The 56,855-nt window shown below is 65.9% G+C and carries 56 protein-coding genes and 1 tRNA gene (2 of these 57 cut by a window edge); 32 read left to right on the forward strand and 25 right to left on the reverse strand.

Features of this window, described 5'->3' with window-relative positions:
• The 3 genes in view from MAAFP003_RS00220 to MAAFP003_RS00230 are tightly spaced (each overlapping or abutting the next) and all read right to left on the reverse strand, a layout consistent with a single transcriptional unit that may run on beyond the window.
• Positions 1-33, reverse strand: the start of a protein-coding gene (locus MAAFP003_RS00220) for a mycofactocin-coupled SDR family oxidoreductase (RefSeq protein WP_096283381.1). The gene continues 795 nt to the left of window position 1, outside the view; the window shows 33 of its 828 coding nt (coding positions 1-33); its start codon is at positions 31-33; its stop codon lies off the left edge, out of view.
• Positions 30-1,607, reverse strand: coding sequence for a flavin-containing monooxygenase (locus MAAFP003_RS00225; protein ID WP_096283383.1), 1,578 nt, complete (start codon positions 1,605-1,607; stop codon positions 30-32). The genes MAAFP003_RS00220 and MAAFP003_RS00225 overlap by 4 nt, the downstream gene beginning before the upstream one ends.
• Positions 1,600-2,202 carry a TetR/AcrR family transcriptional regulator gene (locus tag MAAFP003_RS00230; protein WP_096283386.1) on the reverse strand — a complete coding sequence of 201 codons (603 nt, stop codon included), beginning with the start codon at positions 2,200-2,202 and terminating at the stop codon, positions 1,600-1,602. Before MAAFP003_RS00230 ends, MAAFP003_RS00225 begins: the two co-directional genes overlap by 8 nt.
• Before the next feature lie 130 nt (positions 2,203-2,332).
• Between MAAFP003_RS00230 and MAAFP003_RS29005 the strand changes: the two genes are divergently transcribed.
• Together MAAFP003_RS29005 and MAAFP003_RS00240 are read left to right on the forward strand one after the other, a co-directional pair.
• Positions 2,333-2,506 carry a hypothetical protein gene (locus tag MAAFP003_RS29005; protein ID WP_165796260.1) on the forward strand — a complete coding sequence of 58 codons (174 nt, stop codon included), beginning with the start codon at positions 2,333-2,335 and terminating at the stop codon, positions 2,504-2,506.
• Positions 2,507-2,757: 251 nt separating this feature from the next.
• Positions 2,758-3,261, forward strand: a complete 504-nt coding sequence (locus MAAFP003_RS00240; protein ID WP_423790846.1) for a hypothetical protein — start codon at positions 2,758-2,760, stop codon at positions 3,259-3,261.
• On the opposite strand, the gene MAAFP003_RS00245 is transcribed toward MAAFP003_RS00240, so the two are convergent.
• The gene (locus MAAFP003_RS00245; protein ID WP_096283390.1) at positions 3,236-4,567 is read right to left on the reverse strand and encodes a cytochrome P450; all 1,332 of its coding nucleotides are present in this window, start codon (positions 4,565-4,567) and stop codon (positions 3,236-3,238) included. The two genes, MAAFP003_RS00240 and MAAFP003_RS00245, sit on opposite strands and share 26 nt — an antisense overlap.
• Before the next feature lie 123 nt (positions 4,568-4,690).
• Entirely contained in the window at positions 4,691-5,260 is a 570-nt protein-coding gene (locus MAAFP003_RS00250) for a helix-turn-helix domain-containing protein (protein ID WP_096283392.1), read from the reverse strand.
• Between the two features lie 64 nt (positions 5,261-5,324).
• On the opposite strand from MAAFP003_RS00250, the gene espB reads away from it, so the two are divergent.
• Both espB and MAAFP003_RS00260 read left to right on the forward strand, forming a co-directional pair.
• Positions 5,325-6,749 carry an EspB family ESX-1 secretion system-associated protein gene (gene espB, locus MAAFP003_RS00255; protein ID WP_096283394.1) on the forward strand — a complete coding sequence of 475 codons (1,425 nt, stop codon included), beginning with the start codon at positions 5,325-5,327 and terminating at the stop codon, positions 6,747-6,749.
• A gap of 153 nt (positions 6,750-6,902) precedes the next feature.
• The gene (locus MAAFP003_RS00260) at positions 6,903-7,940 is read left to right on the forward strand and encodes a ketopantoate reductase family protein (protein ID WP_096290779.1); all 1,038 of its coding nucleotides are present in this window, start codon (positions 6,903-6,905) and stop codon (positions 7,938-7,940) included.
• 7 nt (positions 7,941-7,947) lie between these two features.
• Here MAAFP003_RS00260 and MAAFP003_RS00265 read toward each other — a convergent pair whose 3' ends face one another.
• Together MAAFP003_RS00265 and MAAFP003_RS00270 are read right to left on the reverse strand one after the other, a co-directional pair.
• Complete coding sequence (locus tag MAAFP003_RS00265; protein ID WP_096283396.1) at positions 7,948-9,423, reverse strand: FAD-dependent oxidoreductase; 1,476 nt, start codon at positions 9,421-9,423, stop codon at positions 7,948-7,950.
• The gene (locus MAAFP003_RS00270; RefSeq protein ID WP_096283397.1) at positions 9,420-9,827 is read right to left on the reverse strand and encodes a hypothetical protein; all 408 of its coding nucleotides are present in this window, start codon (positions 9,825-9,827) and stop codon (positions 9,420-9,422) included. The genes MAAFP003_RS00265 and MAAFP003_RS00270 overlap by 4 nt, the downstream gene beginning before the upstream one ends.
• An 86-nt stretch (positions 9,828-9,913) precedes the next feature.
• On the opposite strand from MAAFP003_RS00270, the gene MAAFP003_RS00275 reads away from it, so the two are divergent.
• Positions 9,914-10,471 carry a TetR/AcrR family transcriptional regulator gene (locus MAAFP003_RS00275; protein ID WP_096283399.1) on the forward strand — a complete coding sequence of 186 codons (558 nt, stop codon included), beginning with the start codon at positions 9,914-9,916 and terminating at the stop codon, positions 10,469-10,471.
• Positions 10,472-10,475: 4 nt separating this feature from the next.
• On the forward strand, positions 10,476-10,898 hold the full coding sequence (locus MAAFP003_RS00280; RefSeq protein ID WP_096283401.1) for a nuclear transport factor 2 family protein: 423 nt from the start codon (positions 10,476-10,478) through the stop codon (positions 10,896-10,898).
• An 8-nt stretch (positions 10,899-10,906) separates the two neighbouring features.
• Here MAAFP003_RS00280 and MAAFP003_RS00285 read toward each other — a convergent pair whose 3' ends face one another.
• Positions 10,907-11,422: a nuclear transport factor 2 family protein gene (locus MAAFP003_RS00285; RefSeq protein WP_165796261.1), complete on the reverse strand. Its 516-nt coding sequence runs from the start codon at positions 11,420-11,422 to the stop codon at positions 10,907-10,909.
• Positions 11,423-11,455: 33 nt separating this feature from the next.
• Here MAAFP003_RS00285 and MAAFP003_RS00290 point away from each other — a divergent pair, with 33 nt between their 5' ends.
• Positions 11,456-12,337, forward strand: coding sequence for a TIGR03854 family LLM class F420-dependent oxidoreductase (locus tag MAAFP003_RS00290; RefSeq protein ID WP_096283403.1), 882 nt, complete (start codon positions 11,456-11,458; stop codon positions 12,335-12,337).
• Between the two features lie 12 nt (positions 12,338-12,349).
• On the opposite strand, the gene MAAFP003_RS00295 is transcribed toward MAAFP003_RS00290, so the two are convergent.
• Positions 12,350-12,925: a hemerythrin domain-containing protein gene (locus tag MAAFP003_RS00295; RefSeq protein WP_096283405.1), complete on the reverse strand. Its 576-nt coding sequence runs from the start codon at positions 12,923-12,925 to the stop codon at positions 12,350-12,352.
• A complete protein-coding gene (locus MAAFP003_RS00300; RefSeq protein ID WP_096283407.1) occupies positions 12,918-14,363 on the reverse strand; it encodes an MFS transporter in 1,446 nt (481 codons plus the stop codon). The genes MAAFP003_RS00295 and MAAFP003_RS00300 overlap by 8 nt, the downstream gene beginning before the upstream one ends.
• A gap of 118 nt (positions 14,364-14,481) precedes the next feature.
• On the opposite strand from MAAFP003_RS00300, the gene MAAFP003_RS00305 reads away from it, so the two are divergent.
• Positions 14,482-15,201: an NUDIX hydrolase gene (locus MAAFP003_RS00305; RefSeq protein ID WP_096283409.1), complete on the forward strand. Its 720-nt coding sequence runs from the start codon at positions 14,482-14,484 to the stop codon at positions 15,199-15,201.
• Here the strand turns inward: MAAFP003_RS00305 and MAAFP003_RS00310 are convergent, their stop codons facing one another.
• Complete coding sequence (locus MAAFP003_RS00310) at positions 15,202-16,272, reverse strand: LLM class flavin-dependent oxidoreductase (protein WP_096283411.1); 1,071 nt, start codon at positions 16,270-16,272, stop codon at positions 15,202-15,204.
• Between the two features lie 167 nt (positions 16,273-16,439).
• Here MAAFP003_RS00310 and MAAFP003_RS00315 point away from each other — a divergent pair, with 167 nt between their 5' ends.
• Positions 16,440-17,381 carry an alpha/beta hydrolase gene (locus MAAFP003_RS00315; RefSeq protein WP_096283413.1) on the forward strand — a complete coding sequence of 314 codons (942 nt, stop codon included), beginning with the start codon at positions 16,440-16,442 and terminating at the stop codon, positions 17,379-17,381.
• A gap of 3 nt (positions 17,382-17,384) precedes the next feature.
• On the opposite strand, the gene MAAFP003_RS00320 is transcribed toward MAAFP003_RS00315, so the two are convergent.
• Positions 17,385-18,644, reverse strand: a complete 1,260-nt coding sequence (locus tag MAAFP003_RS00320) for an MFS transporter (RefSeq protein ID WP_243393718.1) — start codon at positions 18,642-18,644, stop codon at positions 17,385-17,387.
• A gap of 286 nt (positions 18,645-18,930) precedes the next feature.
• On the opposite strand from MAAFP003_RS00320, the gene MAAFP003_RS00325 reads away from it, so the two are divergent.
• From MAAFP003_RS00325 to MAAFP003_RS00335, 3 genes are all read left to right on the forward strand, one after another.
• Positions 18,931-19,692 (forward strand): ABC transporter ATP-binding protein, encoded by a 762-nt coding sequence (locus tag MAAFP003_RS00325; protein WP_207768437.1) that lies wholly within the window; start codon positions 18,931-18,933, stop codon positions 19,690-19,692.
• Entirely contained in the window at positions 19,689-20,654 is a 966-nt protein-coding gene (locus MAAFP003_RS00330) for an aliphatic sulfonate ABC transporter substrate-binding protein (protein WP_096290781.1), read from the forward strand. The genes MAAFP003_RS00325 and MAAFP003_RS00330 overlap by 4 nt, the downstream gene beginning before the upstream one ends.
• Before the next feature lie 71 nt (positions 20,655-20,725).
• Entirely contained in the window at positions 20,726-21,424 is a 699-nt protein-coding gene (locus tag MAAFP003_RS00335; RefSeq protein ID WP_165796280.1) for an ABC transporter permease, read from the forward strand.
• Positions 21,425-21,428: 4 nt separating this feature from the next.
• Here MAAFP003_RS00335 and MAAFP003_RS00340 read toward each other — a convergent pair whose 3' ends face one another.
• Positions 21,429-22,394 carry a 2-hydroxyacid dehydrogenase gene (locus tag MAAFP003_RS00340; protein ID WP_096283421.1) on the reverse strand — a complete coding sequence of 322 codons (966 nt, stop codon included), beginning with the start codon at positions 22,392-22,394 and terminating at the stop codon, positions 21,429-21,431.
• Between the two features lie 120 nt (positions 22,395-22,514).
• Between MAAFP003_RS00340 and MAAFP003_RS00345 the strand changes: the two genes are divergently transcribed.
• Entirely contained in the window at positions 22,515-23,456 is a 942-nt protein-coding gene (locus MAAFP003_RS00345) for an alpha/beta fold hydrolase (protein ID WP_096283423.1), read from the forward strand.
• Positions 23,457-23,482: 26 nt separating this feature from the next.
• On the forward strand, positions 23,483-24,280 hold the full coding sequence (locus MAAFP003_RS00350) for an adenylate/guanylate cyclase domain-containing protein (protein ID WP_096283425.1): 798 nt from the start codon (positions 23,483-23,485) through the stop codon (positions 24,278-24,280).
• Here MAAFP003_RS00350 and MAAFP003_RS00355 read toward each other — a convergent pair whose 3' ends face one another.
• The 4 genes from MAAFP003_RS00355 to MAAFP003_RS00370 form a co-directional block, all read right to left on the reverse strand.
• Positions 24,281-25,498 (reverse strand): GNAT family N-acetyltransferase, encoded by a 1,218-nt coding sequence (locus tag MAAFP003_RS00355; protein ID WP_096283427.1) that lies wholly within the window; start codon positions 25,496-25,498, stop codon positions 24,281-24,283.
• Positions 25,499-25,722: 224 nt separating this feature from the next.
• Positions 25,723-26,142, reverse strand: coding sequence for a hypothetical protein (locus MAAFP003_RS00360; protein ID WP_096283429.1), 420 nt, complete (start codon positions 26,140-26,142; stop codon positions 25,723-25,725).
• A 10-nt stretch (positions 26,143-26,152) separates the two neighbouring features.
• Positions 26,153-27,364, reverse strand: a complete 1,212-nt coding sequence (locus tag MAAFP003_RS00365) for an acyl-CoA dehydrogenase family protein (RefSeq protein WP_096283431.1) — start codon at positions 27,362-27,364, stop codon at positions 26,153-26,155.
• Between the two features lie 37 nt (positions 27,365-27,401).
• Positions 27,402-28,013 carry a TetR/AcrR family transcriptional regulator gene (locus MAAFP003_RS00370; protein ID WP_096283433.1) on the reverse strand — a complete coding sequence of 204 codons (612 nt, stop codon included), beginning with the start codon at positions 28,011-28,013 and terminating at the stop codon, positions 27,402-27,404.
• A 153-nt stretch (positions 28,014-28,166) separates the two neighbouring features.
• Between MAAFP003_RS00370 and MAAFP003_RS00375 the strand changes: the two genes are divergently transcribed.
• Positions 28,167-29,054 carry a fructose bisphosphate aldolase gene (locus MAAFP003_RS00375; protein ID WP_096283435.1) on the forward strand — a complete coding sequence of 296 codons (888 nt, stop codon included), beginning with the start codon at positions 28,167-28,169 and terminating at the stop codon, positions 29,052-29,054.
• 14 nt (positions 29,055-29,068) lie between these two features.
• On the opposite strand, the gene MAAFP003_RS00380 is transcribed toward MAAFP003_RS00375, so the two are convergent.
• A complete protein-coding gene (locus MAAFP003_RS00380) occupies positions 29,069-29,902 on the reverse strand; it encodes a DUF1707 SHOCT-like domain-containing protein (RefSeq protein ID WP_165796263.1) in 834 nt (277 codons plus the stop codon).
• An 83-nt stretch (positions 29,903-29,985) separates the two neighbouring features.
• Between MAAFP003_RS00380 and fdh the strand changes: the two genes are divergently transcribed.
• Genes fdh through nrfD form a run of 3 tightly spaced genes read left to right on the forward strand, consistent with a single transcriptional unit; the run spans position 29,986 to position 35,370 of the window.
• A complete protein-coding gene (gene fdh / locus MAAFP003_RS00390) occupies positions 29,986-33,327 on the forward strand; it encodes a formate dehydrogenase (RefSeq protein WP_243393719.1) in 3,342 nt (1,113 codons plus the stop codon).
• Positions 33,302-34,276, forward strand: coding sequence for a 4Fe-4S dicluster domain-containing protein (locus MAAFP003_RS00395; protein ID WP_096283443.1), 975 nt, complete (start codon positions 33,302-33,304; stop codon positions 34,274-34,276). The genes fdh and MAAFP003_RS00395 overlap by 26 nt, the downstream gene beginning before the upstream one ends.
• Positions 34,273-35,370, forward strand: coding sequence for an NrfD/PsrC family molybdoenzyme membrane anchor subunit (nrfD, locus tag MAAFP003_RS00400; protein WP_096283445.1), 1,098 nt, complete (start codon positions 34,273-34,275; stop codon positions 35,368-35,370). The genes MAAFP003_RS00395 and nrfD overlap by 4 nt, the downstream gene beginning before the upstream one ends.
• A 6-nt stretch (positions 35,371-35,376) precedes the next feature.
• On the opposite strand, the gene selD is transcribed toward nrfD, so the two are convergent.
• Together selD and MAAFP003_RS30000 are read right to left on the reverse strand one after the other, a co-directional pair.
• Entirely contained in the window at positions 35,377-36,360 is a 984-nt protein-coding gene (gene selD, locus MAAFP003_RS00405) for a selenide, water dikinase SelD (protein ID WP_096283447.1), read from the reverse strand.
• A 45-nt stretch (positions 36,361-36,405) separates the two neighbouring features.
• Entirely contained in the window at positions 36,406-37,206 is an 801-nt protein-coding gene (locus tag MAAFP003_RS30000; protein WP_165796265.1) for a methyltransferase domain-containing protein, read from the reverse strand.
• A 312-nt stretch (positions 37,207-37,518) separates the two neighbouring features.
• On the opposite strand from MAAFP003_RS30000, the gene MAAFP003_RS28885 reads away from it, so the two are divergent.
• Together MAAFP003_RS28885 and MAAFP003_RS00415 are read left to right on the forward strand one after the other, a co-directional pair.
• On the forward strand, positions 37,519-38,448 hold the full coding sequence (locus MAAFP003_RS28885; protein ID WP_133160807.1) for a hypothetical protein: 930 nt from the start codon (positions 37,519-37,521) through the stop codon (positions 38,446-38,448).
• Positions 38,449-38,603: 155 nt separating this feature from the next.
• A complete protein-coding gene (locus tag MAAFP003_RS00415; RefSeq protein WP_165796266.1) occupies positions 38,604-39,614 on the forward strand; it encodes a UbiA prenyltransferase family protein in 1,011 nt (336 codons plus the stop codon).
• A gap of 1 nt (position 39,615) precedes the next feature.
• Here MAAFP003_RS00415 and MAAFP003_RS29355 read toward each other — a convergent pair whose 3' ends face one another.
• On the reverse strand, positions 39,616-40,176 hold the full coding sequence (locus MAAFP003_RS29355; RefSeq protein ID WP_133160808.1) for a hypothetical protein: 561 nt from the start codon (positions 40,174-40,176) through the stop codon (positions 39,616-39,618).
• A gap of 332 nt (positions 40,177-40,508) precedes the next feature.
• On the opposite strand from MAAFP003_RS29355, the gene MAAFP003_RS00420 reads away from it, so the two are divergent.
• The 6 genes from MAAFP003_RS00420 to MAAFP003_RS00445 all read left to right on the forward strand — a co-directional run bounded on the left by MAAFP003_RS00420 (position 40,509) and on the right by MAAFP003_RS00445 (position 47,143).
• A tRNA-Sec gene (locus MAAFP003_RS00420) sits at positions 40,509-40,604 on the forward strand.
• 21 nt (positions 40,605-40,625) lie between these two features.
• Entirely contained in the window at positions 40,626-41,945 is a 1,320-nt protein-coding gene (selA, locus tag MAAFP003_RS00425; RefSeq protein WP_096283452.1) for an L-seryl-tRNA(Sec) selenium transferase, read from the forward strand.
• Positions 41,942-43,732, forward strand: coding sequence for a selenocysteine-specific translation elongation factor (gene selB / locus MAAFP003_RS00430; RefSeq protein ID WP_096290782.1), 1,791 nt, complete (start codon positions 41,942-41,944; stop codon positions 43,730-43,732). Before selA ends, selB begins: the two co-directional genes overlap by 4 nt.
• Before the next feature lie 25 nt (positions 43,733-43,757).
• Positions 43,758-44,705 carry an NAD(P)/FAD-dependent oxidoreductase gene (locus MAAFP003_RS00435; RefSeq protein WP_096283453.1) on the forward strand — a complete coding sequence of 316 codons (948 nt, stop codon included), beginning with the start codon at positions 43,758-43,760 and terminating at the stop codon, positions 44,703-44,705.
• Positions 44,706-44,875: 170 nt separating this feature from the next.
• On the forward strand, positions 44,876-46,204 hold the full coding sequence (locus tag MAAFP003_RS00440; protein ID WP_096283455.1) for a sensor histidine kinase: 1,329 nt from the start codon (positions 44,876-44,878) through the stop codon (positions 46,202-46,204).
• A gap of 354 nt (positions 46,205-46,558) precedes the next feature.
• On the forward strand, positions 46,559-47,143 hold the full coding sequence (locus MAAFP003_RS00445; RefSeq protein WP_165796281.1) for a methyltransferase domain-containing protein: 585 nt from the start codon (positions 46,559-46,561) through the stop codon (positions 47,141-47,143).
• A 30-nt stretch (positions 47,144-47,173) separates the two neighbouring features.
• Here the strand turns inward: MAAFP003_RS00445 and MAAFP003_RS00450 are convergent, their stop codons facing one another.
• The 3 genes from MAAFP003_RS00450 to MAAFP003_RS00460 form a co-directional block, all read right to left on the reverse strand.
• Positions 47,174-47,551, reverse strand: a complete 378-nt coding sequence (locus tag MAAFP003_RS00450) for a hypothetical protein (RefSeq protein ID WP_096283459.1) — start codon at positions 47,549-47,551, stop codon at positions 47,174-47,176.
• A gap of 67 nt (positions 47,552-47,618) precedes the next feature.
• Entirely contained in the window at positions 47,619-48,971 is a 1,353-nt protein-coding gene (locus MAAFP003_RS00455; RefSeq protein WP_096283461.1) for an aromatic ring-hydroxylating oxygenase subunit alpha, read from the reverse strand.
• An 11-nt stretch (positions 48,972-48,982) separates the two neighbouring features.
• Positions 48,983-50,755 (reverse strand): N-acyl-D-amino-acid deacylase family protein, encoded by a 1,773-nt coding sequence (locus tag MAAFP003_RS00460; protein WP_096283463.1) that lies wholly within the window; start codon positions 50,753-50,755, stop codon positions 48,983-48,985.
• 279 nt (positions 50,756-51,034) lie between these two features.
• Between MAAFP003_RS00460 and MAAFP003_RS00465 the strand changes: the two genes are divergently transcribed.
• From MAAFP003_RS00465 to MAAFP003_RS00475, 3 genes are read left to right on the forward strand one after another with little or no spacing between them, the layout of a single operon-like run.
• Positions 51,035-52,165, forward strand: a complete 1,131-nt coding sequence (locus tag MAAFP003_RS00465) for a catalase family peroxidase (RefSeq protein ID WP_279304230.1) — start codon at positions 51,035-51,037, stop codon at positions 52,163-52,165.
• Entirely contained in the window at positions 52,162-52,755 is a 594-nt protein-coding gene (locus MAAFP003_RS00470; RefSeq protein ID WP_096283467.1) for a cytochrome b, read from the forward strand. The genes MAAFP003_RS00465 and MAAFP003_RS00470 overlap by 4 nt, the downstream gene beginning before the upstream one ends.
• Entirely contained in the window at positions 52,752-53,381 is a 630-nt protein-coding gene (locus tag MAAFP003_RS00475) for a cysteine hydrolase family protein (protein ID WP_096283469.1), read from the forward strand. Before MAAFP003_RS00470 ends, MAAFP003_RS00475 begins: the two co-directional genes overlap by 4 nt.
• Here MAAFP003_RS00475 and MAAFP003_RS00480 read toward each other — a convergent pair whose 3' ends face one another.
• Positions 53,382-54,110, reverse strand: a complete 729-nt coding sequence (locus MAAFP003_RS00480; RefSeq protein WP_133160809.1) for a GntR family transcriptional regulator — start codon at positions 54,108-54,110, stop codon at positions 53,382-53,384.
• A gap of 226 nt (positions 54,111-54,336) precedes the next feature.
• Here MAAFP003_RS00480 and MAAFP003_RS00485 point away from each other — a divergent pair, with 226 nt between their 5' ends.
• The 3 genes in view from MAAFP003_RS00485 to MAAFP003_RS00495 are tightly spaced (each overlapping or abutting the next) and all read left to right on the forward strand, a layout consistent with a single transcriptional unit that may run on beyond the window.
• Positions 54,337-55,029, forward strand: a complete 693-nt coding sequence (locus MAAFP003_RS00485) for an HAD family hydrolase (protein WP_243393721.1) — start codon at positions 54,337-54,339, stop codon at positions 55,027-55,029.
• Positions 55,026-56,453 (forward strand): MFS transporter, encoded by a 1,428-nt coding sequence (locus MAAFP003_RS00490; RefSeq protein WP_096283475.1) that lies wholly within the window; start codon positions 55,026-55,028, stop codon positions 56,451-56,453. Before MAAFP003_RS00485 ends, MAAFP003_RS00490 begins: the two co-directional genes overlap by 4 nt.
• On the forward strand, positions 56,450-56,855 hold the beginning of the coding sequence (locus tag MAAFP003_RS00495) for a zinc-binding dehydrogenase (protein ID WP_096283476.1). The gene runs 674 nt beyond the window's last position; only the first 406 of its 1,080 coding nucleotides appear in the window; its start codon is at positions 56,450-56,452; its stop codon lies off the right edge, out of view. Before MAAFP003_RS00490 ends, MAAFP003_RS00495 begins: the two co-directional genes overlap by 4 nt.

Here is a 56,855-nt window from a genome sequence, read left to right on the forward strand (position 1 = left end):
CTTCCCGGCTAGCGGCGTGGCGGTTTCGGTCATGCCGATAGCTCCTCTGCTGGCGGTGCCGGCTGCGGCTGGATGGCGGGTTGAGTGCGAAACTCGTAGTCCGTCAACGGCGATCGCCGGCTGAACCGCCGCGACGCGGTGATGGTCTGCGGGCGGTGGTAGACGGTGTCGCGCTGAGAGTTCACAAAATAGGTGGACAGGCCGGGATTGCAGGCCGTCAGGTAGAGGTGAACGGCCTTGCCCTGCCGCTGCATCTGATCGTTCCAGCGGTCGAACGCGGATTGGCTTACCGCGACGGAAGCCGCGCCGCGCCGCCGCACCTCGTCGATCATGCGCACGGCGTGGGCCGCCATCGTCTCGACGAAGTCGGGCCACGCGAATCCGACGAAGCCGAGCGGTCCAACGATCTCCCACCGGTTGGGCAGCCGCGGGTGCGCCGTCCCGGAATAGCTGCGCAACCCCTCGGCGCGGTAAAACTGCGCAAGGTCAAAGCCGTTGTCGCCCAGAACTGTTCCGGGACGGTAGGTCTCAGGGTCGGTCCATAGCTCGTAGCCGGTAGCCAGCACGATCAGATCGACGGGGCGATCCGTGCCGTCGGTGGTCCGGATCCCGGTACGGGTGAAGCGCTCGATCGGGGTGGTGACCAGCTGCGTGCCCTCATGGTTGAACACGGGCAGGAAGCTGCTGGAGATAACCGGACGCTTGGCGAGCAGGCCGTAGCGGGGAACCAGCGCGCGGCGCGTCTGCGGATCCTCGACCACTGCGCGCAGCAGCAATCGGTACAGCAGCCGGCACCAGGCGTCGTAGACCGGCATCAGGCGCGTGAGTACCCGGCCGGGCAGCAGCGGCAGCAGATGCATCAGCGGCGCGAGCATGAAAGCGTCCATGCTTGCCCGCCCCAGGGCATTGACGGCACCGACCGCTCCGGGCAGCCGCAACAGCCGGCGCATCCATGGCGCGATGTCGAAGTCGACCTTGGGCAGCACCCACGCGGGAGTGCGCTGATAGACAACAAGGCTGGCGGCCCGGTCCGACAAAGCCCCGGCAATCTGGACTCCGCTGGAACCGGTGCCGATGACGGCGATGTGTTTACCCGCGGTGTCATAGTCGTCGTCCCAGGCATTGGGCCGCAGGATGGTTCCGGCGAAGTCGTCGATGCCGTCGATGGCCGTGACGTCCTTGGCGTTGACGTAGCCGCCCACCGAGTTGATCACGAAGCGCGCCGACACCGGCGGCCGATCCTTGATCGAAAGGTGCCACCGACTGCCTGCGGCGTCCCATTTTTGTTGGACGACTTCGGCATTGGCTTGCAGGTGCTTGTAGAGCTTGAACCGCGCCGCGGTGTCGCGCAGATACTGGTAGATCTCCGGTCCCGGCGCGAAGAACCGCGTCCAGTTGGGGTTGGGCGCGAAGGACAGCTGGTACCAGAGCACGGGGATGTCGACGGCCAGACCGGGGTAGTGGTTGTCCCGCCAGGTGCCGCCGAAGTCGGGCCCGCGCTCCAAGATGACGAAGTCATTGATGCCCTTGTCACGCAACAACTTTGCTGCCGCGATCCCGCCCGGCCCGGCACCGATGATCGCCACTTCATAGTCGGGTTCAGCCACGGCCGGCCCCGGTCAGCCCGGCGACGATGTGATCGCAGACGTACCGGCGCACGGCACGGGGATTGTCGAGGTTGACCGCGATCGGCGGGATCAGCTCGAAACTGAACAGCATTCGCACGATCCATTCGCTGGCGCGCGCCGCGTCGACCGTGGGACCGACTTCTCCGTTGCGCTGAGCGGCTTGGACCAAGGGCTTCCACAATTCGATCGCGCGCCGCATCAACTCGTCGCCGCCGTGATCCAACAGCAGGACCAGGATGCCGCGATCCAGGCCGCGCGGTATCGATTGCGAGCGTTGACGGTACGCACAAATCAGCACCGCGACCGCGGCCGCCTGCTCGGCCAGGGTGGCTTCCTCGGCGATCTCGACGGCCATGGTGTCGATGAACCCGGCGGCCAACTGATTCAGCGCGGTGGCAATCGCGTTGTCGCGGGTGCCCAACAGATTGTGGACGGTGCCACGCGATACGCCGGCGGCTTCGGCCACCGCCGTCAGGCTGAAGCGCCGGGGCCCTAGCTGGCGCAGCGTGTCGGAGGCGGCGGTCAATAACGCGTTCGGCACCGGCCTGGTGTCTCGCGCGGCATCGACGGGCACTTGAACACATTAGCGATATGTGTTCAATTCGGTCAATGGCGCAGTGGATCGGACGAGCGCCGAAAATCGAAGGTTTGACCAGGTATTGAGCGGGTATTTTCACGAAGCCATATTTGAGAAGGGGGCCGAGATGACGACGGTCGAGCATGGTCGCACGCGGTGTCCGCGATGCGCGGCGTTCGCTGAGTACCGGTTCCTCGAACTCGGCGACAACAAACTCGAGTATGAGGTGCGCTGCGGCAGTTGCGGCCATGTGCACTCCGAGGTAACCGGCGTATCGGCTGCTCCCGCCACTGCCGCGTAAAGGCTTGATAATCGGCTTGTATCGAGCCATAGCAACCCGATCTTGGACAAGCTCCGTACTGTCGGACGACGCTGAAGTCAAAGGGCGAGTTAAGCAACCGCCCATTTAGCGTCAGGAGCAAGAGCATGACCACGTCGTCACCCAGAGTTCATTACCAGGCCCGCGGATTCGCGCGGCGGTTGTGGATGTTCGCCATCGCCGGCGTCGTGGCCGCGGCGGTCGTCATGATCGCAACCGGGAATAGGCAGTCGGTGCGGCTGGCTTCGGCCGGCTCGATCGCCATCGTGAATGGCGTCTCGATAACGCCGGCTCCGGGCTGGACGGTCGCGCACCGCGGCCCCAACTGGGTGGCCCTGTCCGACAACGACTCCAGCGCGCAGTTGCAGGTGGCGGTCAAACCGGCCGACGGAACCGATCTCGTCGGCATGCTGCAGGCCGACATCAACCAGTTATCCGGGACGCCGGCGGCCGGCTTGATCAACGTCAAGAACCTGAGCGCACCCATCACGAGGACACTGCAAGACACCAACTTTCAGCAGGAGGCATTCATCAACTACACCGCGGACGTGTCGGGTCCGCAGGGGTCGATTCCTGTGATCGGTACGTTCAACGAGTTGCTGAACACCTCGACTCACCAGTCGGCTTTCGTCGACTTCCGGCAGGACGACAGTGCCACTACGCAGGTGGACAGCGACGGCGAATTGATGATCAATTCGTTACTTGGACAGCCTATTTCGCGCGCCGGTGAGCGATGATGCGGGCGCCGTGAGAGGGGATGTAGACGACATGACGCGCGCGGGCTGTCTCGGGCCGGCTGCGCCCGGGCGAGAGACGGTAGTTGAGCAGGACCTCACGAAGGATCGCGGTGGATTCCATCATCGCGAATCCGCCACCGAGACAACGGCGTACGCCGGCGCCGAACGGCAACCAGTTCCAGGCGGTGGCAGAGCCGTCGAAGAACCGTTCGGGACGGAACGCGTGCGGATCGGCGTGCTGTCCGGGATCGGACTGGACCGGGCCGATACCCGCGAACACGGTGTAGCCGGCGGGCACGCGGTAACCGCCGAGTTCGATATCGTGGGTCAGGCGTCGTGCAACGGCGTAGAACACCGGATGTAGCCGCATCGACTCTTTGATGACCGCCTCGAAGTATTTGTCGTCGCCGGTGTCGACGGCCGCGATGGCCTTGTCCTGCAGCGCTTGATCATGCGCCAGGTCGTGCAGGGTCCACGACAGCGTGATGGCGGTGGTCTCGTGGCCCGCCAGCAGCAGGGTCACCATCTGGTCGCGCAGCTCGGCATCGGAGAGCCGGTCTCCATCTACTTGCGTGGCAATCAATTGGGATAGCACGTCGCCGCGATCGGCGGTGGTGCCAGCGCTGCGGCGCTCGCGGATCTCCGCGTAGAGCGCGTCATCGATCCGCTCCCGCAGTTGACGGAATCGTTTCCAGGGCCCGAACCGCTGCAACTGCGGGACCACCTCGCCGGCGTACACCGCCATGGATGCGGAGACGAGTCGCGAGAACGGGACACGAAGCGCGTCGAGCTGGGGTCCCTCCCGCAGGCCCAAGACCACGCGCAGCATCATCTCCAGCGTCACGGCGTTCATCCGCGGCTGCGCGGCGAACGGGGTGCCGACCGGCCACCGGCCGATTTCCCTGGCGGCCAGCTCCTTCATCATGTCCCGGTAGCCGCGCAGCGCGGCGCCGTTGAACGGTGGCACCAGCAGTTTGCGTAGTCGTTGGTGAGCAGCTTCGTCGGTGGTGACCACCGAGCCCTCACCCATCACGTTCCGAATCCCCTGAATTCGTCCTTCGCCCGCGTGGAAGGTCGTCGGCTCGCCGCTCAGCACGGACCGATTGAGCTCAGGACTGCACACCAGCACAGACGGCCGGCCCAGGACGGAGACCGCGATGACGTCGCCGTAGTGCTTGCGCAGCCAAGGCGTGATGCGATCCCGATGGGAGAACAGTGCGGTCTGCACCACGCCGGGCACCCGCGGGCCGGGTGGAAGCGGCAGCTGCGCGAGTCGATCGGTCGCGGCCGGCGTCGTCTGGCTCATGTCAACTCACCCAAACGGTGCGGAACATCGGCGCCTCCTCGGGGCTTTCGACGCCCACTCAGCCTACCGAGCATCCGCCGGTGCCGAATCTCGAGACGACGGTGCTGCGGCCTCACTGCGGCCTCAGTGCGGTTCGGCCAGCCTGGCCATCTCGGCGAACATCGATTCGCGCAACTCCTCGCGAGACAGATCCTGCAGTCCCGTTGCCGCGCGCACGAACGGCTCGAACAACTGCCAACCCAGCAGCAGAGCGATCGCGTGCGAGGCGCCGAGCCGGGCGCTCTCTTCGCTCTCGTGCTCGGGCCGAATGCCTTCCAGCAGCCGGGCCGCAGCGGGGAAGCTGGACTGCAGTTTGCCCGCTGGAAACCCGTCGAGCAGGGCACGCGCGATGACCCGAAGGTGGATGGAGGTGGCCGCCTCCCTCTCCTCCGCGGACGCATCGCCGTCGGTCAGGGTAGCCAGTTTCGCGGCCAGGTGATCGAGCACGGCAGCGACGAGCTTCTCTTTCGTCCCGAAATGGCGAAACACCAAGCCGTGGTTGACATGGGCCCTGGCTGCGATGTCGCGAATCGACGCCGCCCCGGGCCCGCGCTCGGCGAACATCTCCGCCGCACTGTCCAGGATCGCGGCCGTCACCTCCGCGCGGCCGGTCGGAATGGGAGCTGCATCGGGGCTTGCGCCGCGTGTAGTCATATGTCTACACTATCACCGTAGTCACTTGACTACACCAACGAAACTCCGAGGGGAACGATCTGCCATGACACAGCCGCAGACGCTGAGCGTGGAGTACGAGGAGCTGATGGCCCGAGCCGACGAGCTGGAGGCCCCGATCCCGGGCTTGCCTACCGAAAACCCCCAGGCCCCGTGCGTCCTACCGATGGTGATCACAGCGGCGGCTCAACTCGCGCTGTCCGCCGACAACATGCGGATCTACCTGGAAGCCGGCCAACGAGAGTGGGAAGCTCTGGCCGAGTCCCTGCGCAATGCCGCCAAGGCCTATGAAGAGGTCGACACCGGCGCCGCGGTGGCCGTCGACGGCGGCGATGAGTCCGTGTCGGCGGTGACGACCGGAACCCAGATGAAAAGCATCGCCCCGCCGCCGCTCACCGACACGCAAATCGCTGCAGCAGGCGAAGAGGCGCCGTACCGCGACGTCAAAGAGGCAGCGCAGGAGATCAGCGAACCCGATCAGGGCGCGGGGTTCACCAGCTTCGCCGATGCGTGGACCGCGTATCAGCGGGCGTTGTTGGAGGCCGCGTATCGGTTCCGGCCCTTCGAGTCCTGGGAGGGCGACGCGCGCTACGCGGTAGAGGCGAACTTCGACCAGCAACGGGCGTGGCTGTACCAAATGGCGGATCTGTGCGGCCTGATGGCGACCCAGGCCCGCGGCGTCGTATCGACGCAAAGTTGGGCGCTTCCGGAGCATCCCACGGTGCAACAGGTCGAGGACCTCGACTACCTCTGGTACCAGTGGCAGACCACCTATCCCTGGAAGATGCAGTGGTCCGACCTCAAGCCCGTGCTGGAAGAGGAGTACGCCGCGCTGCAGGAGAGGTCCGAACAGGTGCTGGGCGAATACGAGCAGCGGGCCGCTTTGCCGCTGCCGCCGATCAGTCCGCCGATGGCTCCCGCCGCCGGTGCCGTCGTGCCACCGATCGACCCCGGGGCCTACGACGTCGGTCCCGGCACCGAAACGCCCTATTCCGACTCTCCCTACGGGGAGCTGCCAACGGCAGAGAACCGATCGGAGTTGGGTGCCATGCCCGCTGCCGAGACGGCCGCGACGCCGACCGACGCGACCCCGGGCAGTGCTCCAACCGCGGTGCCGGACCCGTCGAAAGCGGCCGGCATGAAACCCGCGTCGGCCGGTGGCGCCGGGATACCGCCGCTGCGATCGGTCCCCTTGATGCCACTGCAGGCGCCGGCCGAAGGAGGAGGGGGCCTCCGGCCGGCGCCGGCAGCACTTACGCCAGCGGCACTGGGCCGCGTTATGCCGGGGGGCGCAGGCGCGATGGGCGCGGGCGGCATGGGCGTGCCGCCGATGGGTGCGCATGGCGGCCAGGGACAACAGGCCGGCAAGGGCAAACGCCGGCAGGCCGACGCATCGATCTACACCGAGAACCGCGCCTGGACCGAGGCCATCCTCGGCCGGCGCCGACCGAAGGATGCCGCAGACCACTGAGGGAAAGAGGGAGCGGGCCTTCTTCAGAGGTTGTTGGTCGCGGGGTGCCAGCAACCTCCGGCGGAGGCCCGCTCTCGTATGCTCACCCGAGCTCCCAGCAAGCCGACGTAACCTCGCGCAGGAAAACATGGGAGCGGACGGAAGGTGGGCCAATTGTCTGCGGAAGTTGACCACCGATACGTGATCGTCGGCGCCGGCGCGATCGGCGGCACCGTGGGTGGGGTGCTGGCCCGCGCCGGTATCCCAACGGTGTTGGTCGCGCGCGGCCGGCATGCCGAGGTCTTAGCCGCTGAAGGCATCACGCTCAAGACGCCCGACGGCGCCTTCCGTACCGCGGTCAGCACGGCGCGAGGACCCGACGACATTCGGTTGACCGATCGTGACGTCCTGGTGTTCGCCACCAAGACCCAGCAACTCGATGCGGCACTACAGGAATGGGTCGACCGACCCGTCCATGGCCCGGGCGGTGGCACCGCGGGTGAGCGACTGCCGGCGATGACCGCACTCAACGGCGTTGCCGCAGAAGAGAAAGCGCTGCGCTACTTTCGCCGGGTATTCGGGGTGTGCGTGTGGTTGCCCGCCGTGCACCTGGAACCGGGTGAGGTCATCGTGCGAGCGTGGCCGGTGGTCGGGCAGTTCCACATTTCGCGGTGGCCCGCGGCGCTGTGCACGCGGGAGGACGCCGACCTGCTTTCCGCCCTCGCGGAATCCTGGACAGCGGCCGGCGTGCTGGTCCGCACGCCCGACGACGTCGCCCCATGGAAGTACAACAAGCTGCTGAGCAACCTCGGCAACGCCGTGGGCGCCCTCACCGGCGACACGGCCGGCGAGATAGTGGCCGCGCTGCGACGCGAGGGCGAAAACGTATTGCGGCACGCGGGAATCGAATTCGTCTCGTTCGAGGTCTCGACGGCCACCCGGGCCGACGGGCCGACGATACGGCTGGTGCCCGGATCGAACACCGGACCGAGCAATTCCACCTGGCAATCGCTGAGCCGCCAGACCGGTAACGTGGAGACCGACTTCCTCAACGGCGAGATCGTCCGGCTCGCTCATCAACACGGCATCGAAGCCCCCCTGAACACCGCCTTAGCCCGCGCTGCCCGGGCAACGGTCCTCAGTGGCCAGGGTCCCGGACGCTATTCGGCCGAGCAGCTGGCACAACTGGTGGGGGTCGACAGAATCGGCTGACGGCCAACTACTTTGCTAGACAGTCGAGTTCACGACCCGTCCAACGCGCGAGCGCCTCCGCGCCCGCGGTCCGGTCGGTTGAGGCACCCGCCCAGGCGATGTAGCCGTCGGGACGCACCAATACTGCCGGTCCCTCGTCGGCCCGCTCGGCCTGCGCGAGTCCCGCCGCGTCGATCGGGTCCGCGCCCCGCTCGCGGATGAAGACGAACCCGGGCAGGCGCTGCAGCTCGGTGAGCCTGCCGTGCCGCAACGGAATCTGCGTGGCACGGGTGCCTACCAACGAACTTTCGCCCTTGTGGTGGGGATACCGCAGCGTTGTTCCGGCGAAGCCCCCGGCGATCGCGTCACGCACGCGGGGAACGCGAAGAATGTTGGGCGCCAGTAGATTTCGAACGGCGCGAGCGACTGGCTGGTGGAGTTTGATGCCGCGGGCCATCAAGCCGGACTGCAGCAGCACTCGTTTGCCGATCGGATGACGCTCGTCGTGGTAGGTGTCCAGCACGGCGTCGTCCGCGCCGGTGAGCGCCGCGTCGATCTTCCATGCGAGGTTGGCCGCGTCCTGGATGCCGGTGTTCATGCCCTGACCGCCCATCGGGGAGTGGACGTGTGCGGCGTCGCCGGCCAGGAACACTCGCCCGTGCCGATACTGCGCGACTTGGCGTTCGTCGCAATGGAATCGGGACTTCCAGCCCACGTTGAGCAAGCCGGGATCGGGATCTATCGCCCGGGCCAGGATGCCGCCGATCTCGTCGGAGTCGACGGGCACGTTGTCGGGTTGCTGATTCGTGCGATCCCAGACCATCGCGCGGTACCACGCACCGCTGGCATCGCGATCATCGTAGGGGGCCAGAAACGCGAACTCGTTGCGAGTACTGCCCAGCGTCAGGCCGCGCCCGGCGGGTCCGTGCGCGAGCAACACATCGGCCAGGACGATCGACGACAGGATCGTGCGGCCGGGGAAGTCCGCACCCACCAATGCGCGCACCGTGCTGTGCGCACCGTCGGCACCGATCACATACTTTGCCCGCCAACGGGTGTGCGGCCCCGCTTCGTCGCCGTGCGGTCGCACGGTCACCGTCACGCCGTCGTCGTCCTGGTCGAGGCCGATGACTTCGACACCACGTCGGACGCCGGCGCCCTGCGCGGCGGCGTAGTCGGCCAGTGCCCGATCGACATTGGTCTGCGGCGTGATCATCGCGAATTGATACGGCGAGTCGAGGTGGGTGAGGTCGATGCGGGCACCGCCGAAAATCGTGACGCCCGGTGCCTGATGCGAACGCGCTAAGAGGTCTGCGGCGAGCCCCCGGGCGTCGAGGACCTCTAGCGTGCGGGCCATGGTGGCGAAGGCCCGGCTGGACGGGTTGACCGTGGGCCACCTCTCCAGCACGGTGACCGAGCGGCCTGAGCGAGCGAGATCACCGGCGGCGGTCAGTCCAGTCGGTCCGGCGCCGACGACGAGCACATCGACGTGGTGGACAGTCATCGCGCCACCGCTTCCGGGTGCGGGTACCAGCGGCGGATGTCGTCGGGCGTCGCTACGGCTGCGCGATTGAAGACGAAGCGGCAGTCGGGCTGGGTGATGTGTGCGGCGTTGACGATCGACTCGAACAGCAGCGTGTTGTTGGGGATCAGCCGCACGCCGGCACCGATGAGCACCGCGTCGTATCGCTTGGCCTCCAGCCAGGTGCGGGCTTTGTCGGCACCCGCATCGCCGAAGTCGATGAGGCAGTTGTCGACCTCGTAGCCCGCGTCGCGCAGCGCGGCCACGTTGTCGTTGTTCGCGGTGCGCAGCTTTTTCCGCGACAGGCCCGGGAATTGCGCGAAGTCGGGTGAGGAGTAGTCGATGACGTCGGGATCGAGTCCGATCTGGATTGCTGTGACGGCCATGGCCGTACCCCCGTTCAACAGTTGTTGAAATCAAACGGTAGGCCGGAGCGCTGATGATGTCAACAATTGTTGAATACACTTTCCCCATGGCGCCCAGAGCCCGCGACGCAGCGGCCACCCGGTCGACGATCCTGACGACCGCTCGTTCGCAATTCGGGAACCACGGTTTCGAACGGACCACCATCCGATCGGTGGCGTCGGAGGCCGGCGTCGACCCGGCGCTCGTCATGCACTACTTCGGAAGCAAGGCAGAGCTTTTCGCCGCGGCCTCCCGATTCGACGTCAAGTTTCCCGACCTCACTGGCATTGCCCCCGAGCGCATCGCCGATCTGTTGTTGCCGCTGTTCATCGGCGTGTGGGGACCGGAAGGGCCGCTGCTGCCGCTGCTGCGCGCGGCGGCGACCAACCGCACCGCCGCGGACGCGCTGCTCGCGATGTTCGTCGATCAGGTGACCCCGGCACTATCGGCGGTCGTCCCCGATCGCGCCCACGAGCGCGCCGCCCTGGTGGGATCGCAACTTCTCGGCCTCGCGACGGCCCGCTACATACTGTGCATCCCGTCCCTGGCCGACATGGACGACACCAGGCTCATCGAATGGCTGCGACCCGTGTTCGTGCACTACCTGGTGAATCCGGCACCATGATCTGATGCATCCCTTCCGGAAGGCGGTCGAGGACCGCGACGAGGCAGCCATCCAGGCCTTGCTGTCCGACAACGTGGTGTTCACCAGCCCGGTGGCGTTCAAGCCCTATGTCGGCAAGCCGATCACCGCGGCGATTCTGCGCGGCGTACTGCGGATCTTCGAGGGCTTCCACTACGTCCGCGAGATCACCGGCGCCGACGGCCGCGACCATGCGCTGATCTTCGAGACCGGCCTATCCGGGGCGCCCGGCGTCAAGATCACCGGCTGCGACTTTCTGCATTTCGACGAGGACGGCCTGATCGACGACTTCATGGTGATGGTGCGTCCGCTGTCCGGCGCGACGGCGCTGTCCGAGGCGATGGCCGCCCAGTTCGGCCGGATCCAGCAGGAGGCTGTCCAACTGGCCGAGAAGTTCGCCACCGCCTGACAGCGGCGCTACTTCAGGACCGCACCGAGGATCCCGACGCGCCCGGCGTCGGCTTCGCGGCGCAACACCGCGGTGGCCAGGTCGAACCGCACGCCAGGAACCGTTTCGTTGACGAACGGATTTCCGGTCCACCAGGTGATGCGGCAGACCCGGTGAGTGATCCGCCAGCCGAGGGGAGTGCGTACCCACGCATCGTCGTACCAACCGCTGCCCTCCCAAAGGGGGTTGCCGTCGACGGCCTTGCGTACCAGCCGCCAGCCGCCGTTGCAGAAGCTGTGCGCGCGGTCTTGATCGACCTGGACCACATGGGTGGACATGGTGTGCTGGGTGGAATCGAAAGGGTCATGGAATGTGGCGAACTCGGACTTGAACCGCTCACGATCCGTCCAGCGCGATGCCGGACCGTAGTCGGCATCCACATCGTCGGCGAAGATCCGGTCGAACAGTTCCCAGCGCCGGGAATCGACGGCCAGGCCGTAGAGGTTCACCAATTGAGTGATCGCCGTAACGTCGCTGTCGGTCATGCTGCTGGATAGTAAGCGCGAAGGGAGACGCGGGTGAAGATTCGCTTCGGGGTCGGACTTGGTGCGGACAGCACACCGGACCAACTCGCCGGCATCGTCGATCATTTGGAGAGCGCCGGCGTCGACTCGCTGTGGTTCTCCGAACTTGTCTATGCACCAACGGTGGATCCGATGGTCGGGATGGCCTATGCGCTCGCCCGCACCACGCAGTTGAAGGTGGGCACTTCGGTCGCGGTGCTGCCGGGACGCCATCCGGTACTGGTGGCAAAACAACTGGCGTCGTTGGCGGCTATCGCACCCAAGCGGGTTCTTCCGGTCTTCGGTTTACGGTCGGCGATCCCGGCCGAGCGTGAGCTGTTCGCGGTCCCGGACGGAGAGCGCGCGGCGGTGTTCGACGAGTCGCTGCGGGTGCTGCGCTGGGCGCTGTCCGAGGATCCGGCCGGCTATCACGGCCAGTACTTTACCGTCAGCGGTGCGGCGATCACGCCGAAACCTTTTCCACCACTGGATATTTGGCTGGGTGGTTCGGCGCCGGCGGCATATCGCCGCATCGGCGCCCTGGCGGATGGCTGGTTGGGCAGCTTCCTCACCCCCGCCGAGGCGCGGGCGGGGCGCGAAGCGATCGAGCGCGCCGCCGATCAGGCCGGCCGCCAGATTGAGCCAGATCACTTCGGCATCTCATTGGGCGTAGGCGACGGCGAATTGTCACCAGAGTTGGTCGCGGCGGCCCGCCGGCGTCGGCCCGACGTCGATCCCGCCGACCTGATCGCCGCGGACTGGGATCAGCTGCATCGCCAACTCGACGGCTATCTGGACGCGGGGTTGACGAAATTCGTCATTCGCCCGGCCGGCGCGGAGCCGGTGGAAGACTTCGTCGATCGATTCGTCGCCGAGCTGGCGGCCCGGCAGAACTGAACACGGCTGCGCCTATTGCCCTTTGAGACTGCCGATGTGCAATGAGAAGTCTTGCGGCTTCGACGGCGGGGCGTTTTCGACGCCCTCGACATAGGCCTCGGGGTCGCGGTCGACGATTTCGATTCCCTCGGTGGTGGGGTGCCGGGTCATGAATTCGCTGTACTGCTGACCGAGCGCTACGCGCAGTCCGATCGGGGCGTTGCGGCGAAAGTCTGCCAGGCCTTCGCGTTCCTCCTCGGCCATATGGTCGTCGTTGGCAACTCGGGTGCGGCCCACCGCCGCCCACCACGATTCGGTGCCCACCGAGGCGGCGTTGGCGTCGCGCACGCCGCCGCGAATGTCGTTGTGATCACCGATGGCATCCAGCGTCTCGCCTTCGGGGTCGTCGGCTCCGCGTTGGAGCAGTTGCGGGTAGAAGATCTTCTCTTCGATGTAGGCATGTACGTCGAGCTTGTCGGCCAGTGGACGCCAGACTCGCGCGAGTGCGCGGGGGTTGGGCGGCGTCTGGGCCTGCAACTCGTCCAGCTTGGCGAATTGTTGGCGGAACCAGTCGTGGTCGTCGAGGATCAACATGGTGATGTCAGCCATTGCAACTCCCCGCCTTCTGCGCCTCGCGGTCATGGTGTCCGACGTCGACGGCAGCAGTCAAGCCGCTGCCTTCGGTCTTCCACCAGACTGCCAGCGCGACGGCGATCAACGCCGAGGCGCCGGCGGCGGCGGCGATGAACACCCAACCGCGCCGGACCGCGGCCAGATCGATGCCGGGCTGGTAGATCATCGTCAGGATTGCGGTGCCGAACACCGTGCCCAACTGCCGAGCGGTATTCGTCAGTGCCGATCCGGCGCCCCATCGGTGTGACGGCAGGGCCAGACCGCTGACGGCGGAAAGGCTGGGCATGACCAGGCCGACACCTGCCCCGGTAAACAATTGTCCCGGAAGGAAATCAGCGAGGTAGTGCGGCTCGGGACCCACCCGGCAAAGCCAGACGGCGATTCCGACCGCATACAGTGTGGCACCTGCCGCGGCGACCGCGCCGATCCCGAACCTGCCGATCAGCCGGCCGGCGAACGTCAGCGACACAACCACCACGACCGCGGGACCGGGTGACAAACACCAACCGGCGGCGGCGGGTGCCTTGCCCCACACCGTGGTGAGCAGCATGACGCTGCCCAGCAGCATCGCACCGAACGCCGCGGCGAACAGCAACAGCGCCAGGCAACTCGACCACATGGGGACCACGCGTACGGCAGCCAGGTCCAATGCCGGGGAGGGATGACGCAGCGAACGCCAGATCGCCAGTGCCAACGCGCATCCGGCGCCGGCGACCGCGATCACGATCTTGCCGGTGTCAGAACCGGGCACGGGCAGCTCGATCAGGGCCCACACCAAAGCCCCGACGCTGAACACAAGACTCAGCGCGCCGAACAGGTCAGGCATCCCACCACCTGTCGTAGCGGTCTCCGTGAGAACCCGCAGACCGGCCACCAAGGCCAGCACCGCCACCGGCAGGTTGACGAAAAAGATCCAACGCCAAGATAATTCGACCAGCAGCCCGCCGATCGGCGGGCCCAGAGCCGCGGCCATGGCGGCCACCGCCGACCAGGTGCTGACCGCAACAGCCCGCCGCCCCGCGGGCACAGCGGCCATCAGCAGCGCAAGCGAACTCGGCATCAGCATCGCGGCGCCGAACGCTTGCACCACGCGGAATGCCACCAGCAGCGCAAAGGATCCGGCCAGCCCGCAGGCGGCCGACCCCACAGTGAATACAGCCAACCCGCACAGGAAGATTCGGCGATGGCCGTAGCGGTCTCCCAGGCGGCCGGCCGGATTCAGGAACGCCGCGAAGACGAGGGTGTAGGCGTTCAGGATCCAGGACATCGCACCGAGATCGGACGTACCGAAAGCGCCACGAATCTCGGGGAACGCGATGTTGACGATGAACAGGTCCAGGCTGGCCAAAAACGACGCGGCGGAAACCACGACCACCGTCGCGGTTGCTCGGGTGGTCGAGAACTGCGTGGTCAAGGCCGCCTCGCGGATCAGGTGATTGGTCGACGGACGCCGCCGAACGCTGGATATAGCAGACTATACCGTGCAGTACCGGCCGCCGGATGTGAGAAACCTCTCGGCTTAGGCTGCAGTCGTGACCATTCCCTATGACGAGGCGCTGCGCGAACAGGTTCGCCGCAACGTCGCCGCCCACGATCGTCGCATCGTGACAGACCCGAGCAAGCGGCACGCCGCCGTTGCCGTGGTGCTCGTCGATTCGGAGGTCGGCGAGGACCGGGTGGACCCGGTGTCCGTGGAGGACTGGAATGCCGGCCGCCCGATGCCGTCCGCCGATCTGGACGGGCGCATGGTCGACGTGTCCGGTGGTGCGTCATTCCTGCTGTGCCGCAGAACTTCTCGCCTCAGCTCGCATGCGGCGCAGTGGGCGCTTCCCGGTGGCCGCCTGGATCCGGGGGAGACGGTGGTCGACGCGGCGCTGCGTGAGCTGCATGAGGAAGTCGGGATCGAACTGGCAGGCTCGACCGTGCTGGGACTACTCGACGACTACCCGACTCGTTCCGGATATGTCATCACGCCGGTGGTGATTTGGGGCGGTGGCCGGCTCGACCTTCATCCGGCGCCCGACGAGGTGGTGGCGGTTTACCGCGTGGGGCTGCACCAACTGCAACGCGACGACTCGCCGCGGTTCATCACCATTCCGGAAAGTCCGCGACCGGTCGTGCAGATCCCACTGGGCAACGACCTGATACACGCGCCTACCGGTGCGGTGTTGTTGCAGCTGCGCTGGCTGGGCCTGGAAGGCCGGGACGACCGGGTTGACGGGCTGGAGCAGCCGGTCTTCGCGTGGAAGTAGTTACCCGACAACTACATTGGTAGCCGTCTGGGCTGCCAGCGGCCGGCTGGGAATCCGCTCCCGGAGAACCGGAGCGACGTCGGACTGAAACAGCTCGAGGCTACGACGCTGTTGGTCTGGTGTCACGCCGTCAATATCGGCGGACAGGTGCATCACTTCGTGGCCGAGCTGCTCGTGGTATCTGCCGACCTTGTCGATCACCTGCTGGGGGCTGCCCACCAATGCGGAGCTGCGTTCGACGAAATCCTCGATCGAGTCGAACACCACCGGGACTCCCGCGCGGCGCGCGAATGTCAGGCGGGCCTCGAACATCGGCCGGTAGGCCGCCACTGCTTCCTGCGACGTTCGGGTGACATAGAACCCAGCGGTTCCCGCGCCGACCAAGGCATCTTCGGGGCGGTGTCCGTAGAACTCCCACCGCTGCCGGTAATGGCGCACCAGCTCCGCGTATGGCTCGATGGGGTTGACGACATTGGCGGAGAAAATCGGATCACCGTGACGAGCCGCGAGGTCGACGGAGTCCTTGCTGGTGGCGCTGCCGTGCCAGATCCGTATCCGGTTCTGCAGCGGCCGGGGAAGTGTCTTGGCGTTGACGAGCGGCGGCCGGAATCTGCCCGACCACGTCACGTTCTCGCTCTCCCATAGCAGGCGAAACAGCTCATAGCCTTCGCGGTTGCGGTCCCACTGGTTCTCGGCCGTCACGTGAAACAACTGGGCCTGTGCCGTCCCGTTGCCCTTGCCGATGATCAGCTCCAGGCGCCCGCCGGACAGGTTGTCCAGCGTGGAGTAGTCCTCGAATGCGCGCACCGGGTCGAGCAGGCTCAACGTCGTAACCCCGGTGAACAGGCCGATTTTCGAGGTACGCGCCGCGATGTTGCTGAGCACCACCGGCGGCGATGAAGAGATGAACGGGTCTTCGTGGCGCTCGCCGACCGCAAAGCCGTCGAAGCCCAGCTCCTCGGCGAGCACCGCCTTCTCGAGCACATCGCGCAAACGAACAGCCGGGCTCTTCTTCTCACCTGAGACAGGGTCCGGCACATGGGTGATCAGCGTTATCAGCAGAAACTTCACTGGTATGTACGAACCGATCGGTCCTCGACTTCATTCCATCCGGGCGGCGAGATAAAGCGCGCCGATATACACAGTTCGCACACGAGCGGGCCATCGATCTAGCCAGACACCGATCGCCGGGGGCAAACTAACGAACGACATCGCCGCTGATCGATTCAGGAGTGCCCATGACGACGTATGCGTTCGATCCGGAAATTGCTGCGGCGCTGCCATATCTGCCCGACCTGCCGGGTGGCGACCCGTTGGTCATTCGGGCGGCGATGTCGGACCTCATCGCAGCGCTTCCGGTGCCGGACGCCACGGGACTGCGGGTCGAGGAGCGGGAAATCCCGGGTCGCGATGGCGATCCCGCGGTTCGGATCCGCATCTACTCGCCGGATCAGCGCAGCGCCCCGGCCGCGGTGTACAGCGTCCACGGGGGCGGGTTCATCGCCGGTGACCTCGACACCGAACACGGCTCGAACGTCTTCCTTGCCCGCGAACTCGGCGTCGTCGTGGTGTCTGTCGACTACCGGCTCGCACCCGAAACGCCGTTCCCCGGCGGCCTGGAGGACGTGTACGCCGGGCTGGTCTGGATGGCCGAGAACGCGGACGAATTGGGCATCGATGCGCAACGCATCGCCATCCACGGGATGAGCGCCGGAGGCGGACTCTGTGCCGCGCTGGCGTTGCTGGCTCGCGACCGCGGCGGGCCGCACATCGCGTTTCAGTTCCTGTCGGTGCCCGAACTCGACGACCGACTCGCCACGTCGAGCATGACCGACTTCATCGATACACCGCTGTGGAGCCGCCCCCGAGCGATCGTCAGCTGGGACTGTTATTTAGGCGCGGGTCGCGCCGGAACCGACGACGTGCCGATCTATGCCGCGCCGGCTCGTGCCACCGATCTGGCCGGTTTGCCGCCGGCGTATGTCGCGGTTATGCACTTCGACCCACTTCGCGACGAAGGCGTCGCCTACGCGGTGGCCATGCTGGCGGCCGATGTGAGCGTTGAATTGCATTTGTTCCCAGGAACTTTCCATGGCTCGATGTTGATCCAGGACGCGGCGATATCGAAGCGCGAAGAGGCGGAGAAGATCGCCGTGCTGCGCCAAGCGCTGGCACTGTAGCGATCACACTGGCTGAGATTCGTTCTGCCGATGGCCGTTTCGGCGCAGCCGCACCGCCCGCGCTGCGGCGGTCGCCAGCGCCAGCACCGCCATCACCGTGAGGATCGTCGCGGCGGCTTTCGCGGACCCGATGGTGCTCAGCAGCATCGGCAGGCCGAAGCCGATGTAGCTGACCGTGTAGAACGTGCCGGTGAGGGCACCGCGCAAGTGTTGCGGCGCGGCGGCTTCCAAGTCGATCAGGCCCTCACGGAGCAGCAGCCCGGATGCGCAGCCCAGCACCACCAGTAGCGACAACGCCACGGTCAGCGGCATTGTCGACGGCGCCGCTGCGGTCACCGCGTAGCCGAGTGCGGCCAGCACGGCGCCAACGGTGCCGGTTTGCGGACCCCACTGCCGCGCGCGGGCGATCAATTGAGTGGTGCCGCTGACGCCGTTGGTGATCAGCGCTGCGGTTCCCGCGGCCAGCGGGGCGGCGAGTCCGGTGTGCACGTGGGTGGGGACCGTGACGAAGGCAAGAGTCGCCGAGGAGTACACCCATGGCGACAGGGGTAGCGCCCAGCTCAACGCCCGCGTGATGTCGGGGCGTGCCGACGTGGTCTGCTTGTGGACGGACACGGATAGCGGTGCGGCCACGTCCGTGCGCTGGGCTGACACCACCGCGACGACCGTGGCGAGCACGACCAGCGCGGCGGCGATGCCGAACGACTCCCACAGCCCGGATTGCCCCACCGAGGCCATCACGCCAGATGCGAACGGGCCCAAAGCGAAACCGGCCGTCAGGACGGCGCCGGCAATCGCGGCGCCCGCCGGCCCCTTCATGTCCGAGGCCCAGGCGGTGCACGAGCTGACCACGAGCCCGACTCCGGCCCCGACCACCAGGCGGCCCCCGAGCAAGACCGGAGTATGCAGTGACAGCAGCATCGCGACCGTGCCGGCCAGTGTGGTGATCGACCCCGCCCACGCCACGGGCTGGCGTCCCAGTACGTCCGATAGCCGGCCGCCGATGAGCAGGCCGGGCAGCAGTCCCACCGCGTAGATCCCGAAGATCGCGTCCAGCGTGGTCCGATGGAAATGCTGGTGATCGCTGAGCGCCGGGATCAACCCGGCGAAATGGTTGGCCGCCCACCCTGTTGCCAGCAGGACGACCAGCACCGAGGCGAACAACTGTCCGGATCCCCTGGATTCACCGCGTTCGTCTTGTCCATGCGGTTCCACCGTCGCCGGTAGCGCCCGGCGCGGCGCTGCCACATTTGACCTGCACACGAATTTCTCCCAGTCTCTGCACGCGGTTGATGGACGAACTGTGTATCGCGGTGATATCGGCCACAGCGTTCTGCTTTTGGAAGCGCGACGCGAAAATCAGCGCTGCACCCTGTCCACAGACGGCGACGCCCGAGTGGTTATTCCGACTGGCGATACAACGACGGTTGTCAACCCCAAGACTGCCCGGCGGGGCGGGGTTTGAATCATGCCCGAAGCAAACCTGGTGGTCTGTCACAACGATTCCTAGGCTGCGCGGGTGATGTCGACCAATCCGGCGCCGGCCCGGGTGTCCCTTCGCGGTGTCGACCGCACGTTCGGAGCACATACCGTGCTGCACGAGGTCGACATCGAAATCGAGCCGGGCGAGGTGGTCGCGCTACTCGGCTCGTCGGGCAGCGGCAAGTCCACACTGTTGCGGCTCATCGCCGGTCTCGACAGTCCGAGCGGGGGGCGGATCGAGATCGACGGCGAAGCGGTGCGCGGAATCGACCCACGCTGCGCGGTGGTGTTTCAGGAGCCGCGGCTGCTGCCCTGGCGATCCTTGGCCGCAAACGTGGCCTATGGGCTGGCGCCCGGCACGGTACGCGCGAAAGGTATTGGTGCAGTTGAACACTGGCTTGAGGTCGTCGGGTTGCGCGAGTTCGGCAAGCACTATCCGCGGCAAGTCTCCGGTGGTATGGCGCAGCGCGCCGGCCTCGCGCGGGCTCTGGCGCGACGCCCGCGCGTTCTGTTGCTGGACGAGCCGCTGGCCGCCCTTGATGCTCTGACACGACTGCGGATGCAAGACCTGCTCGATGCCGTGCAGCAGGAGGCAGGTACGACAACGGTGTTGGTGACCCATGACGTGGACGAGGCCGCGATCCTCGCCGACCGAGCGCTGATCCTGCGCACGGATGACTCGGGCGGCGGCGCCCGTATTGCCGCGACGCATGACGTCGCGATACCCAAACCACGCGACCGCGGGGATCCGCGAATCGCCGCGTTGCGGGAGCAATTGTTGGACGAGCTCGGTGTACCCCGACGAAACAGTGAGGCAAAAGCATGGTGAAAGGTCGTTACCTGACTTCGATTTCGGTGATCGCCGGCATCGTCGCGGTATCGGGCTGCGGTTCGAATGCGGGCCCTACGGCGTCGAGAGACATCCATCTGGATTACGCCTACTACAACCCGTTGAGTCTGGTGGTGCGTGACCAGCACCTACTGGAAAACCGCGGTTACAACGTCACATGGGTGCTTTCGGCCGGCAGCAACAAGGCCAACGAGGGGCTGCGGTCTAAAGCACTGGACATCGGATCGACCGCTGGGTCCGCCGCATTGGTCGCGCGGGCCAACGGATCGCCGATCAAGGTCGTCGACCTCTATGCGGGCGGTGAGTGGACGGGCCTGGTCGTCACCAAGGACTCGCCGATAAATTCGGTAGCCGATCTCAAGGGCAAGAAGGTAGCTGTTACCAAGGGCACCGACCCGTACTTCTTCCTATTGCAATCGCTTGCCACAGCGGGACTTTCACCGAGCGATATCGAGATCGTCAACCTGCAGCATGCCGACGGCAAGACCGCGTTGGAACGCGGCAACGTCGATGCGTGGTCCGGGTTGGATCCGTTCATCGCACAGACCATCCAGCAGCAGGGTTCGCGATTCATCTACCGCAACCCGAGTTTCAACACCTTCGGCGTCTTGGACGCCCGCGAGGATTTCATCGCCGATCACCCCGAAGCGCTCCAGGCGGTCGTCAACAGCTATGAGGAGGCCCGCAAGTGGGCGAAAGCGCACCCCGATCAACTGGCGGCATTGCTGGCCTCGCAGGCGAACATAGCGCTCAGCGTGGCGCAGGAGGAGCTGAACCGGACGCTGGTGGATATCGACTCGGTGCCGGGGGACCCGGTGCGCACGGTACTGACGCGGGTGGAGCCGCTGGCGGTAGCGGACTCCGATATAAAGTCCGACGACGCGGGCCGCAACGCGTTGAGCACGCTGATCGAACCGAAATTCGCTCAGCAAGCGCACTGACGTCGCGGTCGGGCCGGCTGGCGAAGTTGCCGCTGGCGTTAGTGGGACTGATTGTCCCGGTGCTGCTGCTGGTGAGCTGGCAGCTCGCCACCGCGACCACGGGGTTCTTCTCGGCTAGCCAGCTTCCTCCTCCCGGTGACGTGGTGTCGGCACTGGTCGGACTCATACGGCGTGGCGAACTCTGGAATCACCTGCAGGCCAGCGGTTCTCGGGTGCTGGTCGGCTATATTGCGGGCGCCGTCGCGGGGCTCACGCTGGGTTCCCTGGTCGGGCTGTCGGTAATCGTGCGCCGATTGCTGGCGCCGACTGTCGCGGCGTTTCGCACCGTGCCTTCGCTGGCGTGGGTTCCTTTGCTGCTGTTGTGGTTTGGCATTGACGAGACGCCCAAGATCCTGATGGTCGCCATCGGCGCGTTTTTTCCCGTGTACACGACGACGGCATCTGCGCTCTCACATGTCGACCCGCAGTTGGTGGAGGTGGGACGGGCCTACGGTCGACGGGGCGCGTCACTGCTGGCTACGGTGATGTTACCCGCCGCTGCACCGGAATTGGTGAACGGGCTGCGATTGGGCCTGGCAAACGCGTGGCTGTTCGTGGTCGCCGCCGAACTGATCGCGTCCTCGAAGGGCCTGGGGTTCCTGCTGCTGGACAGCCAAAACACCGGACGCACCGATGTGATGTTGTTGGCCATCGTCCTGCTGGCCGCGCTGGGCAAATTGACCGACAATGCCCTGGCCACCGTGGAGAAGCGGCTGGTGCGGCGGCGCTAGTGGATTATCCGCGGCGGCGCAACACCGGTGTCACCAGCTCGCCGGTGTTCAGGTAGCTCTCGAGGTTGCGGATCGTCAGCAGTGCCATGGCCCGTCGGGTGCGGGCTGTCGCACTACCGATGTGCGGGAACAGCACCACGCTGTCCAGATCGTAAAGCGCCGCAGGAACATTGGGCTCGTCGGCGAACACGTCCAGGCCCGCTCCGCCCAGTGCGCCGGCGGCGAGCAACTCCACTAGCGCGTCCTGGTCCACGACACTTCCCCGAGCAATGTTGATCAGATAGCCGTCGGGACCCAACGCCGTGAGGACGGAGCGGTCGACGAGATGACGAGCCTGCTCGTCGCCGGTCGTGGCCACGACCAGCACGTCGACCGATTCGGCCAACTCTTGCGGCGACTGGGCGTAACGATACGGCGATCCGTCGATTCGGTGCCGGTTGTGATAGACGATGGCACAGTCGAATCCGAGCAACCGGGTAGCGATTGCCGATCCGATGCGGCCCAATCCCAAGATGCCGACCTGAAGGCCACTGACATCTCTGGCGTAGGGGAATTGACCCTCGTTTGCCCAGCGGCCCGCCCGCACGTAGCGGTCGGCCGCACCGAATCGGCGCAGTGTCATCAGGATCAGGCCCAGCGCGGTGTCGGCGACGGTGTCCGACAGCACATCCGGAGTATTGCTCACACCGATGCCCCGTTGTCCGGCCGCGGCCAGGTCGATCAAATCCACTCCGGCGCCGTTGTTGACTATCGCTTCCAGATTGGGCAGCGCTGCGATGGTTTCGGCGTCGACGCTGTAGCGGCCGGAGGTCACCACCACGCGAATCTGGGCCGCATGCTGCGCTAGGAACTCGGCGCGCCGCGGACCGCTTGGGAGTAAGGGAATTTCGTAGCGAGCCGCCAGCTCTTGTTCGAAGGTGGGCTCGAAGCTGTCGCCGATCCGCAACACGTCGCTCTTCTCGACCGTCACCTATGCATCATCTCCCACCGCATCCGGGCCGGCATCGCCGGCATAGGCGGTACGAAACGCCGTGCATGACCTTGCCCGGAATTCCGCTATGCACGGCCGGCCTAGCTGCACAATGACGCGATGCAGATCGTAGATAGCGCCCGTAGACTCCTGTCGGCCATCGCAGTGCTGGTCGTGCTGGTCGGTTGCGGCGCCCATCACCAAGCTGCGCCAGGGTCGGGCGGTGGCGGCGACTTTGCCGGTCCGATCGAGATCGGCAACGGCCGGCATCTGTATCTGGAATGCCACGGAAGGGGCAGTCCGACAATCATTTTGGAATCCGGTTATCACAACTCGTCGGATCCGTGGAATCAATCCGAGGTGGTTGCCCCAGCTGTCGGTCCGGGTGTGCTACCTGCGCTGGCCGACGACCACCGCGTTTGCGCCTACGACCGGCCCGGCACCTTGCGCTATCCCGACCCACCCAGCATCAGCGACCGCAGTTCACCGGTTGCGATGCCACGCACCGCCCAGGACGTTGTCCAAGATCTGCATGCCTTGCTGGCCGCCGCACATCTGCCGGGCCCCTACGTTCTGGTCGGGCACTCGCTCGGTGGGCTGTTCATCCGCCTGTACGCGCAGACCTATCCCGAACAGGTGCGGGCCTGCGCGTTCGTCGACGCCTTCGCCGTCGAGATCCCGGGCCTGATGGGATCGGACTGGCCGATCTACCGCCAACAGCTGGATCACCCGTTGCCGCAGTTCGCGAATGCGGATTCGTTCGAGGTGATCGACATCGACAAGAGCATCGCGCAGGTCGCCGAGGCGCGACCTTTCCCGCCGGTGCCCACCGTCGTATTGACGAGGACCGAGCCGTTCGCGGTTCCCGGCAGCGTCTCGGATGAGCAGAGCGCCACGCTGGAGCGGGCCTGGCGAGACGGCGCGTCGGATCTGATCGCGCTGCGGCCGCAGACACCGCACCTGGTCGCGACCGACAGCGACCACTTCATCCAAATCCGCCAGCCCGACCTGGTGGCGGCCGGTGTACGCCTGGTGATCCAGAGGTCTGCCGAAAACCGCTGACGAAGCGCTGCGGCATACTCGGCCCAATGACGGGGGTGCTGACTGTGGTCGCTGTGGCCGAACTCGGCGGCCTGATCACGCTCGGCGTGCTGCTGATCGTGTCGCGACGCCAGCTCAGCGGCGCGCGCGCCGCACTCGAACGCAGCCGGCGCAGCAGTGGCCGGCGCCGCCGCCGACGCGGAGTCGCCCCTTTTGCCATCAGAACCGCATTCAAGACGGCAGATTCGCTACTCACCAAAGGCGTCGGCGCGACGGTCCGTAACTCGGTCGAAGACCTGGCCGGCTGGGCGCAGGTGGAACGGCCCGACCTGGCCAGGCTCACCGCCGATGGTGATGTCGTGATCGCCTTCTCCGACATCGAGGATTCGACCGCCCACAACGAGGCTTTGGGTGACCGCGAGTGGGTGCGGGTGCTGCAACAACACAACAGGCTTGTCCAGAGACTCGTCGACGACCACGGCGGACACGTGGTGAAGAATCAGGGCGACGGATTCATGATGGCCTTCGCCGATCCCCGTCAGGCCGTGCTGTGCGGCATCGGTGTGCAGCGCGCGCTGCTCGAAGACACCGAAGGCATTCGCGTCCGGATCGGCATGCACCTCGGACCGTCGGTCCGGCGCGGCGGCGACCTTTTCGGCCGCAACGTCGCGATGGCGGCCCGGGTCGCCGGGCAGGCCGATGGCGGCGAGATCCTGGTCAGCGAATCGGTGCGCGACGCGATCGACGGCGCACCGGATATCGAGCTCTGCGCACCGTGCGAGGCCGAGTTGAAAGGCTTCCAGGGCAGCCACAACCTCTACCCGGTCCGGGTATTCAAAGACTGATCAGAAAAACGTTCCCGCATGGGGTGCTTCGGGAACGGCGAACAGCCGGTCGGCCACGGCCAGCATCGCCGGATCCTCGGCCCGCGCCAGCCCCGCCACGGCAAGACTGCGCCAGGTCGTGCCGCCCAGCAGCACCGCACCCAGCCCCTCGATCCCGACGTGCAGATCGGCGGGCCGGGGGGTGGCCTCGACGCCATCGTCGGTAATCGTGTAGCTGGCCGAATTCTTCGGCAGCAGTGGGTCATTGACGGCGACGGTGACGGCGCCGGCGCCGGCGTAGGAGCGCGCCGCCAACGCACGTTCCGCGTCGACGACACGCAGCCATGTTTCGTCATGCACCGCGGTCACCTTGACTGCCCGGCGGTCGACCAATAGCGACGGCAGCGGATCATCGAGCGGCAGCATCCAAAACGTCACTCGGTCAATCAGATCCAGCCCGAGCAGGAAGCGCAGCAGCCCCAGGTAGGCCTCGACGGTGGGCGCGAAGAAATCCTCGACCATAATGGTGCGCTGCTCGCTGACAAACCACCTGTCGGTGTCGACGGGACGGTAGCGGACGAAACCCGACTCGTCGCCCGGCTCGCCGTGCACGGCGACATACCAAGCTCCAGAAGACAATTCGGTCCGCAGCCGCACGCCCTCCCACCACACGCCGGGCCGGTCGATGGTCCCCGCCCGGGATGGGCGATGGGCGTCATAGATGCGAGGCAGTATCTCCCAGGCCTCGGCGGCGCCGACAAGTCGCACCGGGCCACCCGTCGCGACTCCGGGACGAAACGCTGCCCGCGCGGTCTGGACCTGCGCGCTCTGCATAGCGCTGGCCACGCCGTAGCCATACCGCCCGTAGATCGTGGCCTCCGACGCGCGCAACGATGCGACCACCTCCCCTCGCGTGGTGAAGTCGGCTAGCTGGTGGCGCATCAGGTCGGTGGCGATGCCCCGCCGGGTGAACGACGGCAGCACCCCGATATCCGTTACCGCGGCGTGGCTCACGGCAACTCCGCCGGGCAGGGTCAACCTGTTGGTCACGGCATAGGCGGTGCCGACCAGTTGTCCACCGACGAACGCCCCGACCATCCGTCCGGGGTCGATCATCTTGGTGATCTGGCCGGGGGGCAGATCGGATATCGGTGGAAAACCGACCATCGCGACGCGAAAGACGTTAAGCGCAGCGATGAGGTCGTCCTCGCTGTCGAGAACCCGGAGCTCGGTGGTCATGTGGTCATCATGGTGTGAGCCCGCGCCGCCGACCCAACCGGCCTTCGCATTCGTAGCAGCACCGGCAGCATGAGCACCGCCGCGGCCAGCCAGGACACGGTTGGCAACCAGGGCAAGGCGGCCGCGGTGCCCTCATCACTGTCGGAAAGGATTACGGAGCCGGTAACGGAAGTCGTTCGAATCAGGACAATTCGGGGCGAAGAAGGGACGAAAAGCGAACAGTGTCAGCCGATGGACGTGATTCCCGCATTGGAGATCGTGAACCCTTTGCCCCCGGAGACCGTGCAGGTCACCCCGTCCAGTTTCGACGTGCAACTGAAGGGGCCGACACTCGCGGTCTGATCGTAGGCAAGGGTCGGCGTGGTCTCGGCCGGATTGCCGACACACGAAGCGCCCTTACAGCTGGTGACGACCCCACCGGTGGACAGGTGCGCCGACTGCTCCGGCGAAAGGGTCTGGCAATACACCTCGTCGGGCAGACCGGGTTCGCGCTTGTAGTTGACCTCGCAGCTGATGTTGCGCGACGGAGACAAAAACGAGCACAGCGATGCCGTGCAGACGGGGTTGTCCGCGGCCGCCAGGGGCATGCTTACGCGGGAGCCGAGGACGATGGATCCGATTGTCGCGACGACCGCACGTTTCATGCTGTCAAACCTAACGGATCGGCAGCCCGGTCAGCGCCCGCGAAATCACCAGGCGCTGGATTTCGCTCGTCCCCTCGAAGATGGTGAAGATCTTGGCGTCCCGGTGCATCCGCTCCACCGGGTAGTCACGGGTGTAGCCGTTGCCGCCGAGAATCTGGATGGCCTCGTCGGTGACGTAGACCGCGGCCTCGCTCGCGACCAGCTTGGCCATCGAGCCTTCGGCGGAGTCGAAGTTCTGGTTGTTGCGGGCCATCCAGCCGGCACGCCACACCAGCAGGCGGGCGGCGTCGACCCGGCTCTTCATGTCGGCGAGCTTGAATGCCACCGCCTGGAACTCGCCGATCTTGCGGCCGAATTGCTCACGCTGGCAGGCGTATTCGAGTGCGTACTCGTAGGCGGCCCGGGCCACGCCGACGGCCATCGCGCCGACGGTCGGCCGGGTGCGCTCGAAAGTCTTCATTGCCGCCTGGCCACCCGCCGACGCGCCGGATTTGACCCGCGCGATCCGGGCCTCGAATTTCTCGCGGCCGCCGAGAATGCAGTCCTCGGGCAACCGGACATTGTCGAGAACCACCTCGGCGGTGTGCGACGCGCGGATGCCGTGCTTTTTGAATTTCTGGCCCTGCGATAGCCCCTTGGTCTCCGGCGGGATGACGAACGACACCTGGCCGCGGGTGCCCAGCTCCGGATGGACCGACGCCACCACGATGTGCACGTTGGCGATACCGCCGTTGGTTGCCCACGTCTTGGTGCCGTTGAGCACCCACTCGTTCGTCGCCTCGTCGAACCGGGCCCGGGTGCGGATGGCGCCGACGTCAGAACCCGCATCGGGTTCCGACGAGCAGAACGCACCGAGCTTGGGGTCGCCGGGCGTACCGAACATCTCGGGCAAGTACTGGCCGAGCTGCTCGGGAGTTCCGTTGCCCGCCAACGCCGCTGCGGCCAGGCCGGTCCCCATGATGGAAAGCGCGATGCCGGCGTCGCCCCAGAACATCTCCTCGAACGCGGTGAGGAAGCCCAGGCCGGTCGGTTCGGCGGCCTGCTGCGCGAAGAAGTCGGGAGAGTAGAGGCCCACCTTCGCGGCCTCCTGGATCACCGGCCACGGGGTTTCCTCCCGTTCATCCCATTCGGCCGCGGCGGGTCGGATGGTTTCGGCCGCGAACTGGTGCACCCAATCGCGCACGTCGATGACGTCGTCGCTCAGTTGCAGTGAGAAAGTCATAGTTCCACTCCTGGAAGAGGTTGATACGCTTGGATTTTCAAGGTTTTCTGGGGTTGGTGTGTTGTGCGAGGACGCTGACGGTCTGAGTCACCCAGGCTTCGAAATAGCGATCCTCGTCGACGTTGCCAGGCAAGCGTCCGGACAGCGCCTGCAGCGTCGCCGCGTGAGACAGCGAAGCGATCGCCACGGCCGCCGCGGCCTCGGGATCCGGGATGCTGGTACGGCCGGAGCGATTGGACGCGGCCAGCTCGTCGGCGAACCGTTGATAGGCGTTGTCGGTGATGACCTGCCAGGTCTTCTCGTCGAGATCGCCGAGCTCCTCGGGTTCGCGCAGCATGACCTTGAGCAAATCCTCGCTTTGGTTCAGATTGCTCCAGATCAGTTGCCCGGCGGTACGCACCGCTTGCTCGACGCTGCCCGGCTGCCCGGCATCGAACTGCTCTCGGGCGGCGACGATGCTGTCGATCCGTTGGGTCACCGCCGCCTCCAGCAGTTCACGCTTGGAGGCGAAGTGCTTGTACAACGCTCCCGATCCGGGGGCCAGGCCCGACGCCCGCTGGATGTCGGCGACAGACGTCGCCGCATAGCCCTTGGCGGCGAAGAGCTTCAGCGCCTCCGCCAGCAGTCGATCGCGTCCCGAATCGGGCATGGTGAGAGAGTACTCACTCACCATGGCGATGGCAAACCGGGCGCGGCACCTGCACTAGCCCCGGGTGGCGTCCGTGCGCAATGCTGGGACCCGGGGTCGCGGGTTCGGCGCACCCGGGCCCGGCCCGGATCAAGCAACGACGGAGGGATCGCAGTGAACGAAGAGCAACGCAACGCGATGGCGTCGGGGCGTGGCTTTATCGCCGCGCTGGACCAAAGCGGCGGCAGTACGCCAAAAGCCTTGAAACTGTATGGGATTGAGCAAGACACCTACGACAACGACGAGCAGATGTTCAACCTCATCCACGAGATGCGTGAGCGCCTGATGGCCAGCCCCAGCTTTTCCGGCGACAAGGTACTGGCCACGATCCTGTTCGAACAGACCATGGACCGGGCCATCAACGGCGAAGACACCGCGGCTTATCTGTGGAAGCAGAAGCACATCGTGCCGTTCGTGAAGGTCGACCAGGGCCTCGGCGATGCCGAGAACGGTGTCCAGCTGATGAAGCCGATGACCAAACTCGATTCACTGCTGGATCGGGCCGTGGACAAGGGCATATTCGGCACCAAGATGCGCTCGTTCATCCAAGAGCCCAACGAGGCGGGCATCAACGCCATTGTCGACCAGCAATTCGAGTACGCCGCCACGATCGCCGAGCGCGGATTGATGCCGATCGTCGAGCCCGAGGTCAGCATCAAAAGCCCGGACAAGCCCAAGGCGGACGGCCTGCTAGTGGCCGCGCTGCACGCAAAACTCAATGAGCTGCCGGGCGACCGGCAGGTGATGCTCAAACTGACGTTGCCCGACGAAGACAACCTCTACGCTGCGCTGATCGAGCACCCCCGGGTGCTTCGGGTGGTCGCGCTGTCCGGTGGCTACAGCCTCACCGAGAGCTGCGAGATCCTGGCCCGCAATCACGGACTGATCGCCAGCTTCTCGCGGGCGTTGACCGAGGGACTGACCGCCCAGCAGAGCGACGCGGAATTCGACGAGAAGCTCGGATCGAACATCGCGGAGATCTACGCGGCGTCGATCACCTAGGCGGGCACCCCGGGTCAACGCGCCGGGGGCGAGACCTGTGTGACGCTGCCGTCGGTGCCGACCGCGATCGACCCGCTGAGCGGCCCGTCGGAGGCGTGGATGCGCAGGCTCAGTGGTCCTTCGCGATGAGATTCGACCGTCAAATAGATTCGGCTGGCGTCGTAGATGTGCAGCGTCTGCGGTGCCTGCTGCACGACGCCGAGGACGGCCTGCACGTCGAACTTGGCAAGGTCACCGACTGCGGAGTCCGGCAAGGCGGACGGAGTGGGACCAAGGTTCATCCAACTGCCGTCGCGGTATACCCACGTCACCACCTTGCGTGCATTGGCGGTGTCCGGACGCATCACCACCGCTTGGTCTTGGTAGACGTTCAGCTGATAGCCGAGGGTGTCGCCGAACTGGGTGCGCATCTGCGCCAGCAGGGCCGTCATTCCGGCGAAGCTCAGCAATTGCTGCGGCTGCGGTGCCGCACTCGCGGTGTTGCCCGGGGAGCCGATGCTGGGCGACGTCGTGGTCAGGTCCGGCGCAGGCGTGCCCGATGGCGTGTTCCACTGCATCACGGCGAAACCGGCACCCAGCAGTAAGAGCACCGCGGCCGCCGCGCCCGCGATCCAGATGGCCCGGCTACCGACTTTCGGCGTCGGGTGCGCCGGTGCGACCGGGGTGTGATGGATTTGCAGGTCTGAAAGCAGCGATTGCAATTCGCTCAGGGTGGTGGCCTTGGTTGCGGCGCTGATCCGCTGGCGGTGTTCTTCTGTCGACAGCTGGCCGTCGCCGAGTGCCGCGTCGAGTGCTTGGCAGGCGTTGTTGCGATCGGCGTCGGTAGCCCGGGTGCTGTCGCTGATCACAGCAAACATCGTAGGAGGCGCGGTGGAATACCGCGCCGGTTCCCGGCGGGTAGTCGATCGCGCGCACCACTAGGCTTCAAGACATGGCTTCGAAGCTGCCCTCGCCGAAGATCCTTCTCGAATGGCCCGTCATCCGTCAGCTGCGCTCGGCCGACGCATTCGGCCGTGGGCCGGCGGTGACCTCCAGGCACACCCGTGCGCTGGCCCCACGCACCACGACCGCCGACCGCGTCGTGCAAAGCGTGTGCCCGTACTGCGCGGTCGGCTGCGGCCAGAAGGTGTTCGTCAAGGACGAGAAGGTCGTCCAGATCGAGGGCGATCCGGACTCGCCGATCTCGCGTGGCCGCCTGTGCCCCAAGGGGTCGGCCAGTGAGCAGCTGGTCAACTCGCCGAGGCGGCAGACCAAGATGCTCTACCGTGCCCCGCGCGCTACCGAATGGCAGTCGATCGATCTCGACACCGCCATCGACATGGTGGCCGACCGCTTCGTCGAGGCCCGCCGGCATGCCTGGCAGGACATCGACAAGAAGGGCCATCCCCTGCGGCGCACCATGAAGATCGCTGCGCTCGGCGGAGCCACGCTGGACAACGAAGAGAACTACGTCATCAAGAAGCTCTTCACCGCCGCCGGCGCGATCCAGATCGAGAACCAAGCTCGTATTTGACACAGCTCCACGGTTCCCGGTCTGGGGACTTCCTTCGGGCGCGGTGGCGCCACCCAATCACTGCAAGACATGGCCAACGCCGACTGCATCATCATCCAGGGCTCCAACATGGCCGAGTGCCATCCCGTCGGCTTCCAGTGGGTCGAGGAGGCAAAGGCGCGCGGCGCGAAGCTGATTCACATTGATCCGCGCTTCACCCGCACCTCGGCCGTGTCGGACAAACACATCCCGATTCGGGCGGGCTCGGACGTGGTGCTACTCGGGGCGCTGATCAACTACGTCATCGGCAACGACAAGTGGTTCAAGGAGTACGTGGTGGCCTACACCAACGCTGCCACCTTGATCAACGAAAACTACCGCGACGCAGAGGATTTGGGCGGCCTGTTCTCCGGCTACGATCCCGAGACCGGACAGTACGACCTGTCCAGCTGGGCGTACGCGGGCCAGGAAGAGGAAGAGGCCGACATCGAGCACGGGTCCAGTGCCTCGGCCCGGGCGGCCGGTGACGCGCACGGCAGCGGCGGTCCGCCGTTACCGCACGCCCGCGTGCAGCGCGACGAGTCGTTGCAGCATCCGCGCACGGTGTTCCAGATCGTCAAGCGGCACTACGCGCGGTACACGCCGGAAATGGTGCGCGACGTCTGCGGCATCGGCATCGAGGACTTCGACTACCTCGCACGCACGCTCGTCGCTAACTCGGGCCGGGAGCGCACCACCTGCTTCGCTTACGCCGTCGGCTGGACGCAGCACACGCTGGGCGCCCAATTCATCCGCACCGCAACGATTCTGCAGCTACTGCTGGGCAACGTGGGGCGCCCGGGCAGTGGCATCATGGCGCTGCGCGGGCACGCCACCATCCAAGGGTCTACCGACATACCGACGTTGTTCAACTTGCTGCCCGGCTACCTGTCGATGCCAAAGGCCGGTGTGCACGACACCTTTGCTGACTACATCGAAGCGGTCGGGCCGAAGAACCAAAAAGGATTCTGGGCCAACGCCGACACCTACATCGTCAGCCTGCTCAAGGCATGGTGGGGCGATGCGGCCCGCGAGGACAACGACTGGGCCTACGACTACCTGCCGCGACTGTCCGGGCCGCACGGGACGTATCAGACGGTCATGTCGATGCTTGAAGACGAGGTCGACGGGTACTTCCTGCTGGGACAGAACCCCGCCGTCGGATCGGCGCACGGCCGGATGCAACGCATGGGTATGGCGCACCTGAAGTGGCTGGTGGTGCGCGACCTCAACATGATCGAGTCGGCCACCTTCTGGAAGGACGGCCCCGAGATCGCTTCCGGCGAGCTGAAAACCGAGGACATCGAGACCGAGGTGTTCTTCTTCCCGGCGGCGACGCACGTCGAAAAGGCTGGTTCCTTCACCCAGACCCAACGCCTTGTGCAGTGGCGGCACAAGGCCGTCGACCCGCCCGGCGACTGCCAGAGCGAGTTGCAATTCTTTTTCGAGCTGGGCAAACGAATCCGGCAGCGGCTGGCCGGATCCACCGACGAACGCGACCGGCCTCTGTTGGATCTGACCTGGGACTATCCCACCGATGAGCATGGCGAGCCCGATTCGACAGCCGTGCTGGCCGAGATCAGTGGCTGTTATTTGACCGGGCCGAAAGCCGGCCAGCCGGTGCCCGGGTACACCGAACTGGGTGCCGACGGGTCGACGTCCTGCGGATGCTGGATCTACTCCGGCGTGTACGCGGACGGCGTCAACCAGGCCGCCCGGCGGGTGCCACACGGCGGCACCGGACCCAGCCAGTCGGAGTGGGGCTGGGCATGGCCGCTGGACCGGCGGATTCTGTACAACCGCGCCTCGGCCGACCCCGACGGCAAGCCGTGGAGCGAGCGCAAGCGCTACATCTGGTGGGACCCTGAGCAGCAGCGCTGGGTCGGTCACGACGTGCCCGACTTCGTGGCCGACCGGGCACCGGGTAGCCGGCCGGACCCAGATGTCGGCGGCCCGGATGCCATCGCGGGCGACGACCCGTTCATCATGCAGGCCGACGGCAAGGGCTGGCTGTTCGCGCCCAAGGGTGTGGTGGACGGGCCGCTACCCACACACTACGAGCCGCAGGAGTCGCCGGTTGCCAACGCGCTTTACCCGCAACAGCAGAACCCTTCGCGAATCACCTTCCCGCGCAAGGACAATCTGAGCGCTCCCAGCGCCGGCGACCCAGGCGCCGACGTATACCCGTACGTGTTCACCACCTACCGGCTCACCGAGCATCACACCGCCGGCGGCATGAGCCGGTGGCTGCCCTATCTCTCGGAGTTGCAACCGGAGATGTTCTGCGAGGTCTCACCCGAGCTGGCCGCCGAACGCGGGCTCCAGCCCTACGGGTGGGCCACGATCATCTCGCCGCGTGCGGCGATCGAGGCACGGGTGCTGGTCACCGAGCGGATGAGCCCGCTGCGAATCGGCGACCACACGGTGCACCAGATCGGGCTGCCCTATCACTGGGGTGTCGGGAGCGACGCGGTGGTGAGCGGGGACGGGGCCAACGATCTGCTAGGCGTGACGCTGGATCCGAACGTCCAGATCCAGGAGTCCAAGGCCGGGTCCTGCGACATCCAGCCCGGCCGGCGGCCGCAAGGCGCGAAGCTTTTGCGGTTGATCGAGGAATACCAGTCGCGCGCAGGCGCCACCGTGGAGACGGACAATATTCGAGTGAGCGAAGCTGTCTGGGAGAGCATCGATCGCGAGCGAGACGGGAAGGGAACCGATGGCTCAGCCGATCGGACCGAGTGACCCAGCCGCCGATGCAGGGTGGGAAGATGTCAAGCCCCGCAAGGGCTTTTTCACCGACACCTCGATCTGCATCGGTTGCAAGGCGTGCGAAGTGGCGTGTAAGGAGTGGAATCGCAACCCGCGCGACGGCGACCTCGAGCTGCTGGGATCGTCCTACGACAACACCGGCTCGCTGGGCGCGAGCACCTGGCGACACGTGGCGTTCATCGAGCAGGGTCGCGACCGTATCGAGGAGGCACGCGAATCCGGCCGCGCGCTGGTGAGCCTGGGCATGCCCGCGGTCCCGGGTGCTGCGGATGTCCCCGCCGACACGAAACCGCCTGATACCCCGGAGTTTCGCTGGCTGATGTCCTCCGATGTCTGCAAGCACTGCACGCATGCGGGCTGTCTCGACGTCTGCCCCACCGGGGCGTTATTCCGCACCGAGTACGGCACCGTGGTGGTCCAGCACGACGTGTGCAACGGCTGCGGAACATGCGTCGCGGGTTGCCCTTTCGGCGTGGTCGAGCGCCGTAGCGACGGCACGTATGCGACGCCGGTGGACCGGCCGGGCCGCCCCAAGGAGGAGTTCGTCACCGGCGTCGCCCAGAAGTGCACGCTGTGTTACGACCGCCTGATCGAGGACCAGATACCCGCCTGCGCCCAGACCTGTCCGACGACGTCGATCAAGTTCGGCGATCACGACGACCTGGTGGACCGAGCGCGCCAGCGGGTGGCTCAGCTGCACGCCGAAGGACGCACCGAGGCAAGGCTTTACGGCGCCAACGAGCACGACGGCGTCGGCGGTACCGGTTCGGTCTTCTTATTGCTCGACGAGCCCGAGGTCTACGGTCTGCCGCCGGATCCGCGGGTGTGCACCGCCGACCTGCCCACGATGTTCAAGCGGGCGACAATGGCTGCGGTCGGCATGGCCGGAGCGGCCGTGCTGGCGTTCTGGAGTAGCCGGTGAGCACCTCGGAATTCGACAGCTTCCGCCCGCCAGAACCCGAGGGGGGCAAGCGCCGCAGGAAAGTCGGGCGCGGCGCCCGTCGGGGCGGCGGCAGTGGTTCCGACGGCTCACGCGAAATGCCGATGGTCCCCGAGGCCGAGTTCACCTCGTATTACGGCCGTCCGGTGGTCAAGCCCGCGCCCTGGGGACATGAAGTGGCCGCTTACCTTTTCTTGGGCGGCGTCGCGGGCGGGTCCGGCCTGCTCGCGGCCGGCGCTCAGCTCACCGGCCGAAAGAAGTTGCGCCGCAACACAAGACTGTCCGCTCTGATCGCGGTGTCACTGGGCGCGGTCGCGCTGGTGAAGGACTTGGGCCGGCCCGAGCGTTTCGTCAACATGCTGCGGACCGTCAAGCTGACCTCGCCGATGAGCATCGGTTCGTGGATCCTCAGCTCGTTCAGCGCCGGCATCGGGATAGCCGCGGTTGCCGAGATCGATCGAATGACGGGCGAACGAATTCCGTTGGGCCCGTTGCGGTCCGTGCTGCGCGCCGTGGAGGCACCGGCCGGCCTGGGTGCCGCGGTACTGTCGCCACCGCTGGCCGTCTACACCGCGGTGCTGCTCACCGACACGGCCACCCCGACGTGGAATGCCGCGTACCGAGACCTGCCCTTCGTGTTCGTCAGCTCCGCGAGCCTGGCCGCCTCGGGATTGGCGATGATCACCACCCCGGTCTCCGAGGCCGGGCCCGCGCGCAAGCTGGCGGTCATCGGTGCGGTCGGTGATCTGATCTCGGCCAGGTTCACAGAGTCCCGGATGGACCCGGTGACCAGAGAACCGCTGCACCAGGGCAGGCCTGGCTGGCTGCTACAGACGAGCGAAATACTGGCCGCCGCAGGCGGTTTGGGCGCGTTATTCGGCGGGCACCGCCGCGATGTCGCCGCGCTGTCCGGCCTGACGCTGCTGACGGCGTCGGCGATGTTGAGGTTCGGCTTCTTCGAGGCGGGCAAGGAATCGGCCCGTGACCCTCGCTACACGATGGAGCCGCAGCGGCGCCGGCTGGCGGCTCGCCGCGCGGCAGGCATCACCGACGACTCGATCACTTCCGCCCGGTAAAGCGGCCTAGCGGACCTCGATGCCCTCGCCGGCGACGGTGTGACCGATCACCGGGTGACCGGGCAGTTCGCCCACCACGAGCAGGCCACCCGAAGTCTGCGCATCGGCGAGCAGCAGGAGATCATCCTCGGTCACGCCGGGGCCGGGACGCAGATGCGGGCGCACCCAGTCGAGGTTGCGCCGGGACCCGCCGGAGACGAACCCGTCGCGCAGCGCCGCCCGGCCGGCATCGAGTACCGGGACCGCGCAGCGGTCGATGACCGCGCCCACCTTCGAGGCCCGGCACATCTTGTAGAGATGACCGAGCAACCCGAAGCCGGTCACATCCGTGGCCGCGTGCACACCGTTTGCCAGCGCGGCCTCGGCGGCGTCGCGATTGAGCCGGGCCATCGTCGCGATCGCTTCCGCGAACACCTCGCCGGTCTGCTTGTGCCGATTGTTGAGCAGCCCGAGCCCGAGCGGTTTGGTGAGGGTCAGCGGCAGCCCGGGTTCGGCGGCGTCGTTGCGCAGCAACCGATTCGGGTCGGCCACACCGGTCACCGCCATGCCGTACTTGGGCTCCGGATCGTCGATGGAGTGACCGCCGATCACCGGGCAACCGGCCTCCGAGGCCACCGCCAGCCCGCCGCGCAGCACCTCGGTCATCAGCTCCAGTGGCAGCACATCACGCGGCCACCCGACCAGGTTGATCGCGACCACCGGGCGCCCGCCCATCGCGTAGACGTCGGAGAGCGCGTTGGCCGCGGCGATCCGACCCCAGTCGTAGGCATCGTCGACGACCGGCGTGAAGAAGTCCGCCGTGGACAGCACCGCGATGTCGCCGACCAACACCACGGCCGCGTCGTCACCGTCGTCGAGGCCGACCAGAACGTTCCCGTTGGTCTGCCCGGCCAGGCCACGGACCGCCTCTTCCAGCTCGCCGGGCGGGATCTTGCAGGCACAGCCACCGCCGTGCGCATAACCGGTCAGCCGGGTCTGCGTCTGGGTCATGCCATGAGCCTATGAGGAGCGGGCGGGGCACCGTCTGCCCGCCTCCTAGCGACAACTGTCAACGTCGCCACACTCGTCGCTAGCAGGTGTGCCCCGGCTCACGGTCGAGTCACGGCGAAATAGGAACCATCGGCCATAGCAATAGGAGGGTCTCGTCAAGCACAGCCTCAACCCTAGATTCTGTGCGTCGCGGACTATCGCGCGCTTAGTGTGAAACGTGGCGTGCGGTGTCCAGAACTGGTCGGCAACAAGCGATTTGATCTGCTCGGCATTAAGGCGTTGACCAACGACGAATTCGGTCGGCGGCCGCACCAATCCTAGGACCCACGGTGGGATTCGACTCACCGACGAAACCGATGTAACGCGGCGCAACGGATGGCTCAGACGGTAGAGCCCGTGGTACGGGGTGAATGCGCTGTAGAGGAAGATCAACGCGCGGCCACCGGGTCGGGTTACTCTCGCCATCTCCTTCAGACCGACCAGATGATCGGCGGTGTGGTGAAGCACGCCTACTGCAATGGTGATGTCGAAGCAGGAGTCTGCAAAGGGTAATCGCAATGCGTCCGCTTGTATTGCGTTGATACGGTTGAATTTTCGAGCGTAAGCTGCAGCCCTGTAAGTGAGGTCGACACAAACAGGCTCCGCACCCCGGTCGCGGAGTGCCAAGGCTACTTCACCGTAACTGGCGCCGATGTCGAGAACTCGAAGACCATCCAGTGCTTCCTCAGGAAAGAACCGAAACGAACGTGAGCGGCAATTTTGGACGCGCTTGTCGCCTCCGCAAAAGAACGGCACCGCCTCGTAATGGGTCCTTGTGGCGCTTCGAAGGTGGGCCTCCCGGTTCACCTTCCAACGCCCTCTCGTCGCGTTGTCCGTCTCGGACTCACGATCATCGTCGAATTGTCCTATACTTCTCGCATCGTTGGTAGCTAGGGCTCTGGGAGGGACCGATGTTCGACGTGATCGAGCTCCATCATGACGCAGAAGGCGCTATCAACTATCTGGATTCGATTCGGGAGAGGGCGCCCAGACTGGACCGCCTCACCGAGACTCTTCCACGGGCGAACGGCGTCGATGATTCCTGGTGAACTGCGGCCAGGGCTTTCCTCTTCGCAGTAGTCTGCACTTCGTCCCAGAAAGCCTGGTCGTAGAAGAATTGTGAGCGACCAACTACAGCTCACCCAGTGGCTCAAACAGGTCTCGGAACAATTTCCGTGGTCACGCATTGCAGCTTCCGCAAGATCGGCGCTGGCGATGCGGATTCCAGCAGTAGAGCCGTATCTCGGCAGCTATGCCGACGCGGTATACGGGTTAAAAAGTGGCTTCTTTTACTTTCCAATCCTTCAAGCACGCGAATGGGGCTTGGCTGAACAGAGCGTTCTTGAGCATATCTGCGTGGCACTCGCCCTTGGCCATTTTCACTATTCGTGGCAGGATAAATTGATTGACGAGGCGATATCCGATCCAATAATGTGCCTTTGCGCGAGCGAAGCCCTTATGGCATCTATCGACTTGGTATGCGATATCGATCCCCACAACACTCGTGACTATCGGCGAATGAATTCTGAATACTATGCCCGCTACACGGCTGCGGTCCTGCGTGATCTAGCGCATCGTGTAACGCCTCATTCGTACACGGCCGACGAACTTCTAACGCTTGGAGAGAAGGCCGCACCTGGCGGTACTGTAATCCGACTTATTGGAAGCTTAACTGGGCACGAGGGTGAGAGTGATGCCGTAGTCGAAGCACTGATTCTATTTTGCGCGGGTCTCCAGTTGGTCGATGATCTAGGTGATGCTGCAATTGATGCGGCGGACGGCAATCTTAGTTGGCCGGTCACATCGGCAATACAGGCCTATCCGGATCTTGATCGGACCAATGCCGAGCAAGTTGACGCAGCGGTAGTCGGGAGTGGCGCGGAAGTTGCGTGTCTGCGGCTCGCAACATCTGTCTTCACCAAGGTTCAGTGCAGGGCGGATGCAATATCGTCGCGGGCTTTATGCGACCTAGCGAACGCATGGCGGGAACGGACTCACGGTCGACTCTTGACTGCTGAGGCTCGCGTACGTGAATTCGTCGAAATTTAGTGGGTGGCCGATTGCGCATATTCCTATAAATGTCCACAAACTATCAGGCCGACAGCAAGCGGGATCCGGATCCATAACTCTACGTCAATTCTATGCCAGAAATCAGATCGAAGGTATTTAACCCGTTCTCGTATCTAGGCCCTTCGCTATCGTTGATGCGATTCCACGTGGCCGCGTATGGTGGCCTCGCCTTCCTGCTTGGCACCATGTTCAGCGGTCAGCACATCGAGTGGCCCACGTTCGCTGGGCTTTGGTGTATTGGAGTTGTCGTCAACGGCTCCATATTTGCTCTAAACGACTTTGTTGACCTGCCGCGCGATCGGCAAAACCCGGCACGACAAAGAAGCGCTCTCGTCGCTGGGAGGGTAAGCCAGCGTTGGGCGCTGAGCCTCGCGACCACACTTCCGCTACTTGCAACGGCAAGCGCTGCTCTGATGAGCTGGAGCGGCCTAAGAGTCGCTGCATTTTCGATGCTGCTCGGTGTTGCGGTACTCGTGAATATTTATCAGAAGGCGAGTCGCTACCCCTTATTAATGGAAATACTGTTTGCGGTTACGATGGTTGTTCCGCTACCGCTGACGAGTTGGGCCGAATTTGGGCAAGTGCCAAGCCAGGTATGGCTTGCAACCCTGTCCTTCTTCTGGTTGTCACTGGAGCTCGACAGCATCTGCGGAAACCTAAAGGACTTGTCTTCTGACCTCGCAACCGGTTTTCGAACGCTCGCGGTTCACTATGGAGTTACGGTCGCAACCGACGGAAACATCAATGCTGGCCGAAAGTATTATCGCTACGCACTCGTGCTGCATCTGCTCAATTCGGTCACACTGGCGGCCCTTTCATGGACTTCGACGCGTGATTTATCAACAGTTGAACGTATTCCTGTGATGCTCATTGTAATAGTATTAATTTTAATTGGATGGCTCGATTTCTACCTGTTGATCGACGGTAAGCGAAGTCCGGCGCCTAATGGTCGCGATTTATTTATCGGCGCGGGATTGACAGTATTCTTGACATCAGCCGTTGTGCAAGCCGATTCCTGGCTGGGAATAGCGGCGATTTCAGTCGCACTGGCTTGGGAACTGATTTATCGGGCTATCGCATATGCACGCCAGCGATCCGCGGCTTTGGAGGCAAAGCTGAATCGCGCTCCGGCCAAAGATACTTGACTCAACTAATTGTGGGCGGCTGCCGCCTCATCAGCAGTGTCAGCTTCGATGAATACTCCGATTCACATGGCACGAATCCGTGGGCGGCGTACGCGTCAACCAATCTGTCTTCCCCGCGTGCATCTGCCCATAGTGTGAGTTGATGTTCATCCGCCAAGCGAATCAGATGCTTGCCCAGGTAGATAGCGGCTCCAGGACGTCTGCCAACCAGCAGAGCCGCCAGATTCACAACTTCCCAATCGTGCGTCCAATTGAGCACGAACGGTCGGCGGCTAGCATTCCATGGAGTGCCATGCGGAACCAGGATCGACCGAAAAAGCCACAGCGCTGAGCCCGCGAAGCGCTGCCAATTGATCCGTGATTGCACACCGATAACTGCTACGCCAGGTATCGCGAGGTGAGGCGATGTCAGCACCTTTATAAAGAAGCGGATCTTTGTGTACTGCCGCCCGTCCCCTAGCCTGCTTGTCAGAATCGACGAAGCAGCCCTGGCATCGTAAATGGCAATCCAGCGTGGCAAAGGCAGCAAGCTTTCATCTGCAGCAGAAATATGTTCGGGCACTGCGGTAGCCAGTCTTCTATTTCGACGCTGGGTTGTTTCGTGACACCAGAATTATAGTCGTCCAACTTACGACGGAGTCGAACCCGCTTAGAATGACGCAAAAGAAGATAGTGGCGGCGAAAGCTTCGCAGACGCCAATGTCGTTCTCCGAGCTGCCTGCAGAGGCGGCGCGACCGCGAGCCAGTGAACGGGTTTGTCGCTCGGGGGCGAGCACTTCGACCCCACCCGCGGCGGGTGGGCACTTCGACCCCGCCCGCCCGGCGGCCACCGGCTCGATGGGGCAACCCGGGCGGGCTCGTCGGTATCGGCGCTGACCACGCTAGTTTGTCCATGGAGGCGTTTGGGTTCCTGGTGGTCCCCCCGGTCTTCAAAACCGGTGAGATCGAGTATCTCGGTCTGGCGGGTTCGATTCCCGTCCGCCTCCGCCAGCCCTGGACGCGAGGAGGCACGTGACACAGGTCGACCCGCGCCGCCTGATTCCGCGCACGGATCAGTTGCTTTCGCTTGCGCCGGTGCAGGAGGCGCGAAGCCGGCTGGGTGAGCACGCGGTCAGGGACGTGGTGCGCGACATCCAGGACCGGGCCCGCCGCGGCGACCTGGCGCCCGACCAGGTGCAGGACGCGGTGCTGGCGTCGCTGGCCGCGCACCGCAACACCAAGCTGCGCCCGGTGCTCAACGCCACCGGCGTCGTCGTGCACACCAACCTGGGCCGGGCGCCATTGGCCGCGAGCGCGATCGAGGCACTGGTGTCCGCGAGCGGCTACGTCGACGTGGAACTCGACCTGGCGACGGGCACCCGCTCGAAGCGCGCGGTCGCCCTCCGTCAGGCGCTGCTGGATGTCTGCCCCGCCGCCGAGGACGCGCTGGTGGTCAACAACGGGGCGGCCGCGCTGGTGCTGGCAACCACCGCGCTGGCAGCCGGCGGCGAGGTCGTGGTGAGCCGCGGCGAGCTGATCGAGATCGGTGCCGGATTCCGGCTGCCCGACCTGATCGCATCCACCGGTGCCCGCCTGCGTGAGGTCGGGACCACCAACCGCACCCATTTGAAGGACTACGCGGACGCGATCGGGCCGCAGACCGGATGTGTGCTCAAGGTGCACCAGAGCAATTTCCGGGTGGAGGGGTTCACCTCCGCCGTCGCGGTCTCCCAGCTGCGGGCGCTGGCCGACGAGACGCATGTCCCCTTGGTCGTCGACCTCGGCAGCGGGCTGCTGGCGCCCGATCCGCTACTGCCCGAGGAGCCCGACGCCGCCACCGCGCTGGCCGCGGGCGCCGACGTGATCACCGCCAGTGGCGACAAACTGCTGGGCGGCCCGCAGGCGGGCATCGTGCTCGGCCGCAGCGAGGTGGTCACCCGGATGGCGCGGCATCCGCTGGCGCGTGCCGTGCGTGCCGACAAGCTCACCCTCGCCGCGCTGGAGGCGACGGTCCGGGCAGGCACCTCGCCGGTGACCCAGGCCCTGCACGCCGATCCCGACCGGCTGCGGGCACGCGCGCAGCGTTTGGCCGAGGCGGTCGGCGCATCCGTCGTCGCGCACGACGGCCGAGTCGGTGGCGGCGGCGCCCCGGGCGTCCCGTTGCCGGGCTGGGCGGTCCGCCTCCCCGAATCGGCGGCGGCTGCCCTGCGCGCCGGAGAGCCCGCGGTGCTGCCGAGGGTGCACGACGGCGCCTGCCTGCTGGATCTGCGCTGCATCCCCGAGTCCGACGACGGTCGTCTGCTGGCAGCGGTGCGCGCCGCGTTAACCGGAACGCCCGAGGCGGACCGCTGAGCACCCACGTCCTGGCCACCGCCGGCCACGTCGATCACGGCAAGAGCACGCTCATCCGTGCCCTGACCGGCATGGAGCCCGACCGGTGGGAGGAAGAGCGCCGCCGCGGCCTGACCATCGACCTCGGCTTCGCCTGGACCACCCTGCCGTCGGGCCGCGAGGTGGCCTTTGTCGACGTGCCCGGACACCAGCGCTTCCTGGCCAACACGCTGGCCGGCCTCGGTCCCGCGCCGGTGGTCTGCTTCGTCGTCGCCGCGGACGAGGGTTGGCGAGCGCAGTCCAGCGACCACCGCGATGCGCTCGCCGCGCTGGGCATCCGGCACGGCCTGATCGTGGTGACCCGCGCCGACCGGGCGCCGGACCGTGCGCCCGAGGTGCTGGCCCAGGCGCGCGACGAACTAGCCGGCACCGGGCTGCGGGATGCGCCCGGGGTGGTCGTGTCCGCGGTCGACGGGACCGGGCTGACCGAATTGCGTGCCACCCTCGATCGCGTCTTGGAGCAGCTGCCCGCACCCGAGACCACCGCCCGGGTGCGGCTGTGGGTCGATCGGTCCTTCACGATCACCGGCGCGGGCACTGTCGTGACCGGCACGCTCGCGGCCGGCACCCTGGCGCGCGGGGATCGGCTGAACCTGCTCGACGCGGACCGGCCGCAGTCGGTCGTCATCCGCGGTTTGCAGAGCCGCGGCGAGCCCTACCCGAGGCTGGGGCCGGTGGCCCGGGTCGCGCTGAACCTGCGTGGCGTCTCGCGCGACGTCATCCAACGGGGGAGCGCGCTGGTCACCCCCGGGGCGTGGGTCAGCACCGGCACGCTCGATATTCGCCGCACCACCGGCGGCCCGATGACCGACGCCGCCGCCCGGCTCGTCGTGCACGTCGGCACCGCGGCGGTGCCCGCGCGGTTGCGGCCGTTCGACGACGACCACGGCCGGCTCACGCTCGACCGGCCTCTGCCGCTGGTGCTCGGCGACCGATTGGTGCTGCGCGACCCGGGCGGCCAGCGGGTCCTCGGCGGCGCCATGGTGCTCGACGCCGACCCCCCGGTGCTGCGGCGGCGCGGCGACGGAACCCGTCGAGCCGCGGCGCTGAGCGCGCTGGATGCGGCCGGTGACGTCGGCGCCGAGGTGGCCCGCCGCGGCGCGGTGCGGGAGAGCCATCTGCGCCGGCTGGGGTTCGTGTCATCGGCGATACCCGAGAGCGTGCGGGTGCTCGACGACTGGTGGGTGCACGCCGCGACGTTCCAGGCCTGGCAGCAGCGGCTGCGCGCCGCGGTCGAGGAACTGCATGCGCGAGACTCGTTGGCAGAGGGTCTATCTCGCGGTGCGGCGCGCGACCTGCTGGCCCTGCCGGACGAGTCGCTGCTCGACGGCGTCACCCGCGACGCGGGACTGGAGCAGCGGGGCGGCCACATTCGGATGCCCGGCGCTCGCGACGACCTCGGGCGGGCCGAGGCCGCCGTGGGCGAATTGGAAGCGCGACTGCGGGCCGAGCCCTTCGATGCGCCGGAGGCCGACGATCTGTCGGCGCTGCAGTTGTCCGCCCGCGAACTGGCGGCCGCCGAGCGGGCCGGGCGGGTGCTGCGGCTGCGCGACGGGGTCGTGTTGCTGCCCAGTGCGCCCGCTCTGGCGATGCGGGAGTTGGCCCGGCTGGCGCAGCCGTTCACCACCAGCCAAGCGCGCCAAGCCCTCAACACCACCCGGCGGGTGGCGATCCCTTTGTTGGAACATCTCGACGCGCGGGGCTGGACCCGCCGGCTAGACGCCGGCCATCGCGAGGTGGTGCGATGAACCCGATTGTGGGGGAGGCATTTACGTGATCATTGTTGTCGGCGCGGGGATATGCGGTCTCGCCGCCGCCTACGAGTTGTCCAGGCGCGGAGAGCCCACGGTCGTGTTCGAACGCGGCGAACCGTTCTCCGAACTGTCCGCGGGTCTGGCGCGCATCTTCCGCATCGCCCATCAGCGCCCCGCACTATGCCGGCTGGCCATCCGGGCACGCGCCGGCTGGCAGCGTTGGGAGAGCGAGCTCGAGGTGGGGCGGCTGCTCGGTTCCGAGGGTTTCGTTGCGGCGGCCCCACCCGAGGAGACCGCAACAGCGATGACGGAGGCCGGCGCCGAGTTCTCGTGGCTCGACCACCACCAGATCCAGGCCCGGATACCGTTCGTCACACCGCCCTGGGAGGCCGCGATTTTCGATCCGCGCGGTGGCAGCCTGCGCACTCGCCGTGCTCTGAGCGCCTTGGCGGCCCGGGTGGAGATCAGGCGCGGTCAGGTCGTCTCGCTCGGCGACGACGGCTCGGTCCGGCTTGCGGATGGCACCGTGATGCGGGGTGACCAAGTCCTGGTATGCGTGGGTGCCCAGACACCGGATTTGCTGGGCCCGTTCGATGTCGAGCTCACCCCGCACACTCGCTACACCTACGAGGGCGCAGACGCCACCGGCGCCGCCTGTCTGGCGGCCCCCGAGGGCTACGGGCTGCCACTGGGCAGCACCGGCCGATGGGCGTTCGGTCAGCCGATACCGGATCCGACCGGGGTGCGTGCGCTCTTCCCGGCGCTGTCGCCGGTGGGCCAGGTGGACTGCTTCACGGTGCATGCTCCGTGGCTCGACGCCGGCGGAGATGGGTGGAAGGCGGTGCGGCGCGGCCGTGTGGTCGGCTTCGTCGGCAACAACCTGATGAAGTTCGGGCCGTTGCTCGGGGAACTGCTCGCCGAGGCCGCTTGCAGTGCGGGGCTACCCAGCGAATTGAACCTTGCCTGAATCGAAAGTCGTTGCACCGAAAGCCATTTCAAAGGCACAGTGGAACACGTCTTTCGGTGTCACGCGGTTGAGCGGTCCGCCGACCGAGTAATGGGCCATGATGGTCGCGAAGCAGTATTAGCTCAGTAAGGGAGCCCACCATTCGCGCGTTGAGAAAAATTCGACTGCCGATGCGTGTCTTGTCGTTGCGCACCATCGTCATCGTTGCGCAGTTGGGCGTGATCGCTCTCGTCGTCACGCTGGGCGTATGGGTCTGGGTCGGCGTCACCAACGATCAGTACAGCCAGCTCGACCGCCGGCTGGACTCCGTGAGCAGCCTCGGCGACATCAACACCTTGCTCAACAGCCCGCACCAGAGCACCCCCGACCGGCCGTCGCCGGACGGCAATCTGGTGCGCACCGCCCGCATCGGTGCGTTGACCGTGTCGGTGCCCAGCGACATCGTCTTGCCCAAACTCGCCAACGGGTACGCGAACACCACGATCAACGGCGTGCAATACCGCGTCCGTACCTTCAACGCGGGTCCGGTCTCGATCGCGCTCGCCGCACCGCTGGCCGAGGCGCAGCATCGGATCAACGAACTGCACCTTCGGGTGTTGCTGATCTGCGCCGGCGTGATCACCGGCACCTTCCTGGTCGGCTGGGTGATCTCGTTGATCATGGTCAACCCGTTCGTCCTGCTGGCCCGGCAAGCCCGCGCCATCAATGCGCAATCCAGTCCCGACGAGGTTGCGGTCCGCGGTGTGCGGGAGGCCGTCGAGATCGCCGACGCGGTCGAGCAGATGCTGGACCGTATCGGCAACGAGCAGCAGCGCACCAAGGCGGCACTCGAGTCGGCCCGTGACTTCGCCGCGGTCGCTTCACACGAGCTGCGCACCCCGCTGACCGCGATGCGCACGAACCTGGAGGTCCTGTCCACTCTCGAGCTGGCCGCCGAGCAGCGCGAGGAGATCATCGGCGACGTCATCCGCACCCAGAGCCGCATCGAGGCAACGCTGACGGCGCTGGAGCGACTCGCGCAGGGGCAGCTGACCACCGTCGACGACTTCGTGCCGTTCGACATCACCGAGCTGTTGGATCGTGCCGCGCACGATGCGCTGCGCATCTACCCCGACGTGGAGGTCTCACTGGTGCCGTCGCCGACGGTCTTGATGGTGGGGCTGCCGACGGGTCTGCGGCTGGTGATCGACAACGCGATTGCCAACGCCGTCAAGCACGGCGGTGCCACCAAGATTCAACTCACCGTGAGCAGTTCCGCCGAAGGCGTCGAAATCGCGATCGACGACGACGGCACCGGCGTCCCCGAATCCGAACGCACCGCGGTATTCGAACGCTTCTCTCGCGGTTCGACGGCATCGCGCTCGGGCTCCGGACTGGGGCTGGCGTTGGTTGCCCAACAAGCAGAATTGCACGGCGGGAACGCATCTCTGCACGCCAGCCCGCTCGGCGGAACGCGACTTCTGCTCAAGCTGGCTGGCGACGGCCGCGGCCCTTGCTGAGTCAACCACACGAAACACGCAGCAGGCCAAACGGTTTAGCGTGAGCAGAAGCTTTGCTGTTACGACGCATCGCGAATTCGTAACAGCGCGAGCAAAACTTGCTGGCCCTGGGAATCACCGATTGCATCCGCGCATCTGCTGGTGAGCTACTCGGATCACGCTGCGCACCAAGCGATTAACGACGGGCAGCAGCAACACCACGCGACGGGTGGAACGGTGTGGATCCATGGCGTGACCGAAGCCGGACGTCTGACATCGACCCGTGAGGCTCCGGAAACGGGCTAGCGCCCGCGCACTTAGTTAGGGTACCCTAACTTGAACGACGAGTTAGGGGACGTGATGTCGACGACCTGGATGGATGCTCTGCTCCACAAACGCCGCCACCAAGGCGCCGCTCCCTATCCGCATCAGGCGGCATTCTTTCTCAACAATCCGATCCGCCGGGCGCTGTCCAATCCGGCACGCAAGGTCGACAGCATCGGCCTCACCGGCACCGAGCACGTGCTGGAAGTCGGGCCTGGCCCGGGCTTCTACAGCGTGCAGATCGCCCGGCGGCTCATCTACGGCCGGCTCGACCTGTTCGACCTCCAACCCGAGATGCTGGACAAGGCTCGGCGGCAGCTCGAGCGGGCCGGGTTCCACGACATCGGCTTTACGGCGGGGGAGGCTAGCGACGGGTTTCCTTACCCAGAAGACACTTTCGACGTGGCATTCCTGGCCGCGGTGATCGGCGAGGTGCCCGACAAACCGGCCTGCATCCGTTCCCTGGGTCGGGTGCTGAAGCCGGGAGGGCAACTCGTTTTCGCCGAAGCGTTTCCCGACCCGGACCGGATGAGCGTGTGGGAATTGCGCGATCTCGTCGAGCCCGAGAACTTCGAATTCGCGCAAGCGACCGGCAATCGATGGCACGACATCGTGCCCTTTCGCAGACCGGCTTGAGCGACGCAACGGGAGCGCCGCGCTGACGCGCTACAGCGGGGCTTGGTCGGTCAGGTTGAGCATCACGTAGGCGAGGCAGAACAGGAAGTTCAGCACCAGCAGAATCATCCCGGCGAACATCAGCGAGCGGGTGCCCTGACGCTGGAGTTGCTTGCGCTTCGCGTTGCGCTCGTCGCGCTTGATCTGGGTGGCGATGAGGGCGAAATTGACGTCGGTCATTTCTCCTTCGGTGACCGGCATGCCCGCCAGCATCTGCTGCAGACGAACCGGACCGGTATCGACGCCCACGTCCGCGAAAGTCCGGCACATCCGCCGCGCCCGCCGCTGACCGACAATCTGATACTGCATATGCAACCGGTGTGGCAGCTGCCCTTGTTCGTCACCACACGGATTCGACGCGGTCGTCACAAGCCGGAAGTCTAGACCGTGGCGGCGCTTTCGGGGGGCGCTCGCCGATTAAATTGTCGACGCGAATTTACCCGGGTTCTCCTATGCCGCCGGTCATCCGATCGGATTCCGGTAGGCCGAGGTAGCGCTCCAGATTGCGGTGCATGTTGATCACCCGACGCTCCTCGCCGGAGAGCACCAGGTGGGTGAATCCGGGTTGGTGCATGCCCCGCTGCAAACCCGGCAGCACCCGGATGTCCTGGGTGAGTACAAGGCCGGGCTCGGCTTCCCCGGCGTCCACCCGAACGTCTGTCGGCTTGCTGCGCGGGGCGCCCGGCGGCATCCGCGTCATCAGGAACATCACCAACTGGCCTTTGTCGGAGGTCGAGCCGGGATCGGGGCCGGGGCGCGAGCACATGATCGTCAGGTGGTCGGCGTTGGCCAGCAAAGTCATGTTCGGGAACACGTTGTATTGGTGTAGCCGGGTAATCCGGTCGGTGTCGGCCCAGTCCAGGTTCACTCCCCGGCTGGCGGCGAAATCCCGGGTTCGGTCCGCGATCAGTTCCTGCACCGTCTGTCCGGGCCGGCGTTCGTCGGCGGGGAACGGGGTGCCTTCGGCCGCGCCCATCAGCGCACCTTGGGTGTATACGTAAGCGTCCCAGACTTCTTCGTCACTCAGCGTGCCGTCGAAGCGGGGGCTCTGCACGCCATAGGGCTGATCGGACTTAGCCGTGTGGCCCCAGATCTGTTGTGGCGCATGGATGTCGTCGATACAGCGCAGCAACTCCGGGTGCAGGGTCTGAATGTGGTAGGTCTCGCTGTACCCGTCGGCGATCGTTTTCCAGTTTGCCTCGACGTCGACCGTGAGGGTCGCGTAGCAACGGAAGTCCGCCAAATGGCACCAGGCGATGTCGTCGGGTATCGCCTCCAGATACTCGATCAGCGGCATCGCGCTCACGTCGAGATTGACGAAGACGAGGCCGGCCCAGCTGTCGACCTTGACCGGAACCAGCGGGAAGTCGGACATGCGCAGGGCGCCGAAGCCCTTGCGGTTCGGCACCCGCTTGAGCGAGCCGGCCAGATCCCAGGTCCACCCGTGATAGCCGCATTTGAGCTCGCGCAGTCCCGACCCTGAGCCGGTGCACAGCGAGTTGCCGCGATGACGACAGGCGTTCTGGAATGCCCGCAGCACGCCGTCGTCACCGCGGACGATCAGCACTCCGTAAGGGCCGCAGCGATATTCGAAGTAGTCACCCGGTTCGGCGACGTGGTCGACCATGCAGGCGACCTGCCACACCTTCGGCCACATTCGCTCGATCTCGAGCTGAGCGAATGCCGGCGAGTAGTAGCGTTCGGCGGGCACCAGCGTCGGGCGCTCGGGCGGGGTGCCGATCGCATCCTCGTCCCGGGTGCGCGCCGGATTGCCGGCAGCCGCGGTCACTGACCGAGTCCTTAGCGTGCTCCGCGTACCAGGCGACCGGGCCGCGCTCCGGTGTCGACGTCCTTGCGACGGGTCACGGTCCCGCTGACGATCGTCGCCGCGTATCCACTGGCTCCCTGCAGGATCCGGTTGCCGCCGGCGGGCAGGTCGAAGGCCATCGCCGCGGGATGCAGCCGCAACGCGTTCATGTCGATGACATTGATGTCGGCCTTCTTGCCGCGCTCGATGGTGCCGCGGTCGGTCAGCCCGAAGAGGTGCGCGGTATCGCGAGACTGCTTGCGGATCACGTATTCCAGCGCCAGCTTGTCGCCGCGGTGCCGGTCTCGCGCCCAGTGCGTCAGCAGGAAGGTGGGATAGGAGGCATCGCAGATCATCCCGCAGTGGGCGCCGCCGTCGGACAGCCCCAGCACGCCGGCGGGGTGCAGCAGCATTTCGCGGATCGCGTCGTGGTTGCCCTCGGCGTAATTGAACAACGGCAGCATCAGCATCGCCGTCGCGTCCCGCTCGAGCATCAGGTCATACAGCGTCGACAGCGGTTCCTCGCCGCGGGCCTTGGCGATGGCCGCGACGGTGCGGTCGGCTGTGGGCTCGTAGTCGGGTGGATCGCCCAGCGCGAAGAGCCGGCCCAGAGAGTGCTGCACCAACGCGAACATGCCGTCGAACAGCAGGCTCGGGTCGGCGGGCAGGTCGTCCTCGGACAGGATCGCGGCCTTCACCGCGGGATCGGCCAGCCGCTGCGCGAGCTCCTCGCGGCCACATTCGGCCTTCAGTCGGCGGTAGGTGGGCCGGTGGCTGAAGCCGTGGTGGCCCTGGAATCCGATCATCATGCCGAACGGGCGCGCCGCGACCTGTGGGTAAAGCCGGGCGCCGTCGGCGTGCGCCTCGGCGGACAGATCCAGCATTTCGCGCCACAGGTTAGGGTCGGCGTCGACCTGGATCAGCGCGAACGACACCGGTCGGTCGATTTCGGCGCTGAGCCGCCGCATCCAGTCGAGTTCTTTCTTGGGCGCGACGATGTCTTCGCCCGCGGACCCCTGCGGTGCAAGCTCGAACACCGCCTGGCCGCCGGCCGCCATCGCCCGGCCGAGACCGAACAGCTCATCCTCGGCCGCGTAGGTGCCTGGGACCGGTTCGCCGTCCATCGCGCGGTGCCCCATCGTGCGCGACGTCGAGAAGCCGAGCGCGCCGGCCTCGATCGCTTCGGTCACCAGCCGTCCCATTGCCTTGATGTCCTCGGGTGTCGCCGGCTCGTTGCGGGCCCCGCGCTCGCCCATCGCGTAGGCGCGAATGGCGCCGTGGGCCACCTGGCTGCCGACGTCGATCGAGAACTTGTGCTTGCCGATCGCGTCGAGGTATTCGGGGTAGGTTTCCCAGCCCCATTCGATGCCCTCGGTCAAGGCGGTGCCGGGGATGTCCTCGACTCCTTCCATCAACTCGATCAGCCACTGCTCGCTGCCGGGCCGCACCGGCGCGAAACCGACGCCGCAGTTGCCGGTCACGATCGTGGTGACACCGTGGCCGCTGGACGGCTCGAGCAGGCCATCCCAACTCACCTGGCCGTCGTAGTGGGTGTGGATGTCCACGAATCCTGGAGCGACGACATGGCCTGTCGCATCGATGGTTTCGGCCGCCGGGGCTGTTGCCAAGCCGCCCGTCTCGGGGTCGTTGGCACCGCGACGGACGACGTCCACGATGTGGCCGTCCTTGATACCGATGTCGGCGGTGTAGCGCTCGGCGCCGGTGCCGTCGACCACAGTTCCACCGGTGATCTTGAGGTCGAACACGAGTGCCCTCCGAGTCTGTTCGGGGTCGCCATGGGGCTGGCTGGCCGGAGATGGTGGACACGAGACCGGGGAACGCCCGGCCTCGGCCGCCCATTACGCTACGCCTCGGAGCGTAAATAGTGAAGGTCTTGGCACGAGTTGAACGAAACCTTGCGCCGTGTCGTGGTCCGGATTGTGCGTCGGCAATCCCTAAGAGTTGCGCACCTCAACAGCCCCTGGATTGAATTGCCTTCAGCGCCTTAGTTCCACGCTGCGGCAGACCGGAAAGGACGGTGGGCCATGGAGCCCGCTGATCGCGATCAGGAGCCGGCGAATCGGCCCGCTGAACCACAACCCAGTCAACGTCGTTTCGGTGCGCTCTCCCGGCGCGGCGCGCTGCTGGGGATGAGCGCGGTGGCCGGCGTGGCCGCCGTGGACGTCGGCGGCTTCGCCTACGCGGGCGGCTGGCTCGGCTTTTCAGGGCCCGCCACGCTGACCCCGCCACGCTTCGCCGATCGGTTCGAACAAGTCTTCGGCCACCATGACGGATTCCGGCGAAACCACGCCAAAGGGCTGAGCGCGACGGGGTCGTTCGCGAGCAACGGCGCGGGGGCGGCGGTCTCCCGTGCGACGGTGTTCCGGGCCGGAAACGTGCCGCTGATCGGCAGGTTTTCGCTGGGCGGTGGCCTCCCGGACCAGAGTGACAAGCCGGACACCGTCCGCGGATTCGGTCTGGTGTTCCAAGTGCCCAACGGCCAGCAGTGGCGCACCGCGATGGTGAACTTCCCCGTCTTCACCGACCGCACCCCGGAGGGCTTCTACGAGCGGTTGCTCGCGTCCAAACCCGTCCCCGCGACGGGCAAGCCCGATCCCCAGAAGATGGCCGCATTCCTCGAGCGCCATCCCGAGACCGTGGCGGCGCTGAAGGTCATCAAACAGACGCCGCCCAGTGTGGGGTTCGCGGACAGCGCGTTTCACGGTCTGAACGCGTTTTACTTCACCAATAGCGCCGGTGCGACTGTCCCGGTGCGCTGGTCGGCGGTTGCGCAGCAGGCGGCTGCGCCGGCTTCGTCCGGCAAGGACTACTTGTTCGACGACCTCATCCGCGCGGTCACGCAGCGGCCGCTGACATGGAAGCTCATTCTCACGATCGGTGAACCGGGCGACCCGACCAGCGACGCCACCAAGCCCTGGCCGCAATCGCGCAAGTCGATCGACGCGGGCACCATCACTATCGACGCGGTGCAGACCGAGCAAGCCGGCAACGCACGCGACATCAACTTCGACCCGACGGTGTTGCCCGACGGCATCGCCATGTCCGACGACCCGCTACTGGCTGCCCGGTCGGCCGTTTACGCGCGCTCGTTCACTCGCCGTGCCGAGGAACCCAAGTCGCCCAGTGAGGTCAATGTCGGCCAGGTGCGCTCATGACCGACGAAGTCGAAACAACCAGCACCGCAGCACGTTTCACAATTCCGTCCCGAATACTGCACTGGACGATGGCGCCAATGGTCATCGTGCAGTTGCTCATCGGCGTGACGATGATCGCTTCGCTGAGCTATTACCCGTTGCTGCTGGCCATCCACCGGCCGTTGGGCGTGGCCATCCTGATCTTCGCGGTGGTGCGGCTGGCGAACCGGCTCACGCACCGCCCGCCGGCGTTTTTGGCCACGATGAGCCGCGCCGAGCGCCGGATCGCGACGTGGTCGGAGTACGCGCTCTATGCGCTGCTTCTGATACAGCCGCTGATCGGATGGGCCACCGTGTCGGCCGCGAGACTCCCGGTGACCATGGTGGGGCCGATCCGCCTGCCGGGCATCGCACCGCAGAACCTCGATTTGTATGCGGTGCTACGTGAATGCCACGGGGTGTTCGCCTTCCTGCTGTTCGCCGCGTTTACCGCCCATATGTGCGCCGTGCTGTTTCACACGCTGGTGTTGCGGGATGGTCTGCTCGATCGAATGGCACTGTGGCCCAGCAGGTTCCGTGCCGCGGACCAAGACAGTAAAACCGGTTCGTGAGTCACGCCGTGACGCAGGAAACCGACCGCACCGGCCTTCTCGTGATCGATCCGTACAACGACTTCATCTCCGAAGGCGGCAAGGTGTGGGATCGGCTCAAGGTCGTCGCAGAAGCCAACGGATGTGTTCGGCACATGCGTGAAATCCTCGACGCCGCAAGGGCGGCGGACATCCGGGTCTTTTACGCGCTGCATCGCCGGTACCGCCCGGGTGACTACGAGACCTGGAAGTACATCGCGCCTATCCAGCGGGCCGCGTGGTCGCGTAAGACCTTCGAGTACGGAACCTGGGGCGGCGAGCTACATCCCGACTTCAAGCCACGACCGGGCGATGTTGTCGCCCAAGAACATTGGTGCTCCAGCGGATTCGCCAACACTGATCTGGATCTCGTGCTCAAACGGCACGGTATCCATAGATTGATCGTCGTCGGCCTGATCGCCCACACCTGTGTCGAGGCGACGGTCCGATTCGCCGCCGAACTCGGATACGACGTCACGGTGGTCAAGGACGCGACGGCGAGCTATTCGGATGTGGAAATGCGCGCGGCCCTCGAGGTCAATATCCCGAACTATGCCAGCGCGATTCTGACCACCGACGAAGTCATCGCCACCATTTCGGGGCGCTAGCTAACGGCCGACCCGGCTGGCGACCGCACTGTCGAAGGTGACCCGCACGGTGTCGGCGCGCAACCACCGCTGCGTGATCGACACCGGCCGCAACGTGAGCTCGTCGACATTGAGACTCTCGATGTACCAACCCAGGCTGGACTGTGGCGCGTCGAGTTGGTCGGCGACTTCGCCTTCGAATATCTCGGTGCTGGCGTGCACCCACGACCGTCGCGGCGAAAGGCCGGCGTTGGTAAGGACTTCGTGTAGCGAGTCGTTGGCGCGCATCGCCAGTGCGAGGTCGGGAACCAGTGTGGCCGGCACCCATTCGATTCCCCACGCTGCGGGCAAATCGTTGACGTACGACAGCCGCACCAGGCGGTGACATGGATCCGAGGACAGCTGTTGCAGTTTGGCGGCGATCTCCGCGGGCGGCAGCTGCTGGACGCAGCTGCGTACCACGCTCCGGGGAGAGGCGCCGGCCGCGCGCACCGTGGCACTCCACGAGGGCGCACGTTCCGCGTCGATCGGGTAGTCGATGCGGTGGGTGGCGAAGCTACCGGCTCCGCGCACCCGGCGGATCACGTTGCGGGCGGTCAGATACTGCAGCGCGGCACGCGCGGTCGCGCGGGCGACGGTGAAACGCTGGGCCACCTCGTTTTCGCTCGGGACCCGCTGCCCGTCGTTGAATTCGCGAATCTCTGCTTCCAGGATTCGGGCGATCGAGCGGTATTTCGGGTCGGCGACCACAGCGCACCCTAACGCCGCGCGGATACTCCCGCTTTGCCAGCGACCGACGATCGTCGAGTTGTTCGGACAACTACGACGAAATCGGCCGTCAACGTTCACCTTTCGTACACCTACGCGAAGCCGTCGCGCCAGGGCTCAGCCAGACGGTTTCAGCAACGCTCGGTGCGGTACTCAGATGCCCGGCGCCGACCTACCTGCCCCACGCCGGCGCCCAGAGGAGATGGACATGATCAGACTGGCCTGCCTGGACATGGCGGGCACCACAGTGCTCGACGACGGCGCCGTAGCCGATGCGTTCGACGCGTCCCTGTCGTCGTCAGGGTTGTCTAGCAGCAGCCCCGACTATCAGGCGGCCGTCCGCTATGTCCACGAGACGATGGGGCAGTCCAAGATCGAGGTGTTCCGGACCATCTTCGGCGGCGACGTGCAGCGCGCGGAAGCCGCCAATGCCGCGTTCGAAGCGGCCTACGTCGAAGCCATCCAGAGCAACCGGGTGGCGCCCATTGCGCAGGCCGCCGAGACCATCGAAAAGCTCCGCGGATCGGGCTGCGCCGTCGTGCTCACAACGGGCTTTGCCCCGACCACTCGCGACCACATCATCGCGGCCCTGGGGTGGGGCGACCTGATCACACATGCGTTGTCACCGGCGGATGCCGGCCGCGGACGGCCCTATCCCGACATGATCCTCACGGCTTTGCTGCGCACCGGAACCGAAGCCGTCGACCAGATCGCCGTCGCCGGTGACACCACCAGCGACCTGTGGGCCGGTTCGCGAGCCGGAGCGGCGATCGTGGCCGGTGTCCGGAGCGGGGCACACGGTGATGCCGACTTCGCGACCGTGCCGCACACTCACGTGCTGGACTCGGTCGCCGACCTGGTCGCCTGTATCGACGCCCATGACCAGGCGGTGTCGCGATGACGACGCCGCACACCACCGGGGTGCGGGCGCGGCTCGACGATGCGCCGGTCAGCCGTTTTCATCTGAAGGCCGCCGTCACCGCGGGCATGGGATTTTTCACCGACTCCTATGACCTCAACGTCATTGGCACGGTGACCCTGTTGGTCAAGCCCGAATTTCATCTGTCCGCCGGACAGGTCGGGGCGCTGACCAGTTCGACCCTGCTGGCGGTCGCGGTGGGCGCATTCCTGTTCGGGCGCCTTGGTGATCTGTTAGGCCGCCGGCGGGTGTACGGGCTGGAGGCGGTGCTGATGATCATCGGTGCGCTCGCCTCGGCCTTCGCCCCGAACTTCATCAGCCTGCTGATCGCCCGTGTCGTCCTCGGGATCGGTATCGGCGGCGACTATCCGGCGTCCGGGGTGATCATGACCGAGTACGCCAACCGGCGAAATCGCGGTCGGCTGGTCGGATTGACCTTTCTATTCTACGTTTTCGGACAGGTCGCGGCCTACGTGGTCGCGCTTGTCATCGTCGCTCTGGGCACGTCGCCGGGGCTGTCCTGGCGGCTGATTCTCGGCCTCGGGGCGATCCCGTCATTGCTGGTGCTGTCGAATCGCCGACACATGCCGGAATCCCCGCGGTGGACCCTGGTCGTGGCCGGCGATGCCGACCGGGCGGCGCAGGATCTGAGCGCGTTCTCCGGAAGCGCGGTAGAGGCAGCTGCTGCCGACCGCGCGCCCGGGTCGGTGACGTTGTGGAAAGCCTTGCGCTCCCGGTCATTTCAGCTGACCCTGCTCGGCACCGCGGGAAGCTGGTTTTTCTTCAATGTTGCCGTGTACGGAAATTCGGTGAGTCAGCCGCTGCTCATCAAAAGCATTGCGCCGCACACCAGCATTGTCACCAACATGGCGATCAACGCCGCGCTGGTGGTGTGTTTCAGCCTGGTCGCCGCGTTGGTCGGCCTCGCGTTGTTAGACCGAATTGGCCGTAAACCACTGCAGGTGCTCGGATTCAGCCTCTCCGCGTTGTCGATGGCGTTGATCGCCGCGATTCCGGGGCTGACGTCGACGGTGACACCGTTCGCGGTGGTCTTCGGGTTGTCGCTGTTCGGTATCGCCGTCGGACCCAACTACACGACCATGCTGTTGGCCGCGGAATCGTATCCGACCGCGATCCGCAGCACCGCACACGGGATTTCGGCCGGGACCGCGAAAGTGGGCGCCTTCCTGGGCGCTCTGATCACTCCGGTCGCCCTCGCCCACCTGGGGCTGCGACCGACGGTGCTGATCGCCGGTGTGTGCTTTGCGCTCGGCATCGTCGCCACCATGCTGCTGGACGAGCCCAAGGACGTCGCGCTGGATACCGTCGACGTCGAGTCAGGGCCACGGAAACGGGGCTCCCGCAAGGTGATTGCGCCGACGGCGTCGCAACCGGTGTCGGCATGACGACAGTCAACGGTGCCGTGGCCGCACGGTATGCACGCTGGGACGGGGTGGGGCAGCCGATCACCGTGGTGACGACCAGCGCGGCGACCGACCCGGGCCCCGGCCGGGTGCTGGTCGCAGTCGATCTGGCCACCATCTGCGGGAGCGACCTGCACACCGTGAATGGACGCAGGGACGCTCCGCATCCGGGCATCCTCGGCCACGAACAGGTTGGCCATGTGGTGGCCATCGGTTCCGGCGGGCGGCCCCGCTATCCCAACGACACCGAGGTGGCCGTCGGAGACCGGGTTGTGTGGTCCATTACGGCGTCCTGCGGACGATGCCGCAATTGCGTGTGGGGCTTGGAACAGAAGTGTCTGCATCTCAAGAAATACGGTCACGAGGCACTCGACAGCGCCTGGC

Origin of the sequence: Mycobacterium ahvazicum (assembly GCF_900176255.2) — a bacterium.
Classification (GTDB): Bacteria; Actinomycetota; Actinomycetes; order Mycobacteriales; family Mycobacteriaceae; genus Mycobacterium; species Mycobacterium ahvazicum.

Bases quoted from the DNA above. Each gene is read 5' to 3' on its own strand.
- MAAFP003_RS00370 (WP_096283433.1), bottom strand. From the start codon at position 28,013: ATGCCCGATTCGGGACGCGATCGACTGCTGGCGGAGGCGCTGAAGCTC.
- MAAFP003_RS00345 (WP_096283423.1), top strand. From the start codon at position 22,515: ATGCAGATCGTAGATAGCGCCCGTAGACTCCTGTCGGCCATCGCAGTG.
- MAAFP003_RS00245 (WP_096283390.1), bottom strand. From the start codon at position 4,567: ATGAGCCAGACGACGCCGGCCGCGACCGATCGACTCGCGCAGCTGCCG.
- MAAFP003_RS00285 (WP_165796261.1), bottom strand. From the start codon at position 11,422: ATGACCGACAGCGACGTTACGGCGATCACTCAATTGGTGAACCTCTAC.
- MAAFP003_RS00365 (WP_096283431.1), bottom strand. From the start codon at position 27,364: ATGACTTTCTCACTGCAACTGAGCGACGACGTCATCGACGTGCGCGAT.
- MAAFP003_RS00280 (WP_096283401.1), top strand. From the start codon at position 10,476: ATGCATCCCTTCCGGAAGGCGGTCGAGGACCGCGACGAGGCAGCCATC.
- MAAFP003_RS00355 (WP_096283427.1), bottom strand. From the start codon at position 25,498: ATGACCACCGAGCTCCGGGTTCTCGACAGCGAGGACGACCTCATCGCT.
- MAAFP003_RS00270 (WP_096283397.1), bottom strand. From the start codon at position 9,827: ATGGCCGTCACAGCAATCCAGATCGGACTCGATCCCGACGTCATCGAC.
- MAAFP003_RS00265 (WP_096283396.1), bottom strand. From the start codon at position 9,423: ATGACTGTCCACCACGTCGATGTGCTCGTCGTCGGCGCCGGACCGACT.
- MAAFP003_RS00250 (WP_096283392.1), bottom strand. From the start codon at position 5,260: ATGACTACACGCGGCGCAAGCCCCGATGCAGCTCCCATTCCGACCGGC.
- MAAFP003_RS00350 (WP_096283425.1), top strand. From the start codon at position 23,483: ATGACGGGGGTGCTGACTGTGGTCGCTGTGGCCGAACTCGGCGGCCTG.
- MAAFP003_RS00395 (WP_096283443.1), top strand. From the start codon at position 33,302: ATGGCTCAGCCGATCGGACCGAGTGACCCAGCCGCCGATGCAGGGTGG.
- MAAFP003_RS00360 (WP_096283429.1), bottom strand. From the start codon at position 26,142: ATGAAACGTGCGGTCGTCGCGACAATCGGATCCATCGTCCTCGGCTCC.
- selD (WP_096283447.1), bottom strand. From the start codon at position 36,360: ATGACCCAGACGCAGACCCGGCTGACCGGTTATGCGCACGGCGGTGGC.
- MAAFP003_RS00315 (WP_096283413.1), top strand. From the start codon at position 16,440: ATGACGACGTATGCGTTCGATCCGGAAATTGCTGCGGCGCTGCCATAT.
- MAAFP003_RS00415 (WP_165796266.1), top strand. From the start codon at position 38,604: ATGCGATTCCACGTGGCCGCGTATGGTGGCCTCGCCTTCCTGCTTGGC.
- MAAFP003_RS00295 (WP_096283405.1), bottom strand. From the start codon at position 12,925: ATGGCTGACATCACCATGTTGATCCTCGACGACCACGACTGGTTCCGC.
- MAAFP003_RS29005 (WP_165796260.1), top strand. From the start codon at position 2,333: ATGACGACGGTCGAGCATGGTCGCACGCGGTGTCCGCGATGCGCGGCG.
- MAAFP003_RS00485 (WP_243393721.1), top strand. From the start codon at position 54,337: ATGATCAGACTGGCCTGCCTGGACATGGCGGGCACCACAGTGCTCGAC.
- MAAFP003_RS00490 (WP_096283475.1), top strand. From the start codon at position 55,026: ATGACGACGCCGCACACCACCGGGGTGCGGGCGCGGCTCGACGATGCG.
- MAAFP003_RS00275 (WP_096283399.1), top strand. From the start codon at position 9,914: ATGGCGCCCAGAGCCCGCGACGCAGCGGCCACCCGGTCGACGATCCTG.
- espB (WP_096283394.1), top strand. From the start codon at position 5,325: ATGACACAGCCGCAGACGCTGAGCGTGGAGTACGAGGAGCTGATGGCC.
- MAAFP003_RS00445 (WP_165796281.1), top strand. From the start codon at position 46,559: ATGGATGCTCTGCTCCACAAACGCCGCCACCAAGGCGCCGCTCCCTAT.
- MAAFP003_RS00470 (WP_096283467.1), top strand. From the start codon at position 52,162: ATGACCGACGAAGTCGAAACAACCAGCACCGCAGCACGTTTCACAATT.
- MAAFP003_RS00440 (WP_096283455.1), top strand. From the start codon at position 44,876: ATGCGTGTCTTGTCGTTGCGCACCATCGTCATCGTTGCGCAGTTGGGC.
- MAAFP003_RS00465 (WP_279304230.1), top strand. From the start codon at position 51,035: ATGGAGCCCGCTGATCGCGATCAGGAGCCGGCGAATCGGCCCGCTGAA.